Raw genomic sequence first — 53,595 nt, 5'->3', positions numbered from 1 at the left:
CGTGCGGGGTTCCGGCCTCGTGCACGGTTCCGGCCTCGTACGCGGATCCGGCCTCGTACGCGGATCCAGTCCCGAACGGAGATCCGTCCCCGAACGGAGATCCGTCCCCGTACCGGGATCCTGCCCGGTGTGCGTCGACAGTGAGGTGGGGCATCGCCGCGGCCCAGGCGGCGTCCTCCGCGGTCGCCTCCACCACGCGCAGGGCATGGCGGACGGTGTCCACACCGGTGCCGAGGATCCCGCCGGAACCCGCGTTGCCCAGCGCCGTCAGCGCGACCATGATCCTCCGGGTGTTCCCGGCACCGATCGCCTGCTCCACGAGACGTCGCAACCGGGGCTGGGTGTCCACGATCGGGACGAGCGCCGCGAGGGCGGGGTGGAAAGGGGCGCGCCGGGTCAGGCCGGCCACGGTGGCCACGGGTGCCGCCGCCACCTGCAGGGCGAGGGCCCATCCCGCGCGCCGGATCGCCAGGCCGGAGAGCGGATGGTCGGGCAGAGGCGCCTCCACCCGGTGCTCCTTCTCCACCGCCCCGGCCACGGCGGCCAGCTCCGCCATGATCTCCTCGGGCGGGCCCTCGGTGGCCACGACGACGTGCCCGAGCACGGCGTTCGCCACGGCCCAGTCCACGCCCGGCACGGCGGCAAGGCGCCGCTCGGCCTCCCGCGCCAGCCCCACCGCGGTGGACTCGGGCAGGTCCCCTTCGCGCAGTCCCCGTACGGCGACATGGGCGCGCCCGTCGAAGAGCCGTACACGCGCTGCGGGCTCGTCACGCTCCGCACCCACCACGGAGGTCGCGACGGCCCGCAGCAGTCCGAGCCCCGGTATCGCCGGCATCGCCACGGCGCCTCACCCATCTTTCCGCTGCCACCGCTGCCACCGCTGCCACCTGCCTGTCCGCGTGCTCGGGTAGCCACAGATTCCGTCTTCAATCAGATAAATCAGGCAAAAAGGAGAAAACACCTCGCGGACGCGCGAGAATTGAAGGGGTCCACCACACCGACTCGGAGAGGAGGACAGGGATGGCCAGGACAGCGGAGAGCACCCGCGAGGACAAACAGGCCGAGACGCGGTCCCCGGACACCCATGAGCACGAGGGAGCCGGTCTGCATCTGCACACGCGCACCCTGCACCCGCCGGTGCCGATTCCGTACATCACCAGGGGCGACATGCGAAGCACCGCCCGATCGGCGACGTCACGGATGCCGGGCATGCCGTCGGGCAAGGACCTCGTGTTCTACGGAGGTCTCGGCGCGATGACCGTGGCGGGCGCCCTGGAGTGGCCGGTCGCACTCGCCGTCGGCGGAGCGACCTGGCTCGTGCGCAGCCGAGGAAAGGGAAGGGAAGCGCACGCGAGGGAAGCACACGAAGGGGACGGCGACGCACGGGCGGTGAAGAGCGACACCCGGGACCGTGACTCGGCCAAGAAGACCACCTGACCCAGCCCACACCAACGGCGCGCGGCGGCGAGAACGCTGCCGGGCGCCGCCCCGAAGCGAACGGCCTCGAGGCGGGACCTCGGGGCGGCGGGGCCTCGGGCCGGCGGCTCCAAGGCCCGCGACGAAGGCGAGGCGACCGCGCCACCACCCGGCCGCCAGCCGTCGGCCGTCGGCCGCTACGTACCCGCGGTCACTTCGCGTACAGCCCCTCGATCTCCTCCGCGAAGTCCCGTGCGACCGCCTCGCGGCGCAGCTTCATCGAAGGGGTCAGGTGGCCCTCCTCCTCCGTGAAGTCGCGGCCCAGGACGGCGAACTTGCGGATGGACTCGGGACGGGAGACGAGCTTGTTGGCCTCGTCGACGGCTCGCTGGAGGAGCGCGAGCAACTCGGGGTCGTCGACGACGAGTTCCGGCGGCACGGTGTGCTTGCCGTTCATGCGGCGCCAGTGGTTGAGCCCCTCGGGGTCGAGGGTGATGAGAGCCGTGATGTAGGGACGGCCGTCGCCGAGGACCATGCACTGGGAGATCAGGGGGTGGGCGCGGAGCCAGTTCTCCAGAGGGGCGGGGGCCACGCTCTTGCCGCCCGCCGTGATCAGCATCTCCTTCTTGCGGCCGGTGATGGTGAGGTAGCCCTCGTCGTCCAGGGACCCGAGGTCGCCGGTCGACAGCCAGCCCTCGTTGGTCGCCGGGGCCACCCCGCCGGCCTGCGGGTCCCAGTAGCCGCGCAGCACCGGGCCGCCCGCGAGCAGGATCTCGCCGTCCACGGCTATCCGGACCCTGACGCCGGGCATGGGCCAGCCCACCGTTCCCATACGGGGTTTGAGCGGGGGTGTGACGGTGGCGGCCGCCGTGGTCTCGGTGAGGCCGTAGCCCTCGTAGATCTCGATGCCCGCCCCGGCGTAGAAGGCGGCGAGGCGGCGGCCCAGCGGGGAACCGCCGCAGATCATGTAGCGGACTCTGCCGCCCATGGCGTTGCGGATACGGCGGTAGACGAGCGGGTCGTAGAAGGCGCGGGCCGCCTTCAGGGCACGGCTGGGGCGGGCGCCGGTACCGGATCGGCCCGCTTCCACGGCCTCGGCGTACCGCTGGGCCACGCTCACGGCCCGGTCGAACGTCGACACCCGGCGCCCCATCTCCGCCTTCGCGCGGGCGACGTTGAAGACCTTCTCCAGCATGTACGGGATGGCCAGCAGGCACGTCGGCCGGAAGTTCGACAGATCCGACAGCAGGTCCTCGGACTTCAGGCTCGGCGCGTGCCCGAGCCGCACCCGCGCGCGCACGCAGGCGATGGCCACCATGCGGCCGAAGACGTGTGACATGGGGAGGAAGAGGAGAACCGACGCCTCCTCCTTCGTCCGCGCCCTGAAGACCGGGTAGAGGAGCTCGATCGCGTTGTCGACCTCCGCGAAGAAGTTCCCGTGCGTCAGGGCACAGCCCCGGGGACGGCCGGTCGTGCCCGAGGTGTAGACGACGGTGGCGAGCGTGTCGGGCCCCAGCACCCCACGCCGCACCGCGACTTCCTGGTCCGGCACGTGCGTGCCGAACTCGGCCAGCCGGTCGAGGTGCCCCTTCTCCATGACCCACATGTGCCGCAGGTCGGGGATGCGTCCGCGCTCCGGGCCGAGCGTGGAGGCCTGCGCCGCGGTCTCCGTGACGAGTGCCACCGCACCGGTGTCCTGGAGGATCCAGCGGGCCTGGAAGACGGAGGAGGTCGGGTAGACGGGGACCGTCACCAGACCGGCCGCCCACGCGGCGAAGTCCAGCAGCGTCCACTCGTACGTCGTACGCGCCATGATGGCGATCCGGTCGCCCGGCATCAGCCCCTCGGCGATCAGCCCCTTCGCCAGCGCCTGCACCTGCGCCGCGAACTCGGCGGCCGTCACATGGGTCCAGCGGCCCGCCTCGGCACGTCGGCTGAGGACGATGTCCTTCGGCGCGATCTCGGCGTTCTCGAAGGGCAGATCGGCGAGCGACCCGTACGTCACCGGTGCGACCAGCGGCGGTACGGACACCTCACGCGCCACCCCGTCCAGCCGCCTGACCTCGGGCTCCGTCAGGAGCGGCGTCGCGTCGTAGGCGCGTGAGGAGACCGGCAGGGCGGAGGACGGTTGCATGAGGGACACGAGCGGCTCCTGGGGCGTGCAGCGAGGCGATGCTCTGCCGCATGACGTAGTACGTGCCTCACGTACCGGGGCGTTCAGCCACGGCCCCCCATGGTTGGGGCAGAGGATCATCACCGGTCAGGAACCGGATCGTACGGCGCGCGCGTGATGGGTCTGTGCCGGTTCGGGGATGCTCCGGCGCCGGAGATGTGCGGGAACGGGGGCTCCCCTGGGCAACTCCCCCTGACCTGGCGTTATCGTGAGCCTTTTTCAGGTTCGCTCGCATGCTGGCACAGCCCCGCGCCCTGACGAACCCCTCACGCCCGCTCCAAAATCGCCGTCACCCCCTGGCCCCCGGCCGCGCAGATCGAGATCAGGCCCCGGGCCGGGCCGTCCCGTTCCGCCAGGAGCTTCGCCAGGGTCGCGATGATCCGGGCGCCCGTCGCCGCGAAGGGGTGCCCGGTCGCCAGCGACGACCCCGCCACGTTGAGACGGGCCCGGTCCACCGGCGCCAGACCCCGCTTCTCCCAGGCCGCCAGCGTCGCGAGCACCTGGGACGCGAAGGCCTCGTGGATCTCGACGAGGTCGAAGTCCTCGATGCCCAGCCCGGCCCGCTCCAGCATGCGCGGCACCGCGTACGCCGGTGCCATCAGCAGCCCGTCCTCTCCGCCCGCCACGTCACCGCCGGCGCCCGCGAAGTCCACCGCCGCCGTCTCGTACGCGGTCAGGTAGGCGAGCGGTTCCAGCCCACGGGCCTCGGCCCACTCCTCGCTCGCGAGCAGCACGACCGCCGCGCCGTCCGTCAGGGGCGTCGAATTACCGGCCGTCATCGTGGGGTTGGAGCCCTTCAGCCCGAACACCGGCTTGAGCGCGGCGAGTTTCTCCACCGTCGAGCCCGGTCGGAGGTTCTGGTCCCGGTCGAGCCCCCTGAACGGCACCACCAGGTCGTCGAGGAAGCCCCGCTCGTACGCCGCCGCGAGCCGCTGGTGGCTCGTCGCGGCCAGTTCGTCCTGGGCCTGACGTGTGACGCCCCAGGCCCGTGCCGTGACGGCCGCGTGCTCGCCCATGGACAGGCCGGTGCGCGGTTCGGCGTTGCGCGGGATGTCGGGGACCAGGTGTGCCGGGCGGATCTTCGCCAGCGCACCCAGCCGGGCACCCACCGTCCTCGCCCGGCGCGCCTCCAACAGGATGCGCCGCAGGCTGTCGTTCACGCCGAGGGGCGCGTCGCTCGCCGTGTCGGCACCGCCCGCGACGGCCGACTCGGTCTGGCCGAGGGCGATCTTGTTGGCGGCCGCGATGACGGCTTGGAGGCCGGTGCCGCACGCCTGCTGGACGTCGTATGCGGGGGTGCGGGGGTCCAGCCGCGAGCCGAGGACGACCTCGCGGGCGAGGTTGAAGTCCCGGCTGTGCTTCAGGACCGCACCGGCCACCAACTCCCCGACCGCCCCCGGCTCTCCGGCCGCCCCCGGCCCTCCGAGCCCGTACCGCTCGGCCAGTGCGTCGACCGCGGCCGTGAGCATCTCCTGGTTGGAGGCGGTCGCGTACGGTCCGTCGGAGCGGGCGAACGGGATGCGTGTGCCACCGATGACCGCGACGCGCCGCGCGGTGGGCGCCTTCGACCTCGGAGCCGACCTCGGAGTGCTCATCTCGACCTTCTCCTCACCCGTGACGTAGGCTTACCTTCGGTAACATTACTCCGGAGTAAGAACTTTCCGGCGTTGCGAACCCGAGCTGGGAGCTGACCATGGCCGACCGCTATCTGAGCCTCACCGCCACCGCGCCCGGCCGCTTCCTGACCCGCCGCCTCGGGTTGCCCCAGCCCACGGCACTGAAACGCTGGTCACCCGGGCACCCCACGCTCGACGGCCCGCTGCTCCACCTCACCGCCGGCACCTCCGGCCTCGACCTGGCTCCCGTCCTCGCCCGTACGGGACTCGCGGGACCCACGGGACTCACCACGACCGGCACCGGCACCACGACCGGCATCGGCACCGGCACCGGCACCGGCACCGGCACCGGCACCGGCACCGGGAATCCTGCCGCCGTCGTCCTGGACGCCACGGGCGTCACCGACTTCGCCACCCTCGCCGAGGTGCACGCCGCCCTGCACCCGGTCGTCCGCTCGGTCGCCACCGGCGGGCGGATCGTCGTGCTCGGCGCGCCACTTGACGCCCACGACCACCAACAGGCCGCCGTGCAGCAGGGATTGGAGGGCTTCGTACGGTCCCTCGGCAAGGAGGTCGGGCGCGGGCGCACGGTCACCCTTCTGCGCCTGGCCGGGGACGCGACGGCCGCCGAGTCCACCCTCCGCTTCCTGCTCTCGCCCAGGTCGGCGTACGTCAGCGGGCAGGTGATCGAGGTGGGGGACATCACCGGGATCACCGCGCCCGAGGACTGGTCGCGCCCCCTCGCCGGGCGCACCGCGCTGGTCACCGGGGCGGCGCGCGGGATCGGCGCGGCGGTCGCCGAGACGCTGGCGCGGGACGGGGCGCGGGTGATCTGCCTCGACGTACCGCAGGCGGAGTCCGAACTCACCGCCACCGCCACCCGCCTGAAAGGCACTCCCCTCCCCCTCGACATCACCGCGCCCGACGCGGGCGAGCGCATCGCCTCCGAACTCCCCGGCGGGCTGGACGTCCTCGTCCACAACGCGGGCATCACCCGCGACCGCAAGCTCGCCAACATGCCCGCCGACCGCTGGAGTTCGGTCCTGGAGGTGAACCTGGCGAGCGTGGTGCGCACGACCGACGCCCTCCTCTCCGCCAAAGCGCTGAACACCGGCGGCCGGATCGTCGCCACGGCCTCCATCTCCGGGATCGCCGGGAACGTCGGCCAGACCAACTACGCGACGAGCAAGGCGGGCGTCATCGGTCTCGTCCGCGCCCTCGCCCCGCACGCGCTCGCCGACCACGGGGTCACCGTCAACGCGGTCGCCCCCGGCTTCATCGAGACCCGGATGACGGCGGCCGTCCCCCTCCTCGTCCGTGAGGCGGGCCGCCGGATGAACTCCCTCGCCCAGGGCGGCCTGCCCGTCGACGTGGCCGAGACGACGGCCTGGCTCGCGCACCCGGCATCGGGCGCGGTCAACGGCCAGGTCGTACGGGTCTGCGGCCAGAGCCTGCTGGGGGCGTAGCCCATGACGCCCGCCCCCGAAGCGATCCTCGTCCTCCCGAAGCCCCCCTCCCTCGCTCCCCTCCTGGCCCGCGGCGCCCTGCGCTCCCCCTTCAAACACCCCCACCCGGACGCGGCCTTCCCCCGCACCCGCCTGCTCCTGCCCCGGACCCGCGTGGATCTCGCGCGCCTCGCCGCGTACGAGCGGGTGTGCGGCTTCCCGACCGGTGACGACGCCCTGCCGATCACGTTCCCGCACGTCCTCGGCTTCCCGTCGGCCATGCTCCTGATGAGCGACCGCGACTTCCCGCTTCCACTCCTCGGTCTCGTCCACACCTCGATCGAGATCACCCAACACCGGCCGCTGCCGCCCGGCGGCGACTACGAACTCCTCGTGTACGTCGAGAAGCTGGCACCGCACCGCCGTGGCACCGAGGCCACGGTCGTGACCAGGGCACGGACCGACGACACGGTCGTCTGGGAGTCACGCAGCACCTACCTGGCCCGGCACACGACCGGCGACCGGCCGGCCGCACCCGACGACCGACCAGCCACGCGCGCCCACGACACCTCCCAGGAAGCCCCCAAGCCCCTCCCCGTCCTCGCCGAATGGCACCTGGCCGGGGACGTCGGGCGGCGGTACGGGGCGGCGTCGGGTGACCGCAACCCCATCCACCTGCATCCCCTCACCGCCCGCCTCTTCGGCTTCCCCCGCGCCATCGCGCACGGCATGTGGACGGTGGCGCGCTGTCTGGCGGAGCACGGCACACCCGGGGCGGCGTTCGTGCGCGCGGAGTTCCGGACGCCGGTGCTGCTGCCGGGGAAGGTGACGTACGCGGCGGAAGGCGGCCGCTTCGAGCTACGGGGTCACGACGACCGGGTGCACGTCACGGGAAAGGTCACCGGAGACGTCGCTGGAGAACTCACTGGAGAGGTGCGCCCGCCGCTCACGTGAGGGCAGACGCCGCCACGGCGTCCGTGCCGCTGGGCGGCGACCAGGGGTGCCCGTCCATGAGGTCGCCGAGGCCGGCCCAGGCGAAGTTCATGAGGGTCGCGGCCGCCTGTCTCGCCGTGACCCCGGGGGTGGCGTTGGCCCAGGCGGCCAGCGCCTCTGCGGCGCCGACGAGGGCCTCGGCGAGCCCGGCGACCTCACCGTCGGCCAGGGACGGATCCCGGTGGGCCTCCCGCGCCGCCACCGCGATCAGCTGGGTGACGAACTCGACCAGTTCCCTGCGCATCGCGGCCACCTCGGCCGCGAAGGGTTCGCCGTGCGTACGGGCCTGGAGGTGCAGCACGGCCCAGCCGTCGGGGTTCTCCGCCGTGTGCGTGAAGAACGCCTGGAGCCCTTCCCAAAGCTGACGATCGGCGGGAAGCTCGGTCCGGACCCCCGCGCGCACGGCCTCGGTGAGTGCCTTCGCCTCACGCCGGATGCAGGCGGTGAAGAGGTCTTCCTTCGAGTTCAGGTACAGATACACCAACGGCTTGGACACGCCCGCCAGTTCGGCTATCTCGTCCATCGAGGCGGCCCGGTACCCCCGCTGCCCGAACGTCCGCACCGCTGCGTCCAGCATCTGCCGCTCCCGCACAGCCCGCGGCATCCGTTTGCTCTTCACAGCACCCATAGGGAAAGGGTAGGCGCGTTCGGGATCACCTTGGCCGTGGAGTCTGGCCAAAAACAGGAGGTCGGGTCAGGACGCCTGGCCCTGCGCGCGGGCCGTGTCGTCGGCCTCGTCCTCCTGGCTGCGGTTGGCGTCCAGGCCTGCCTTCACGCGGTCGACCTTCTGCACGATCTTCACGGAAGCGCGGTCCCGTTCCTTGCGCAGGACCACGAAGCTGATCGGGGCGGACACGACCAGGGCGAGCAGAACGACCCACATGCCGTTGGACGCGCCCAGCCCGCGTGGAGCGAGGCCCGAGTAGACGAGGCCCCAGACGACCACGAGGCAGCCCACGAAGATCCCGAGGCGCATCAGTGTGTAGCGGAGCATCTCAATCCACTCTTCCGTTCCGAACCGTTCCCAAAGGGCACCGTCCAGTGAAGCACGCCGGGCCCACGATCTTGGAGGGGGGCCTCAGTGCAGGGACAGCAGCATGAAGACGTCGTCCCGGTCGTCGCCCGGCGCGACGCGGATGGCGCCGGGGACCCGGCCGACCTCCTTGTACCCGCAGGAGCCGTAGAACCGCTCCAGCCCGAGGCCGCCGCGGCAGGTGAGCCGTATCGCGTCGATGCCGTCGAAGCCACGCGCGGCCTCCTCCGCGGCGGCCAGCAGGTCCCGCCCGTAGCCCTTGCCCTGGTGCCGGGGGTGCACCATGACGGTGTACAGCCACACCCAGTGCGTCATCAGCCGGTGTGTGTTGAACGTGAAGAAGGCGGTCGCCGCGATCTCGCCGGCCTCGTCGCGGCCGACGAGCAGCCGTGCCCGTTCCTCGGCCATCGCCGCGAGGTGCTTCACCAGTTCGGGCCGGATCGCCTCCGGCGTCACCGGAGGGACGAACCCGACGGCTCCGCCGGCGTTGGAGACGTCGGCCCACAGTGTGAGCACGCCGTCTCGGAGGTCGGGGGTGACGGCGGGGTCCAGTTGGAACGTGAGGGACATGTTGGGACCGTATCTCGTGTGCCTTGTTGCGGCCGGTGGGCGGAGGCGGGTCCGCCGTGGCTGGTCGCGCAGTTCCCCGCGCCCCTTGAAGGCCTGGGCGTACCCGGCGTCACAACGTCCCCAGCCCTCACCGGGCCGCAGCCGCCGATGTACCCAGGGGGGTGTGCCGGGAGGTGTCCGCCCGCAGCGGCCGGCGTCCGCCGCCGAGCACCACTCACGCCCACAGCACCGCCGGACCGAGGACGGAGACCTCCCGGCGCGCCCCCGGCCCCACGAACACGCCGCAGGCGCCCCGGTACGCGGCGGAAGGGGGCCCGCCCGGATGCCGGGCACGCCCGCGCTGTCAAGGGGCGCGGGGCTGTGTCGATATGCGGCTCCGCCGCGTGGGCGCGACCAGCCACAACGAACCCGCACCCGCCCACCGACAACAACCCGGCAGACGAGACCGACCGGCCAACCCCCGGAGGGAAAGGCGCCCCGAACCTCAGACCCGCATCGGCTGCGGCGACTCCCGGCGCTCCGGGTCCGGGCCCTCGTACTCGCGGATGATCTCGTAGCGGGTGTTGCGCTCCACCGGGCGGAAGCCCGCGTCGCGGATCAGGTCCAGCAGGTCCTCGCGGGTCAGCTTGTTCGGCGTGCCGAAGTTGTCCGCGTCGTGCGTGATCTTGTACTCGACGACCGAGCCGTCCATGTCGTCGGCGCCGTGCTGCAGCGCCAGCTGCGCGGTCTGCACACCGTGCATGACCCAGAAGACCTTCACATGCGGCACGTTGTCGAACAGCAGCCTCGACACCGCGAAGGTCTTCAGCGCCTCCGCCCCCGTCGCCATCTGCGTCCGCGCCTGCAGCCGGTTGCGGACCTTGCCGTCCTTCACGTCCACGAAGTCGTGCTGGTACCGCAGCGGGATGAAGACCTGGAAGCCGCCCGTCTCGTCCTGCAGCTCACGCAGCCGCAACACGTGGTCCACCCGGTGCCGCGGCTCCTCGATGTGGCCGTACAGCATCGTGCACGGGGTCTTCAGACCCTTCTCGTGCGCGAGCCGGTGGATCCGCGACCAGTCCTCCCAGTGCGTGCGGTGGTCCACGATGTGCTGCCGGACCTCCCAGTCGAAGATCTCCGCGCCACCGCCGGTCAGCGACTCCAGCCCGGCGTCGATCAGCTCGTCGAGGATCTCGGACGCCGACAGCCCCGAGATCGTCTCGAAGTGATGGATCTCGGTGGCGGTGAACGCCTTCAGCGACACGTTCGGCAGCGCGGCCTTCAACTCCCGCAGCGAGCGCGGGTAGTAACGCCACGGCAGGTTCGGATGCAGCCCGTTGACGATGTGCAGCTCGGTGAGGTTGTCGCCCTCCATCGCCTTGGCGAGCCCCACGGCCTCCTCGATGCGCATCGTGTACGCGTCCTTCTCGCCCGGCTTCCGCTGGAACGAGCAGTAGGCGCAGGAGGCCGTGCACACGTTCGTCATGTTGAGGTGGCGGTTGACGTTGAAGTGGACGACGTCACCGTTCTTCCGCGTCCGCACCTCGTGCGCGAGCCCGCCCAGCCACGCCAGGTCGTCCGACTCGTACAGCGCGATGCCGTCCTCGCGGGTCAGTCGCTCACCGGAGCGGACCTTCTCCTCCAGCTCGCGCTTGAGCCCGACGTCCATGCCTCCGCCTCTCCTCGCCGACAAAACTCATGCAACCGTACTCCCCCGCCCTTCGGGCGGGAGGTGCGCCCGGACGGCGCTCCGCGCCTAGTCCTCTTCCGGCAGCTCACCCACCCGGTTCTCCCACTTCGTGGAGAGCACGATGGTCGTACGGGTCCGGGAGACGCCCTTGGTTCCCGACAGCCGCCGGATGGTCTTCTCCAGGCCGTCGACATCGGTGACCCGCACCTTGAGCATGAACGAGTCGTCGCCCGCGATGAACCAGCAGTCCTCGATCTCGTTGAGGTCCCGCAGCCGGGTCGCCACGTCCTCGTGGTCGGCGGCGTCGGACAGCGAGATGCCGATGAGGGCGATCACGCCGAGGCCGAGCGAGGCCGCGTCGACCGTGGCGCGGTAGCCGGTGATGACCCCGGCCGCCTCCAGCCGGTTGATGCGGTCGGTGACACTGGGGCCGGAGAGGCCCACGAGGCGGCCCAGTTCCGCGTAGGAGGCGCGGCCGTTCTCCCTGAGGGCCTGGATGAGCTGCCTGTCCACCGCGTCCATGCGATCGGTTGCCTTCCGCTGAAAGAGTTCTCGAAGTGGTGGTTCTCGAAGTGGTGGTTCTCGAAGTGGTGGTTCTCGAAGTGGTGATGATGGTGGCGCTCCCGCCACCAGGTGCTCGGAAAGAGTGAATCCGGCCGGGTTCGGTGCCGTTCAACCGGGTCCCGTTCAACCAGGTCCCGTTCACCCCGGCCCCGTTCACGTAGTCCGCGCCCCGCCGCCCAGCTCCCCCCGCCACCGCCGGTACAGCCCGTGCTCGACGCCCGCCGCGTCCAGCACCCGCCCGGCGACGAAGTCCACCAGGTCCTGGATGTGAGTGGCCCCCGCGTAGAAGGCCGGGGAGGCCGGCAGCACCGTGGCGCCCGCGTCGTCCAGGGTCACCAGGTGCCGCAGCGTCTGTCCGTTCAGCGGGGTCTCGCGCACGGAGACGACCAGCGTGCGGCCCTCCTTGAGGGTCACGCTCGCGGCGCGCTGCAACAGGTCCTTGCTCAGCCCCAGGGCGACCCCCGCCACACAGGCGGTGGACGCGGGCACGATCAGCATCCCCTTGGCCGGGTACGACCCGGACGAGGGCCCGGCCGCCAGGTCGCCGGGGTTCCAGTGCCGTACGCCCGCGATGTCCACGCCGAAGGTGTCCGGCTTCCCGTCGGCCCCCCGGGCCAGCCATTCGCGCAGGTCGTCCCGCCAGTGCGCGTCGCGGAACGCGATCCCCGTCTCGTCGAGCAGCGTGAGCCGGGAGGCCCGGCTGACGACCAGATCGACACTCTCCCCCGCCTCCAGCAGCCCCCGCAGCACCGCAGCGGCATACGGCGTACCGGATGCTCCCGAGACCCCCACGATCCAAGGCGTGCGCTGCGTTTCTCCTGCGTTCACACCCCGAGCCTACCGGCGCACCGGGCGAGGCTCAGGACCGGTGGCGTGCCTTCGGGTCGACGGGCAGTCGTGCCGTCTCCACTCGCGGCTCTGTTGTCCTCGTCGAAAGGGAAGGCGACGTCGCTGTCCCTGGGTTCCTGCCCTCGGTGGTAGGCCGCACCATGGTCACACGGTCAGACCACGAACCAGCAGATCGAGCAGCGCACACACGAACAGGGCAATCCCGATGAACCCGTTGACGCTGAAGAACGCCCTGTTCAGGCGGGAGAGGTCGTGCGGCCGCACGATGGTGTGCTCGTAGACGAACGCACCCGCCACGATCACCAGCCCCAGCCACAGGAACGCGCCCGCGTCCGTCGCCAGCGCGTACCAGACGAAGAGCGCCGTGGTGAGGAGATGGCAGGCCCGCGCGCCCCAGATCGCCGTCGGCACCCCGAAACGCGCCGGGACCGACCCGACGCCCGTCTCGCGGTCGGACTCGACGTCCTGGCAGGCGTAGATCAGATCGAAACCGCCGATCCAGATCCCGACCGCGAGCCCCAGGATGACCGCGTCCCAGGACCACTCGCCAGTGATCGCGAGCCAGCCGCCGACCGGGCCCATGGCCTGCGCGAGGCCGAGGATGGCCTGTGGGAAGTTCGTGAACCGCTTGCCGTACGGGTAGACCACCATCGGGATCACCGCGATGGGGGCAAGCGCCAGGCACAGCGGGTTGAGCAGGGCCGCCGCGCCGAGGAAGAACACCAGGGCGACGAACGCGCCCGTCCACGCGTGCCGCACCGACATCGCGCCGGTGACCAGCTCGCGGTGGGCCGTGCGGGGGTTACGGGCGTCGATCTCGCGGTCGATGATCCGGTTGGCGGCCATCGCGAAGGTGCGCAGCCCGATCATCGCGATCGTCACGAGCAGCAGCCGGCCCCAGTGGATGTTCCGGTCCAGCTGGAACATCGCGGTCAGGGACGCGATGTAGGCGAACGGCAGCGCGAAGACGGAGTGCTCGATCATCACCAGGCGCAGGAACGCCTTGGTGCGCCCCGGCTGGGGAAGGGCGGCGGAGGCGGAGCTCACAGGCCGTACTCCTTCCAGCGGCGGTCCACGAGGGCCGCCGTCGGCGGGTCCGACACCACCATCTCCGGCCAGCCCCCGTCCCGCGTGTAGCCCTCCTCGGGCAACTTCCGCGTGGCGTCGATGCCCGCCTTGCCGCCCCAGAACTGTTGGTAGGAGGCGTGGTCGAGATGGTCGACCGGGCCTTCGACGACGGTCAGGTCGCGGGCGTAGTCCGTGTTGCCGAGCGCCCGCCAGGCGACCTCGTGCAGGTCATGGACGTCGCAGTCGGCGTCGACGACCACGATCAGCTTGGTCAGCGACATCATGTGGGCGCCCCAGATCGCGTGCATGACCTTCTGGGCGTGCTTCGGGTACTTCTTGTCGATCGCGATGATCGCGCAGTTGTGGAAGCCGCCGGCCTCGGGGAGGTGGTAGTCCACGATGTCCGGGACGATGATCTTCAGGAGGGGAAGGAAGAAGCGCTCCGTCGCCCGGCCGAGCGGTCCGTCCTCCGTCGGGGGCCGCCCGACCACGATGGACTGGAGCAGCGGCCGCTTCCGCATCGTCACGCAGTCGATCGTGAGGGCCGGGAAGGGCTCCTGCGGGGTGTAGAACCCGGTGTGGTCGCCGAAGGGGCCCTCGGGCAGCATCTCGCCCGGCTCCAGCCATCCCTCCAGCACGACCTCGGCGTTGGCGGGCACCTGCAGCGGCACCGTCTTGCAGTCGACCATCTCGATCCGCCTGCCCGCGATGAACCCGGCGAACAGGTACTCGTCGATGTCACCGGGGAGCGGGGCCGTGGAGGCGTACGTGACGGCGGGCGGGCAGCCGAAGGCGATGGCGATCGGCAGCCGCTCGCCCTTCCTGGCGGCCACCTGGTAGTGGTTGCGGCTGTCCTTGTGGATCTGCCAGTGCATGCCGATGGTGCGCCGGTCGTGGCGCTGGAGGCGGTACAGGCCGAGGTTGCGGACGCCGGTCTCGGGGTGCTTGGTGTGCGTGAGACCGAGGTTGAAGAAGGAGCCGCCGTCCTGGGGCCAGGTGAACAGGGCGGGCAGGGCGTCCAGGTCCACGTCGTCGCCCCGCAGGACGACCTCCTGGACGGGCGCGCTGTCGGCCTTGACCTTCCGCGGCGGTACGTGGGTCATCGCGCCGAGCTTCCCGAAGGCCTCGCGCACCCCGACGAACCCGTGCGGCAGTTCGGGCTTGAGCAGGCCGCCGATCTTCTCGCTGATCTCCTCGTACGACTTCAGGCCCAGTGACTTCAGCAGTCGCCGGTCGGTGCCGAAGACGTTCATGGCGAGCGGCATGCTGGAGCCGCGCACGTTCTCGAAGAGCAGCGCGGGGCCACCCGCCTTGTTGACCCGGTCGGTGATCTCGCCGACCTCCAGGTGGGGGTCGACCTCCACCTTGACGCGCTTGAGGTCGCCTTCCCGATCGAGGGCCCGGAGGAACGAGCGAAGATCGTCGTAAGCCATGCGTCCCAGTATCCGGTACGCACTACGCTTGGGCGGTCACCGGGGGCCGGACAACGCCCGGCCCGGCGACCGACCGTAACTCTCAAGGGGATCGATACATGCTGCGGGTGCTGATGATCCTGGTGCCTCTGGCACTGAGCATCTACGCGTTCATCGACTGCATCACCACACAGGAGCGGGATGTCCGCCACATCCCGAAGCCTCTCTGGGCCATCCTCATCCTCCTCTTCCCGCTGGTCGGTTCGGTCTCCTGGCTGATCGTGGGCCGCGACCGCAGCAGCACGGCGGGCCGTATGGGCGGCGGCTCCCGCAGGCCCGGGGGCGGCTGGGTCGCTCCGGACGACAACCCGGACTTCCTCAAGTCCCTCAACGAGGACAAGAAGAAGGACGAGAAGGAAGAGAAGAACGAGAAGTCGGACGAGGGCAAGCCGGACGGCGACTCCAAGGACTAGGGCCCAGGCCGACCAGGGCCGTCAGGTCAGCTTCTTGACCTGGGCCGTGGTGAGGGCCCGTTGGAAGACGCGGACGTCCCTGATGGCGCCGGGGAAGAAGTCGGCGCCGCGGCCGTCGGTGCTGGCGCGCCCGATCATGAGGGGGCCGGTGGCGACGGTCGGGTTGGTGTCGTCCACCGCCGCCTCCTGAACTCCGTCGACGTAGAGCCGCAGTTTGCGCCCCGGCCCGTCGCAGACACCGACCAGGCGCGTCCACGTGCCCACGGCGGGGACGGTGTACGACGCCGCGCGCAGTCCGGGACGGGCGAAGGCCCAGCGGTTCTCGGCGATCGAGTACTGGAGGTAGAAGCCGCTCACCTTGGTGGCGTCCTGGCTCACGGCGGTGGCGAAGAAGCCCGGCTCGGCGGTCAGGAGGACCCAGGCCGCGACGGAGAAGCTGCGGCCGGGGCCGGTCTTGAGTACCGGGCCCTTGGTGACGATCTGGCTGCCGACCCCGTCGAACTCGGCCGTCCCGCCCTTGCCCGCACGCCAGCGGACCCCGGTCGCGGTGCCTTCGCTGCCGCCGGTGGTGTCCCGCGCGACGGAGCCGGAGGCTTCGTCCAGCGGCCAGGCGCCGACCGGTTTGGGGCGGCCCGGACCGGCGCCACCCGACGCGGAGGGCGAGGCGTCGCCCGCGCTCGCCTCCTTGTCGCGGCCGGTGGCTTCGTGGGCGGCGGGCCGCAGGAACCAGGTCCCGATGCCGGCCCCCGCGGCGGCGGCCACGGCGGCGCCCGAGAGCAGGAGCGCGCGGCGGGTGCGGCCCCCGCCGCCCCGGCCGCCCCCGCCACCCGCGTCGGCCGGTGAGCCGCTCCGGGTCGCGGGCCCGGTGAGGGGACCGTGCGGCGGCTGCCCCACGTCCGTTTGCGTGGCCGGGTGCGTCGGGTGTGTCGGGTGCACGCGCGTGGCGAGGTGCGTGGGGTGCACCGGGGACGGGGTGGCGGTCGTCGGAGTCGTCGGAGTCGTCGGAGTCGAGGGTGAATGCGGGTGAGGGTGGGTGTGGCGGTCGGGGTGAGGGTGGGCGTGAGGCCCGGGGGTGGCGGCTGCCGGGCCGGTGGTGTCGGCGGCCGTGGCGGGGCGCGGCACGAAGGCGTCTCGCTCGCCGGCCCCCGCGCCCCCGCCAGGTCCCGCTACCCCACTGGTCTCCGCACCCCGACCAAGTCCCGCTACCCCACTGGTCTCCGCACCGCCACCGGTCCCGGCGCCCGGGTCCTCCGTGGCGCCCGGGCGGTCCTCGCCGGCCCAGCCACCCTCGCCGGCCCAGCCGCCCCAGCCGCCCCCGCCACCCTCGACGTCAAGATCGCCCGCACCCTCGGCCCCCGACGCTCGTCCGCCGGTCGGCAGCCAGCGGCGGGGATCCAGCAGGGCGGTCGTGCCGTCCGCGCCGCCCGGGCCCACCTGGGCGAGGATCTCGCGTGGGGTGGGGCGGGAGGCCGGGTCCTTGGCCAGGCAGGCGGTGATCAGGGGGCGCAGGGCGGGATCGGTGACGGAGCCGATGTCGGGCTCGGCGTGGACGACGCGGTACAGCAGGGCCGGTGTCGGTCCGTCGCCGAAGGGGTTGGTGCCGGTGACGGCGTGCGCCAGGACCGCGCCCAGCGAGAAGACGTCGCTGGCCCAGGTGATGTCCGTGTCGCCGGCGACCTGTTCCGGGGACATGAAGCCCGGCGAGCCGACCATCAGTCCGGCGCGGGTGATCACGGCGGTCTCGACGCTGCGGGCGATGCCGAAGTCGATGACCCTCGGGCCGTCCTCGGCGAGCAGCACGTTGGAGGGCTTGAGGTCCCGGTGGACGAGGTTCGCGGCGTGGATCGAGGTCAGCGCCTCGGCCAGCCCGGCCGCGAGGGCGAGTACCGTCCGCACGGGCAGCGGTCCCCCCTCGGCGACCGCGGTCTCCAGGGAGGGACCGGCGATGTAGCTGGTGACCAGCCAGGGCAGGGGCGCGTCCGGGTCGGCGTCGATCACCGGGGCGGTGAACGCGCCGCTGACCATCCGGGCCGCCTGCACCTCGCGGCGGAAACGGGAGCGGAACTCGGGCTGGCGGACCAGCTCGGCGTGCACGACCTTCACCGCGACCGCGCGGCCGCCCGGGGACCGGCCGAGGAAGACCCGTCCCATACCGCCCACGCCCAGGCGTCTCAGCAGCCGGTACTCCCCGACGGAGCGCGGGTCCTCCGGCTCCAGCGCTGCCACATTCCCTCCCCGCGTCCTCGGCCACTGTGGTCACTCTGGGCACGGCCAGCATAGGGGCACTTGACCACGACCGAGTCGAAATCCCGTACGGGATCCGGCCGTTCGGAACACCGGAACACGGGGCTGTGCGCGCGGGCGCGGACCCACGGGCTGACAGGGCGCCCTGGTGGGGCGCCCACGTGCCCGGCCGGCGTCACCGCCTCACGTTTCCTGAGCGCGGAGTTCCGCGATGCGGTCGAGGTCCTCGCCCACCGCCTCCCGCTCCTCTGCGGTGAGGGAGACCCCGGCCGCCCGGGCGAGCGCGGACCTCACCGTCTCAGCGTCGTCGAGGCGGTCGGCGACCTCCGCGCGCAGGGCCAGGAGGCGCACGAGCTGCACGGGAGTGGGCCGTTCGTCCTCCAGGCGCAGCACGCGGTCGATGATGCGCGCGGCCCCCGTCGGGTCGTCCCTGGAGTCCGCGAAGAGCGTGGCGGTGTGCAGGGCGCGGGCGAAGGTCTCTTCGGGGACCGGGCTGTGGTGGAGGTCGTCCCTGATCGGCCGGCCGACACGGACGCAGTTGCCGCCCGGGTCGCTCATGAGGAACTGGCGCATGCCGTGGGAGGCGTCCTTGAGCGGCCCGAGGCGCGGCAGCCCCCGGGTCGGGACCTTCCCGTACGCCGCCTTGAGGCCGGCCCGGAACGCCGCGTACAGCCCGTCCACGTCGTCGGTCAGGACGTAGCAGGTGCTGTACGACTGGGTCGGCTCGTAGCGCTTCATGCCGAAGAACTGGAGCTGGATGTCACCGCGTACGACCACCGCGTACGGGTTGGGGCTGCGCTGCTCGAAGGCGACCTCGAACCCGAGGGCGCGGTAGAAGTCGAGGACGGGAGGGAGGGTCTGACACGGCAGGATCGGAATCGTCGTCTCGGCCATACCCGCACTCTAGTCAAGTTTGATCAGATCCCGCTCCCGATTATCCCGCCTCACCACAGGAACCGTTCCGTCCGAAGTAGACGGCGCACATCCGAAGTAGCCGCGTCCGCATCCCTTCGTCACCCACCCGTAGACCATCGGCCGACCCGGCGGGCGGCCCCCGGTCCCGAGACTGGAGCCAACTCACCACGGGGAGGCAGCAGATGGGGATCAGCCGAGGGCGTTTCCTGGGCGTGGCGGCGACCGTCGGAGGGGCGGTGGCGCTGTCGGCGGCGAGCGCCGCGTCCGCCGCGAGCCGGAACGGCCCGTCGTACAGGACACGGGTGACGAGTAGCGGGGCACCCGGCAGGCGGCCCGGCCTCACGTACCGGGGCGTCGTCTACGAGGTCGGCGAGGGCGAGACGCCCGGCACCGCGTGGAGCGCCCGCCGCGTACACGCCGACATGCGGGCCATTCGGCACGACCTGCACGCCGACTCCGTCAAGGTCACCGGCGACGGCGTCGAGCGGCTCACCGCCACGGCGGGCGCGGCCGCCGAGCGCGGGCTACGGGTCTGGCTGGAGCCCACCCTGGGGGACGTACCGGAGCGGGAGATCCTCGACCACCTGGCGGAGACGGGCCGGTACGCGGAGCGGCTGCGGCGGCAGGGGGCGGACGTGCATCTGAGCGTGGGCTGCGAGTTCTGGCTGTTCGTGCCCGGCATCGTGCCCGGCGACAACGTCCTCGAACGGATCGAGAACCTCACGAACGGCACCTTCGACCCCGAGCGGATGATCCGCCGGCTGCACCGCTTCACCGCGCGCGCCGCGGCCGTAGGCCGGTCCGTCTTCCACGGGCCGCTCACCTACGCCTCCGCCGAGGAGGAGACGGCCGAGTGGGGCGTCGACTGGGACCTCTTCGACATCGTCGGCGTCGACTACTACGGCCACCACCCGGACCGTGCCGCCTACATCCGGGACCTCAGGCGGCACGTACGCCCCGGAAAGCCGCTGTCCATCAACGAGTTCGGCACCTGCACCTTCAAGGGCGCGCCCGAGCAGGGCGGCATGGGCTGGGCCGCCGTCGACCACACCAAGGACCCGCCGGAGGTGAAGCCGGGCCTGGTGCGCAGCGAACGGACGCAGGCCGCGTACCTGATGGACGTGCTGGGGGCGCTGGAGGAGATGGGCTTGTACGCGGCGATGGCGTTCACCTTCGTAACCCCCGACGCCCCGCACCGCCCGGACGACCGCCGCTACGACTACGACACGGCGAGCTACGCCCTCGTCAAGCCCCTCAGGGACCGCCCCGACGACCCGGCGTCCGGCTGGCACTGGGAACCGAAGGAGTCGTTCCACGCGCTGTCCCGCGCGTACGCCAGGGCAGCCCGCCAGGTCGCGGGAGACTGACGCGCAGGAGAGTGCGGGCACACGGGAGGCGGGTAGGTCAGGGCATGGAACACACGCAGGCACGCACCTGGCTGGCCACCGCCGTCGCCGAGGCCCGTGCGGGTCTCGCCGAGGGAGGCATCCCCATCGGCGCGGCCCTCTACGACGCGGACGGCACCCTCCTCGGCCGCGGCCACAACCGCCGCGTCCAGGACGGCGACCCCTCCCTGCACGCGGAGACGGCCGCGTTCCGCGCGGCGGGCCGCCGGCGCACGTACCGGGGCACGACGATGGTGACGACCCTGTCGCCCTGCTGGTACTGCTCCGGTCTGGTACGGCAGTTCGGCATCTCGCGGGTGGTGATCGGCGAGGCGGAGACCTTCCACGGCGGTCACGACTGGCTCGCGGAGCACGGGGTGGAGGTCGTGCTGGTGGACGACCCGGAATGCGTGGCGCTGATGCGCGACTTCATCGAGAAGAACCCGGACCTGTGGAATGAGGACATCGGTGACTGAACCCGTGAGCCCCGGCAGCCCCAACGGCCCCAGCCCGAGCCCCACCCCCAGCTCCAGCCCCCGTGTCCCGACCGTCGACCTGCGGCCCTGGCTCTCCGGCGACGCCGGGGCCCGCGGGGCCATCGCCCGCACGGTCGACGAGGCCCTGCGGAGCGCCGGCTTCCTCCTGGTCACCGGTCACGGCGTGGACCCGGACCTGCGCACGCGCATCCGCGTGGCCGCCCGCGGCTTCTTCACCCTGCCCGCCGAGGTCAAGCAGGCGTACGAGGCGAAGGTCGGGGGCCGCGGCTGGCTGGGCCCGGGCGCCGAGGCGAACGGCTACGCCGAGGGCACCGAGACCCCTCCGGACCTGAAGGAGTCGCTCACCTTCGCGACCCACGAACCGTTCGAGGACCCGGTCGTCAACGCGGAGTGGTACGCGCCGAACGTCTGGCCGTCACAGGTACCGGAGCTCCGGCCGCTGTGCGAGGAGTACCTGGCGCGGATGGCCGAGCTGGAGAACCACCTCCTCGCGCTGCTCGGCGACGCCCTGGGCCTGGAACCGGACTTCTTCACCCGCCACATGAGCCACCCCACCTACGGCTTCAACATCAACTGGTACCCGGGCAGGGAGGTCATCGGCGAGCCCGAGCCGGGCCAGTTCCGCATCGGCCCCCACACCGACTTCGGCACCGTCACGATCCTCGACCGCCAGGCCGGCAAGGGCGGGTTGCAGGTGTACACGGACGAGGGCGGCTGGGAGGACGCGCCGTTCGACCCGGACGCCCTCACCATCAACATCGGTGACCTGATGGCCCGCTGGACCGGCGACCGCTGGCGCTCCGGCCGTCACCGCGTGCTGCCGCCACCGGCCGACGTCCCCGCCGAGGAACTGATGTCCCTCGTCTACTTCGGCGAGTGCACCCCGGGCACCCGCGTCGAGTCCGTGCCCGCGCCGGTGGGACGCGTGGCGTACGAGCCGGTGGACTCGCACGTGTACCTGAGGCAGAAGCTGGACTCGATCACGGTTGGCTGATCGTCAGGACACCTCGCTGGTCGTCAGGGCGGCTCAGGGGGCGTACGTCTCCCGCAACTCGCCGAACCGGCCCGGTGTCCAGGCCTGCCAGTCCACCGGCCGGCCGTCGAGTGCCTCGGCCAGGTACTCCAGGTGGAGGTGCCAGGCGGCGAGGCAGTCGCGGCGGAGTTCGTCGTCGCCGCGGATCTCGTTGGTGAAACGGAGCGTGGTGCCCTGCTCACCGTAGGGTTCCACGTGAAACCGTATCCGCCCCTGGAAGCCCTCCAGGGTGTACTCGGCGACCCTCTCGACGTCCCAGGCGGTGATCCGGCCGAGGACGGCCTCACCCTCGGGGCCCGTGTTCAGCCAGCGCAGCGCGACGGCTCCGCCGAGGCGCGGTTCGAAGGTGTCCGCGGCGGCCAGCCAGTCCTTCAAACCGTCGCCGTGGCCGGCCACCACGGGCCACACCCGCTCCACGGGGTAGGGCAGGTGCAGCGTGAAGTGCAGCGTGTGCGTGTCTCCCTCGGTCCGGCCGGCGCCCGGTTCGATGACCTTGTTGACCTTGTTCATGACACCAGCCTGACGCGGGCCCGAGGGGGACGCACCCGTTCGCACACGGTTCAGGGGCGCCGGCCGACCTTGTCGACGACTGTGCGCTCCAGTACGGCACTCATGCCGATCACCTTGCCGTTCTCGTCGACCTCGCGCTCACCGAGATAGGTGTAGGTCTTCCCGTCGAAGATCATCTGCTCACGCTCGCCGCCGCTCTCGCGGGTGACCGCGATGCCCTCACGACCCACCGCGTCCTTCACCCCCCGGACCACCTCGACGCCGGGAATCGTCGCGGCCGCCCGGTAGAGCGCGGCGCTCACCTTCGGGGGCATCAGCGACTCCTGGACCAGGTCACCGAAAAGGACGAAGGCCGCGTCGTCCTTGTCCGGGCGCTCCTCCTCGACCTGGTCGGCACTCGTCTCGTACAGCCAGTCGCGCATCCGCTCCGGGCTGGTCGGCAGCTTGGACAGGGCGCGGTAGTTGGTGGCCCGCTTGTCCTTCGGGGAGTCGGGCTCCAGCGGCTGGTGCGCGAGCCCGTCCCGGTCCTCCTCCAGGAGCCCTTCCCGCGTACCGTCCACGGACAGCCAGATCTCCCGGTCGTGGACGGGGTCGAGCTTCGCGGGCCCGCCCATCACCTGGCTCGTGTAGGCGTCCCTGCTCTTGATGTAGACGAACTGGTCGTCACGGATGTCGCCGGGCACATCGGCGTGCTCGGCGGCCAGCGCGATGTCCTCCAGTAGCCGTACGGCCTGCTTCGAGGCGGCGGGACGGTCACTGTCGCCGGACGACGACGGCAGCACCGTGAAGGTGACGGCGGCCGCGGCGGCGACGGCGGCCGCCGCGATCGCGGGCCGCAGCCAACCGCCCCGCCGGCGGGCAGGCGTGTCGCCGTGGGCGGGGGCGTGCTGTTCCTGCCGGATCTCGGTCATCAGATGCTCCTTGAGGAGTCGGTGACGGCCCGGCGGAAGGTCTCTCTCGGGAAGTTCCGGGAGCTGGTTCATCGGTTTCCCTCCCTCAGGGGCCTGACCGCTCTGCCGCGGTCACCTCTCATCTGTCCGTGGGTTTGCGGCAGTTCCGCATCTCTGACATGTTTCGCGAGTTTTGTTCTGGCACGCGAGAGCCGTGACCGTACGGTCCCCACCGGAATCCCGAGCGCCTCGGCGGCCGCCGCGTAGTCGAGCCCCGACCACACGCACAGCGCCAGCACCTCGCGCTCGGCCCGCCGCAGCTTCGCCAGGGCGGTCCGTACGAGGGTGAGCCGCGCCGAGTCGTCCAGGCGTCCGGCGATCTCGTCGGCGAAGTCGTCCACGGTCTCGTCGCGCGGCAGCCGGGCCACGGCGGCCGCGTGTCTTCGGGCCGCCCGACGGGTGTTGCGCGTGACGTTGGTGGCGATGCCGAGCAGCCAGGGCCGCAGCGAACCGCCGTCCTCGTCGACCCTGTCACGCAGCCGCCAGGCGTCCAGGAAGGTCAGCGAGACGACGTCCTGGGCGGTCGCCCACTCCCCCGTGAGCCGGAAGGCATGGTTGTAGACGGAGCGCGCGTAGGCGTCGAAGAGCTCACCGAAGGCGTCATGGTCCCCCGCGCGCACGCGCTTCCGCAGATTGGTCTCCACGCCCACTTCCCTGTCCGTACGGCGAAGGCCGGTTCCGGTGACTCAGATCACACCGGAACCGGCCTTCGCCGTACGGGAATTACCGGGTCAGACGCCCGCGTAGGAGTGCTTGCCCGTCACGAAGAGATTGACGCCGTAGTAGTTGAACAGCCAGCAGGCGAAGGCGATGAGCGCGATGTACGCGGCCTTGCGGCCCTTCCAGCCGGCCGTGGCGCGGGCGTGCAGGTAGCAGGCGTAGGCGACCCAGGTGATGAAGGACCAGGTCTCCTTGGGGTCCCAGCCCCAGTAGCGGCCCCACGCGTCGCCCGCCCAGATGGCGCCCGCGATGATCGTGAACGTCCACAGCGGGAACACGGCGGCGTTGACGCGGTAGGCGAACTTGTCGAGGGACGCCGAGGCGGGCAGCCGCTCCATCACGGAGCTCGCGAAACGGCCCGGCTTGCCGCCGGTCGCGAGCTTGTTCTCGTACGAGTCCCTGAACAGGTAGAGGATCGTGCCGACCGCGCCCACGTAGAAGACGGCGCCGCACAGGATCGCGGTCGAGACGTGGATGTACAGCCAGTACGAGTGCAGGGCGGGGACCAACTGGTCGCTGGCGGTGTACAGGACCGTGACGGCGACACCGAGGTCGAGGAGGACCGTGGTGATCAGCGGGAGGCCGAGCCAGCGGATGTTCTTCCTCAGCGCCAGGAAGACGAGGTACACCCCGACGGCGACGGAGGAGAAGGTGATGTTGAACTCGTACATGTTGCCCCACGGCGCCCGCTGCACCGACAGGGCGCGCGTCAGCACACCGCCCGCCTCGATGGCGAAGGCGAGCACGGTGAGGGAGATGGCGATGCGGCCGTACAGGTCGCCCTGCTCGTCACCTCCGTGCGCTCCGGGCCCGTCCGGCACGTCCCGGGCGCCGGCTGCCGCCCGCACGACCACCTTGGGCCGCTCCAGCACGGCGGTGCCGCCGGCGGTCTGCACGGTCACGGCGGGCCCGTCCGCCTTCTTGGCCCCGTCGGCGGTGAGCGCGGCGGCCGTACGGCCCACCTTGCTGCGGCTGCCGAAGAGCCATTCGGCGATGTGTGCGAAGAAGGCCAGCGTGTAGACGGCCATCGAGGAGTAGATCAGCACGTTGCTGATGTTGGCGAGGTTCTCGTTGGTCCCTGCGGCCAGCTCGGTCGCGGCGGCGAGAGTCACTTTTTCTCAGCCCCTTCGGCAGATACGACGTGGGGGTCGGCGTGGGTTGTCTCGGCGCCCGGCTCCGGGGTGGGGTCGGCGTCGGAGGGGGTGGTGTTCTCGGCGTCCGACGAGGTGGAGGTCTCGCCCGACGGGTCGGGGGTACTGTCCTCGGCGTCCGCGTCCCTGTCCTCGGCGTCCGCGTCCCTGTCCTCGGCGTCCGCGTCTCTGTCCGCGGCGGTCGGCGCCTCCTCGTGGACCAGTCCGGCCAGGTCCCCCAGTTCCTCGGGGAGTTTCGTGGACTCGCTGCGGCCCAGCCCCGCCATCTCCACCACCGTGACACCGTCGGGGCCCTTGACCGCCCGCACCCACACACGGCGGCGCTGGATGAAGAGGGATCCGGCGAGACCCGCGATGGCGGCGATGGCGCCGGTCAGGGCCCAGCCGCTGCCGGGCTGCTGGGTGATCTGGAAGCGGGCCCACGGCTCGACCCCGTCGAAGGTGATCGAGCCGTTGCCGCCGGTCAGCTTCATGGTCTCGCCGGGCAGCAGCCGCTTCTTCAGCAGTTGCCCCTTGGAGTCCTTGAACCCCTTCGCGTTGGTCTTGTCGAGCTGGTAGATGTTCCGCGGGATGCCCGCGTTGACGCCCAGGTCACCGTGGTACGCGGACAGCGCGAGCACGGGGAAGTCTAGCGCCGGGAACTGCGAGAGCATCTGGCCCTTGCCCGCCCCCGCGAAGGTCGGCACGAAGAAGGCGTTGAAGCCGAGCTGCTCCGTCTTGCCCTGGGCGTCGCGGTAGCCGTCGAGGACCTTGATCGCCCCGGAGGAGGTGAGGTTGCCGTCGAGCGGCAGCAGCGGCACGGCGTCGTGGAAGACGACCTTGCCCTTGCCGTCCCGGACGGTGACGACCGGCGCGTACCCGTAGTTGACCATGTAGACCTTCGAGTCGCCGACGACCAGCGGCTCGTTGACCTTGATGACGCCCGGCTTCTCCTTGCCGTCCGCGCCCACGCTGTAGGTGATGTGCGACTCGTACGTCCGCGGTGTGCCCCGGTTCGGCCCGGTGCGCTCGAACGTGCCCTTGGCCTTCTTCAGGTTGAAGCTGAACGGGGTCAGGTCATCAGGCGTGAAGAGGCTGCCGGACTTGAAGTCGTCGTACTGGATGAGGGTGTCGGAGAACCCGTCACCCTGGACGATCAGCTTGTTGCCCTCGGCCTTGAAGAGCTGGCCCCAGGCGAACGCGACCAGCATCACGATCAGGGCGATGTGGAAGACGAGGTTGCCCGCCTCGCGCAGGTAGCCCTTCTCTGCGGCGACGGCGTCACCGGCGGCGTAGGAGCGGTAGCGGCGCCGCTTCAGCACCTTCAGCGCGATGTCCCGGACCTGCTCCGGCTCGGCGGCGGTGCGCCAGGTCGTGTACGCGGGCAGCCGGTTCAGCCGCCTCGGCGCCCCCGGCGGGCGCCCTTTGAGCTGTCCCACGAACTGCCAGGTGCGGGGCACGATGCAGCCGATGAGCGAGATGAACAGCAGGATGTAGATCGCCGAGAACCACACCGAGCTGTACACGTGGAACAGCCCGAGCTTCTCGTAGACGGGCCCCAGGGTGTCGTGCCGGTCCATGAAGTCGGCGACCTTGGTCTCGTCCTGTCCCGACTGCGGGATGAGCGAGCCCGGGATCGCCGCGAGCGACAGCATGAACAGCAGCAGCAGCGCGACCCGCATGGAGGTCAGCTGCCGCCAGAACCAGCGGGCCCAGCCGATGACGCCGAGCGAGGGCAGGTTGGGGGCGTCCTCCGTGGGTGCGGTGGACAGCTGGGAGCCGGCGGCGCCGAGGTCGTTGTCGTCAGCGGTGGCCGTTGACTCGCCGGCGGCGGCCTTGGCCTTGGTCTCCGTGTTGCTCATGGATCAGATCCCCACAGTGAAGCCGTTCGACCAGACCTGCATCTCCTGCACGATGCGGTCCCAGGCGCCGGTCAGCAGGAGCAGGCCGGTCGCGATCATCATGACGCCGCCGACGCGCATGACCCAGACGTGGTGCCGCTTGACCCAGCCGAAGGCACCGAGGGCCTTGCGGAAGGCGACCGCGGCAAGGACGAAGGGCACGCCCAGCCCGAGACAGTACGCCACCGTCAGCAGGGCCCCGCGACCGGCACTCGCCTGGTCCATGGCGAGGGCGTTGACGGAGGCGAGGGTCGGGCCGATGCAGGGCGTCCAGCCGATGCCGAAGAGCGCGCCGAGCAGGGGCGCGCCGACGAGCCCGGCGGTGGGCCGATTGTGGAAGCGGAACTCGCGCTGGGTGAGCCAGGGCATCAGCCCCATGAAGAACACGCCCATGAGGATCATGAGCACGCCGAGGACCTTGGACAGGGTGCCCTGGTACTCCTGCAGCGTCGACCCGAAGTACCCGAACAGCGCCCCGCCGGACACGAACACGGCGGTGAACCCGAGCACGAACAGCCCGGCGCCGGCGACCATCCGCCCGCGCCGCGCCTCCGCCAGGTCGGTGCCGCTCACCCCGGTGACGTACGACAGGTAGCCGGGCACCAGCGGCAGTACGCACGGCGAGAAGAAGGAGACGAGACCGCCGAGGACGGCGATGGGCAGGGCGATCAGCAGCGCGCCGCTGTAGACGGTCTGGTTCGGGTCGGTGGACGCGGCGAGGTCGGCCGTGGCGGTGACGAGGGACACGAGGTCACTTCTCCGCGAGGACCGGATCGATCAGCTTGCGCAGCTTCGCCTCGCTGAGCGCCTGGAGAGAGCGCGCGGCGACCTTGCCCTCCCGGTCGATGACGAGGGTCGAGGGGATCGCCTGCGGGTTGAGGGTGCCCTTCTTGAAGCGGAGCATCAGCTTGCCGGTGGGGTCGTACAGGCTCGGGTACTCGACCTTGTACGCCTGCTCGAAGGCCCGTGCCGGTCCGGTGCTGGTGTCGCGGGTGTTGATGCCGACGAACTGCACGCCCTGGCCCGCGAGCTTCTCGGAGACCTTGACGAGGTTGGGTGCCTCGGCGCGGCAGGGCGAACACCAGGAGCCCCACACGTTGACGACGACGATCTTGCCCTTGTAGGCGGAGGCGACGTCGAGCTGCTTGCCGTCGATGGTCTTGCCGGACAGGTCGGGGGCGTCCGCCCGGTCGCCCTTCTTCACGGTGGCGATGCCGTCGGAGCTGGTGATGAAGCCGGTGCCGCCACCGCCTCCCGAGGTCCCGCCGGAACCGCACGCGGAGACGGCGAGCACCAGCGCCGCGGCCCCGGCGGTGAACAGGGCGGAGCGACGGGTGCGGTTCGAGCGCTGGAGGGCGCGGGCTGCGGCCGTTGTGCGGCTGGCGGCACTCATGTGAAAAGTTTCGCATGCCCGTTTCGGGAATCTTCCGCACCCCCCTCAAGGGGGCAAAACCCCATTTCAGGTGCCCTGAGTGCCCTGTTCCGCCCCGCCGCCCGACTGCTTCCCGGCATCCGCGAGGAACTCCTTCCAGCCACCGGTCGGCGCCTGCCCGACTCCCAGCGACCGAAGCCTGTCGAGTACCTCCGGCTTCTGCACGTCCAGCCAGTCCACGAACTGGCGGAAGGAGACGAGCCGTACGTCCGCGCCCTTCTCCTTCTCCCGCGCGACGCGCTTGAGTGCCTCCTCGACGGCGTCCATGTAGATGCCGCCGTTCCACTCCTCGAAGTGGTTGCCGATGAAGAAGGGCGCCCGGTTGGTCTCGTACGCCCGCTCGAACCCGGCGACGTACGCCCCGGTGGCCTGTTGGCGCCAGCCCGGGTAGTTGGCGGGCGGGGCCTTGGTGGAGTTCTGCGACTGGTTGTACATGATGTTGTAGTCCATCGAGAGGACCTGGAAGCTGTGCTCGGGGAAAGGTATCTGCTGGAGCGGCAGGTCCCAGATGCCCTGCTTCTTCTGCGGCCAGACCTGGAGGCCGCCGGACGAGGAGGCGTCGTAGCGCCAGCCGAGCTCACGGGCGGCCGGCAGCAGGTTGTCCTGGCCGAGCAGGCAGGGCGTCCGGGCGCCGATGAGCTCCTTGTCGTAGTCGAAGGGCAGCGGTTCGAGGTCGGTCCACCCGGTGTTGGTCCGCCACTCCTTCACGAACGACTTCGCCTGCTCGATCTCGCTGCGCCACTGCTTGGGCGTCCAGTTCGCGACCGAGCCGTAGCCGCCGCAGAAGTGCCCGTTGAAGTGGGTGCCGATCTCGTGCCCGTCGAGCCAGGCCCGGCGTATGTGCCCCAGCGTCGACTTGATGTGCTCGTCCGTGAGGTAGCCGATGTCGGAGGCGCCGGGCGCGTTGTTCGGCGGGAGGTACGTGCGCTTCTTGGACTCGGGCAGCAGATAGATGCCGGAGAGGAAGAAGGTCATGTGGGCGCCGTGGTCCTCGGCGGCCTTCAGGAACCGCGGGAACAACCCGTTCCCGACATCACCGGCCCCGTCCCAGGAGAACACCACGAACTGCGGTGGCGTCTCACCGGGCTCCAGGGGCCGCGGCTTGTCGGGCTGCTTGGGCTGCTTGCCGGTGTTCTCGGTGGACCCGTCCCCGATCGGCTTGGCCTCGCGCTCGTGGCTCTTGCCCCGCTTCCTGGAACCCGCGGCGTCGCTCGACCCGTCTTGCAGGGCGGTACCGCATCCGGACAGCCCCAGCGCGGCGGCGGCACCTGCGCCGAGTCCGATCATTCCCCTGCGGCTGATGTCACGCATCGCTTCCCCCTTCGTCGTGCGGTGTCCTCCTCGGGTCAGTCGAAGGACACCGTCTTAGAGGGCACGGCGAAGGTGGGGGTTCCGACGATCTCACGCATATTTAAGATAGTTTGCGAAGATACGCTCAGATGCCCACACCAGTACGCTTTGTGACGGGGCGTACGCCGGTGGGGTGCGCGTAGGCATGGCGAGGGGCCGTACGTCCGGGAGAGACGTACGGCTTACCGGGTTCCGTAGCAATGCCGGGCAAGCCCCATGCTTCTTAGGGGCGCGGGGCTGTGACATTGTGCGGCTCCGCCGCGTGGGCGCGAGCAACCACAAACAACCCGCAGTCGCCCTACGACATCAGGCACCCCGCCCAACCCAGCGGAGCGATTACGCCCCGAACGCCTTGCCCTTCCCCTTCACCGGCTTGGCCCCGGCAAGGAGATGCGCCGGCACCAGATCCCGCGCCGGCTCCGTGTACCCCACGGACACGATCTTGTCGCCCTGGTACGTGAACGTCGTCAGCGAGGCCAGCGTGCACTGCCGCTTGCGCGGGTCGTGCCACAACCGCCGCCGCTCGACGTACGACCGCACGATCCAGATCGGCAGCTGGTGGCTGACCAGCACGGCCTCGTGACCCCGCGCCGCGTCCTTCGCCGCGTCGAGCGCCCCCACCATCCGGATGACCTGGTGGACGTACGGCTCGCCCCAGGACGGCTTGAACGGGTTGACCAGGTGCTTCCAGTTCTCGGGCCGCCGCAGCGCCCCGTCGCCGACGCCGAAGGTCTTGCCCTGGAAGACGTTGTCCGCCTCGATGAGGCGGGCGTCGGTGGCGAGGTCGAGACCGTGGGCCTTGGCGATCGGCGTCGCCGTCTCCTGCGCGCGCTCCAGCGGCGAGGCGACGACATGCGTGACGTCCCGGGGGGCGAGGTGCTCGGCGACCCGGTCGGCCATGCGCCGCCCGAGCTCGGAGAGGTGGTAGCCGGGCAGCCGGCCGTACAGGATCCCGTCGGGGTTGGCGACCTCACCGTGCCGCATGACGTGGACGACGGTGACGTCTCTGTCGTCCGTGCCGTCCGTACCGTCCGTACCGTTGCCGTTCGTAGCGTTCACGCTGCTCATGCGGCGGCCTCCGCGGCGGCACGGGCGGCGGCGGGCAGGGCGTCGGCGACGCGCTGGACGGCCCGCTCGTCGTGCGCGGTCGACACGAACCACGACTCGAACGACGACGGCGGCAGATAGACGCCCTGCGACAGCATCGAGTGGAAGAAGGCGTTGAAGCGGAACGACTCCTGCGCCCTGGCGTCCTCATAGTCGCGCACCGGGCGGTCGGTGAAGAAGACGGAGAACATGTTGGAGGCGTTCTGCAGTGTGTGCGCGACACCCTCCTTGGTCAGAGCCTCGGTGACGAGCGTACGGATCTGCTCCGAGACGGCGTTCACCGTGTCGTACGCGGCGTCGTCGAGCAGCCGCAGCTGGGCGAGCCCGGCGGCGGTGGCGACCGGGTTCCCGGAGAGGGTGCCCGCCTGGTAGACGGGCCCGACGGGTGCGAGGTGCGCCATGACGTCGGCGCGCCCCCCGAAGGCGGCGGCCGGGAACCCGCCTCCCATGACCTTCCCGAAGGTCATGAGGTCGGGCCGGACCCCGTCCACCCCGAACCACCCGGCCCGGCTGGTCCGGAAGCCGGTCATGACCTCGTCGGAGATGTAGAGCGCCCCGTGCTCGGCGCACACGTCCCTCAGCCCCTGGTTGAAGCCGGGCAGCGGCGGTACGACGCCCATGTTGCCGGGCGAGGCCTCGGTGATGACGCAGGCGATCTCGCCGGGGTGGGCCAGGAAGGCGTCCCGTACGGCGTCGAGGTCGTTGTACGGCAGCACGATGGTGTCCCCGGCCTGCGCGCCGGTGACCCCGGGGGTGTCGGGCAGCGCGAAGGTCGCGACCCCGCTCCCCGCCGCCGCGAGCAGCGAGTCGACGTGACCGTGGTAACACCCGGCGAACTTGATCACCTTGGTGCGGCCGGTGAAACCGCGGGCGAGCCGGATGGCGGACATGGTGGCCTCGGTGCCGCTGGAGACGAGCCGCACCTGGTCGAGGGGCTCGACGCGGGCGACCATCTCCTCGGCGAGCGCGACCTCGCCCTCACCGGGCGTACCGAAGGAGGTGCCGCGGGAGACGGCCTCCTGGACGGCCGCGATGACCTCGGGACGCGAGTGCCCGAGGATCATGGGCCCCCATGAACACACAAGATCTACATACTCGCGACCGTCGGCATCGGTGAGATACGGACCGGTACCGGACACCATGAACCGGGGCGTACCGCCCACGGCACGGAAGGCGCGCACGGGAGAGTTCACGCCGCCGGGCGTGACGGCCGACGCACGCTCGAAAAGAGTCTGCGAGACTGGGGCTTTATACGGATAGCTCACACTAGCCATGGTGTCAGAGGCTCCGAAGATCCTGCGGACAGGTGTTTCAACGCACGTTTCGGCGCGCGGCCGTGGGGGAGGTCACAATGACACGATGATCGGGTTGCGCGGCGGGGGCCACGCGTCCTAGAACAGCAGTCGGGTGGAGATATGCATCGCGGTGGCGGACTGGGCGAGGGGACCGATGACCTCGGCCCCCGGCGTGCCCGGCGGGGAAGGCACCGGCGCGAGGCGGAGGAATCGACCGAGGCACGAGGCGAAGCACGGCAGGCACAGGGTGGACAGATTCCGCCGGGTCCTCCCGGACCGGCAGGTCCGGTGGGCCCGCAGAGCCCCATTTCTCCGGTGGCTCCGCAGAACCCCATCGGCCCTCTGGGCTCGACGGGTCCGTCGACGGGCCCCCCGGACCCCGCCGGCGGTCCTCCGCACACTCCCACGGGACCGCAGCGCCCCACGGCTCCGCCGGAGCCCGCGGGGTCTTCGAACCCCACGCTTCCCCTGGGCCCCACGGGGGCACACCAGGATGATTCCGTTCCGCAGCGCACTGGCGCTGAGCGAATCGACCGACCGGACCGTATGGACGGTAAGGACCGTATGGATCGGATGGGTCGCATGGATCGCATGGATCAGACCGGCAGGACCAACCGCACGCCCGGCACGCCTCGGACACCCCGAATGGACCGGACGGACCACGTGGCCGATCGGCTGCGCGCAGGAAGCAGGAACGGTGGTCGGGTGGGGGTGACGTACAAGTACTTCGGCGCACCCGACGGCGCGACGGCAGCCCGCGTCCCGATCTCGATGCGTCCGGAGGAACTCGGCGGCGACGAGCTCGGCATGAACGGCATGTTCACCAAGATCAAGCCGGAGACGATGGCCGCCATGGTGCTGACGGGCATCGAGGGCGTCCCCCTGAACAAGGTTCCCCCGCTCGAACTGGTCGTCCTCCACCCCGACTACGCGGTGGTGAAGCTCCCCATGACCGTCGTCGACCCGCTGCGGGGCATCGGCGAGGAAGCGGTCGGCGCGGCCGCCTTCATCTGGTCGACGGTCCCGGACCGGGGCGGCCCGCGGGACGCGTTCAACGTGTACCAACTGCTGCACGAGTGGCAGGACTTCAGCCACCGGCTGCACGAGGCGGGGCATCAGCCGTACTGCCTGGTGTGGCCGTGACGGTGGCGGTGGCCTGAGGATTCGTAGGTTCGGGCGGGGCTTTCGGGCCCCGCCCTCGTCATGTGGTGAAGAGGGTGGGCCGGTCCCGGCAGCCGCCTTTGGCCCCTGCGCCGGGAAACTCCGGTGACGCGCCGGGGCGTGGTGGCTACGCTCGTCCGTCCATCGATCTTGATCGCAGGGAGCAGCCCGTGCGCAGCACCGTCGTGACACCTGAAGGTGACCTCATCCGCTGGGTCGAGTTGCCGGGTGAGGAACCCTCCCGTGTGTACGTGCACGGTCTGGGCGCCACCTCGCCCGCCTACTTCGCGGAGGTCGCGGTCCATCCCGCGCTGGCCGGACGTCGTTCGCTGCTGATCGATCTGCTCGGTCACGGCATCAGCGACCGGCCGACGGACTTCGACTACACCCTGGAGTCGCACGCCGACGCCCTGGCTCAGGCCCTGACGTCCGCGGGCGTGGCCGGTGCCGAGTTGATCGCGCACAGCATGGGCGGCTCGGTGGCCATCGTCCTGGCCGCCCGGCACCCGCACCTGGTCTCCCGCCTGGTCCTCGTCGACGCCAACCTCGACGCGATACCGCGCCGACCGGGATCCAGCGGCAGCAGCGGCATCGCCGCCTACTCCGAGCAGGAGTTCCTGGCCGGCGGTTGGGCAGAGGTCCGCGACCGGGTGGGCCCCCACTGGTGGTCCACCATGCGCCTGGCCGGGCGTGAGGCCCTGCACCGCAGTGCGGTCCATCTCGCCCGGGGAACCGTTCCCATCATGCGCGAACTGCTGCTCGACCTGAGGATTCCCCGTACCTATCTGCTGCCCGAGGCAGACGGCCCGCTGGCCGGGGCCGAGGCGCTGACCGAGGCGGGGGTGGCCGTGGTGCCGATACCGGATTGCGGGCACAACATCATGCTGGACAACCCGGAGGCCTTCGTCCGCGCGACCGCGACCGCGCTGGCGTGACCGGGAGCGGGAGCGGGACTGGTCACGAGAGGAGTCGGGCCGTCACGTGCCGGCGTTCGTGACGTCAGGGCGCGTGAACGCCGCGTCGGTCACGTCGCGTTCGAGGCTCGCGCCCTGGAAGCCGTACGTGCCGATGCCCGCGACCTTGATCAGGACGCAGAAGCGGTCGACCGAGTCGAGGGACTCGGCCACCTGGCGGTGGTCGCGCTTGAGGAAGTGGATCGCGGCCTGGTTCGCCAGGGCGCTCTGACCGCACACCACCAGGACCGGCCGGGTCGCTTCCGGTGGCGTGAACTTGGCGACGACCGCGTACTCCACCTCGTTCTTCAGCCATGGGTACCGGTGGCCGCCGATGACGAACGTCACCGAGTCCGCGCCCGGACCGTAGGGCAGGATGCTGAATCCGGGCACATGAGCGGCGAGGTGGCCGCCCGTGCGGGGGTTGGCGTCGCCGAGCGGGCCACCGACGCAGAACTCCGTGCGGTCGCCGTTGCTGCCGCGGAAGTCGTCGCCGGCCTCGGTGTCGACGTCACAGCCGAGCTGGCCGGCCAGGGTCGCCACTTCGATCATGGCGCGGATCTCCTTGTGGTCCGCGACCCCTCGCGCGTTGTGCTTGTTGCCGATGACGATGAAGCAGGTCTCTCCGGGGACGAGGCCGAAGAAGTCCGCCTTCCGCCGCAGCACGCGGGCCCGCTTGGCGCGCTCCCAGAGCCAGACGAACCCACCACCGATGAAGCTGGTCACCAGACCGACCAGCACATTGACCACTACGGAATAGATCGCTGCCCCCTGGCGTCCCCACCGCGCACCGCGGTTCGTGCGCCTCGAACGCCGCCGATCCTCCACCACGGGCCCGGCCGGTGACAACCGGACTCGGCGTGACGCTACTTGGGGCCGCCCGGGGTTACTCGGGGCTATTCGGGGACTACTTGGTGCCGACCGTCCGCAGCGCCGTGAGCACCAGCGTCCGCGCCACGTCCACGACCTCCCGCACGTCGACCCGCTCCCGGGTGCTGTGGCCGTGGCGGATGTCGCCGGGACCGTACTGGAGGGTGGGGATGCCCGCCGCCGTGTAGTGCCGCAGATCGCTGCCGTAGGGCGCGCCGCGCTCCCGTACCCGCACGCCCCCGTTCGCCGCCGCGTGGGCCTCTCGTACGGTGTCCCGCAGCGGATGCCCGGCCGGCAGGCGGCCGGGGGCGAACTGGCCGCCGGGCCAGGTCACCGTCACCGGATGCTCGCGCAGCCACGGGTCGGCGGCGCAGGTCTCGGCCACGCAACGCTCCAGCGCGGCCCGGGCCGCCGCCGGTTCCTCGTCGAGCCGTACGCCCAACCGCCCCTCGGCGACGAGGAGATCGGGCACGCTGCTCGCCCAGTCACCGGACCGCAGGGTGCCGACCGAGAGTGCGTACGGGATCGGGTACTCGGCCATCAGCGGGTCGGGGTCGGTGTTCCGCGCGGTCTCCAGTTCGGCCAGGGCCCGGTGCACGGGCAGGTAGGCGTCGACGGCGCTCACGCCCTCGTCACGCGAACTCGCGTGGGCGGACCGGCCGGGTACGTCGAGACGGAAGGTCAGCGCACCGGCGTTGGCCGTGACGAGGGTCCCGGCGGTCGGCTCGGCGATGACGCACGCGTCGCCCGTGTGACCGCGCCGGAGCGTGCCGAAGGCGCCGAGGCCGCCGTCCTCCTCGCCGACCACGAAGTGCACCGCCACCCGCCCGCGCAGCCGCACCCCGCTCGCCCGGATCGCCGCTAGCGCCGCCAGGTGAGCGGTGAGCCCGGCCTTCATGTCACAGGCGCCGCGGCCGTGCACGGTGTCCCCCGTCACCCGCGGCACGAACGGGTCGCCCTCCCACCGCTCCACGTCTCCCGGCGGTACGACGTCGACGTGCCCCTGGAGTATCAGCGTCGGCCCGTCGCCACCGTCCCGCGTGGTCCCCACCAGCCCCCACGCCTCCTCCCGCGGTGCCTCCGAACCGGGGAAGTCCGGGTGCGCCAGCAGCTCCGGCAGGTCCATGGACCACAGGTCCACGTCCAGCCCGAGCCGCTCGAGCCGCCCCGCCAGGTGGTGCTGGAGCTCCGACTCGGCCGGGCTGCCGGTCACGCTCGGTATCGCGATCAGCTCCGGCAGGGTACGGGCGATGGCCGCCTCGTCGACCGCCGCGAGGGCCGCGGCCTCCTGAGCACTCAACTCGACTGTCGCCATGGGCGTTGCTCCTGGTGTCGCGGAGGGACGTGACCGTGTGATGATGACCGGGAACCGTTGGGTGCGGGTAGGGGACCATGCGGGGGTGGCGATGACCAGCCGACTGCTGATGCCGTGCCGAACGGCGAGCGTCGCGCGACTCGGGCGTCCTCAACACGCCGAGCCCGCCGATGCCGCCGCGGCGGTGGAGGGTTCCACGCTCCCGACCCGCATCCTGGACTGGCGACACCCCCGCGTCACCGGGCTCACCTCACGCGTCCAGCAGACGCGACCGGCTTCCCCTCTCGACGCCCTGCGCACCGCCCACGGGATCATCGCCCGTGAGGTCCGCCCGGTGTACTCGGTCGACGACCGCCGCCGCGCCTCACGCACCCTCGCCCTGGGCCGAGGCTCGTGCAGCCAGCGCATGGCGGTGCTGGAGGCGGTCGCCCGGGCGTCGGGGGTGGCGACGCGCGTCCGTGGCCTGCTCGTCGACGGCAGCTTCTGGTATCCGAGGTTCCCGCGCCTGAAGACGCTGGTCCCGGAGCGGGTGCTGCTGGCGTGGCCGGAGTTCGGTGTCGACGGCGGGTGGGTGCCGATCGGTGAGCTGTTCAGCGACATGCGCACGGGCGCCGCCTCCGCCGGTTTCACCAACAAGGGCGGCGAGACCCTGTTCGACGCCGTGGCGCGTACGGGCCTGCGCTGGGACGGCCCCTTGAGCTGCGGAGCGCAGGGTGACTCCTGCGATCTCTCCGCCCGGGTCCGGGTCGACCTCGGCCACTTCGACGACCGTGACAGCCTCTTCGAGCGCCACGGCCCCACCCTCTGCCTCCCCGCCCGCACCCTCGGCGAGCCGGTCCTCGGCCGCTGGAGCGCGGGCGCCCAAGCCGCTTCCGGCCCCCGCCGCCCCTAGGTCTTTCAGGGCGCGGGGAACTGCGCGACCAGCCCCCACCCACCCGCACCCGACCAACCCACCGCACCCAGCCCCCTCACCGCTCCTGCCCCACCGCCCCCGCCCCGGTCCCCACCGTGAACCCGATGACCGACCCCCCACCCTCCCGCCGGAACGCGAACGGCGAACCCCCGTGCGCCGTGGCGACCTCCCGGACGATGGACAGCCCGAGCCCGGAACCGGGCAGGCTGCGGGCAGCCGGAGCACGGTAGAAGCGGTCGAAGACACGGATCAGATCGGCGGCGGCGATCCCCGGACCACGATCGAGCACTTCCACACGAACGGCCCCGTCACCGCCCCCGTCACCCTCGCCGTCACCACCCACAGGAGCCACAGGACCCACAAGACCCACAGGACCCTCCACCCCCTCGGCCCCCGCCGCCTCCGTACCGGACACCCCGGGCACAACACCCCCACCCGACGGCCCCGTCACCACGACCTCGATCACCCCCAACCCCCCACGGTCGAACTTCGCCGCGTTCTCCACCAGGTTCGACACCGCCCGCTGCAACGCCCCCACCCGCCCGGCCACCGTCGTGTCCCCGTGCACCCGCACCACGACCTCCCGCCCGGTCCGCCGCCGCGCGACCACCGCCACGTCCTCGACGATGTCCGCGAGCTCCACCCGCTGGACCGCCTCGGTGCTGGACTGACCGGCCGCGAGATCGACCAACTCGTTGACCAGATCGGTCAGTTCGCGGGCCTCCTCGGCGAGGTCGGCGACCAGCTCCTCACGAACGGACGCCGGGAACTCGTCGATCCGGCGGAGCAGTGAGATGTTCGTGCGCAACGACGTCAGCGGGGTGCGCAGTTCGTGGCCCGCGTCCTGGACCAGCCTCCGCTGGTCCTCCTCCGACTGGGCGAGCCGTACCAGCATGCGGTCGAAGGAGCGCCCGAGCCGCCCCACCTCGTCCCGTCCGGTCACCGGCACCTGGATGGAGAGACGACCGGTGCGCGCCACGTCCTCCGCCGCGCCCGCGAGCCGCACCAGACGCCGGGTGATGCGCCGCGCCAGCCACCAGCCGAACAGCCCGGCCGAGACGACGACGGCCGCCTCCAGCAGCACGGTCCGCTGCTGCAGCTCCCGCAGCAGGTCCTCGGTGTCGCTGAACTCCTGAGCCACCTGGATCGCGCCCCGCCCGCCCCCGAGGGCGACGGTGGCCACGCGGTAACGGTCGTCACCGAGGGCCACCGCGTCGTGCTCGACCGTGCGGCCCGCGACGGCGTCCCCCGCCGTGCCGCGGTCGCCGGCACGCACCGGCAGGACCGGGCTGCCCTTGTCGACGAGTTCGCCACGCGCTCCGAGCACCTGGATGTCCGTCCGGCCCGCCCCCATCAGCTCGTCACGGGGCCCGCCCTGGTCCAAGGACGCGTAGTCCTCGGGCCTGAGCTTCTGTTCCCGCACCTGTCCCTGCAGGTCACGCACCACCGCGGCGAACACGGTCTGCTGGTCCACGCGCACCAGCCGGGCGGCCGCGCTGTAGCTGAGGACCCCGACCACGACCGTGACGGCGGCGGCCACGGCCGCGAAGGACACGGTGAAGGTCGCCCGCAGGGAGGAGACCCGGCGCAGGCGGAAGCGCGGGCGCACTCAGTCCTCCCTCAGCACGTACCCCACGCCGCGCACCGTGTGGATCAGCGCCGGAGCACCCGGCTCGTCGAGCTTGCGTCTCAGGTAGCCGACGTACACGGCGAGGTTCTTGGAGCCGGGACCGAAGTCGTAGCCCCAGATGCGGTCGTAGATCGTCGCGTGGTCGAGGACGATCCCGGCGTTGCGCATGAGCAGTTCGAGGAGGTCGAACTCGGTCCGGGTCAGCTCCAGCTCGCGCGCACCGCGCCAGGCCCGCCGCGCGTGCACGTCCATGCGCAGTCCTGCGGCGGACAGCAGCCCGCCGACGTCACGGTCAACGATCGGCTTGGGCGCCTCGACGGCGCTCCCCATTCCGTTACCCGTTCGGCGCAGCAGGGCCCTCAGCCGGGCGAAGACCTCTTCTACGTCGAATGGCTTAACGACGTAATCGTCCGCTCCGGCGTCCAGACCGGCGATCCGGTCGGCCGTCTCGACGAGCGCGGTGAGCATCAGGATCGGCGTCCGATCGCCCTCCGCCCGCAGGACACGGCACACCTGGAGGCCGTCGATACCCGGCATCATCACGTCCAGCACGAGCACGTCCGGGGGCGTCCGGTGGGCCTGCGCGAGCGCCTCGACACCGTCGGCGACGGCCGTGACCTCGTAACCCTCCAGGGTCAGCGCGCGTTCCAGGGCATGTCGGATGGCGCGGTCGTCCTCGGCGAGCAGCACATTCTGGGGCACCCCACCAGTCTGCCAAGGCCTCGGCGGTGAACCACCCGGGGGAGTCGGACGGGAGCGGGCTTCTTACCCGCCTCTCACCGGGGCGGGGCGGGTGGCTTACCTCGCCGGGCAACCGTGTCCGGTATGCCAGGCGGACCACAGGGACCAAGGTCGCGCCGGGAAGGGTCATATGGGTCGTATGGAGCGCGGGAAGGGCAGCGCACACACCGCAGGCAGAACGCGCGCGGAACACGACGGGCGCGGCGATCGCGACGAACCGACGGAGCGCGGCGATCGCGAGGATCACGGGGATCGAACGGAGCGCGGCAATCGGGTGGAGTACGGGGATCGGACGGACTACGGCGAGCAGGACGGGTACGCGACTCCTACGGAGCTGACGGGAAGCGGACCGCACACCGAGCGGACACCCGCCCCGCAGAAGACGACGATCCACCGCACCACGACGAAGGCCCAGCGCATGAAGATCGTGTTCCTGCTGCACAACGCGTACGCCATCGGCGGCACCGTCCGCACGACGCTGAACCTGGCGTCGGCTCTGGCGGACCACCACGATGTCGAGATCGTGTCCATGTCGCGGCACCGGGACACCCCGCGCTTCGGGATCGACCCGCGGATCACGCTGGTCCCCCTGGTGGACACGCGCGAGGGCAGCACGGACCTCGCCGACCCCGCCCTCGGGCAGCCGGCCCTCGACTACCCCGCCGAGGACAAGCGCCACAACCAGTACACACGCCTCACCGACCGCCGGGTCCGCGCCCATCTCGCCCGCTGCCACGCGGACATCGTGATCGGCACCCGCCCCGGGCTCAACGTCTACGTCGCCCGCTTCGCGCCCCGCCGTGCCCTGCGCGTCGGCCAGGAGCACCTGCGCCACGACGCGCACGACAAGCGGCTGCGCAAGGTGCTCGCCCGGCACTACCGGGCGCTGGACGCGGTGGTGACGACCACCGAGGCGGACGCGAACGTGTACCGCGCCCGCATGTCCCTCCCGGGCGTGCGCGTGATGTCGGTACCGAACATCGTCCCCGAGGTCGGCACCGCCCCCTCCACCGGCACCGCCCCCGTCATCGCGGCGGCGGGCCGACTGGCCCCCGGCAAGCGCTTCGACCTGCTCCTGGAGGCGTTCGCGCGGGTCACGGCGAAGGAACCTGACTGGCGGCTGCGCATCTACGGCGGAGGCAAGCAGAAGGAGCGCCTGAATCGCATGATCGACGAGCTCGGCCTCTCCGGCCGGGCCCGCCTCATGGGCCCGCGCACCCCCATCGAGACCGAGTTCGCCAAGGCATCACTGGTGGTCAGCGCCTCGGAAGCGGAGTCGTTCGGGATGACGCTGGTCGAGGCGATGCGCTGCGGAGTGCCGGTCATCAGCACGGACTGCCCGCTCGGGCCCGCCGAGATCATCACCGACGGCGTCGACGGCCGCCTCGTCCCCGTGGACGACCCGCGCGCCCTCTCCGACGCCATCCTCGAACTGATCGCCGACGAACCGGCCCGCCGCGCCATGGGCGCCGCCGCCCTCAAGAGCGCCCACCGCTACGACGCGGCCCCCATCCTCTCCCGCTACGAACTCCTCTTCGCGGAACTCCGCGCCACCCGCTGCCGCCGCGCCTGGGAACGCGACCGGGCCCGCCTGACGACCTGGACCCGCCGCCGGCACCGCTCACTGCGCCGCCGAGTACGGGCCTGGGGCACCCGCCTGGGCCTCCCGGGCACCCAGGCGGCCCGGGAGACGTGAGAGGCCTTCCCCGGCCCCTGAGGGCAGCGCCCCGAAGGGGGCGCAGCCCCTCAAGGGGCGCGGGGCTGTGACACCGTGCGGCTCCGCCGCGATGGGGGTCCCCCCGCTCGAGCGAAGCCGAGAGTGGGGGAGCGACCAGCCACAACGAACCCACAGCCGCCCTACGACACCACCCCTACGGCGCTCCCCCACACCCCACCCCACGAACCACTCACCGCAGCGCGCCACGCAGAGACAGATGCGTCGGCGCGTCCGGCACGCCCGCCGGCCGCCCCTTCGCGAACTCCTCACGCAACACCGGCACGACCTCCTCGCCGAGCATGTCGATCTGCTCCAGCACGGTCTTCAGCGGCAGCCCCGCGTGGTCGACCAGGAACAGCTGGCGCTGGTAGTCACCGGCGTACTCCCGGAAGGCCAGCGTCTTCTCGATCACCTGCTCCGGCGTCCCGACCGTCAGCGGCGTCTGGTCCATGAAGTCCTCCAGCGAGGGCCCGTGGCCATACACCGGCGCCACGTCGAAGTAGGGCCGGAACTCACGCACCGCGTCCTGGGAGTTCTTCCGCATGAAGACGTGCCCGCCCAGTCCCACGATCGCCTGCTCGGGCGTGCCGTGCCCGTGGTGCGCGTACCGGCTCCGGTACAGCTCGACCATCTGCTTGGTGTGGCTCGCCGGCCAGAAGATGTTGTTGTGGAAGAAGCCGTCGCCGTAGAACGCGGCCTGCTCGGCGATCTCCGGGGAGCGGATGGAACCGTGCCAGACGAACGGCGGCACGCCGTCCATCGGCCGGGGCGTGGACGTGAAGCCCTGGAGCGGCGTGCGGAACTTGCCCTCCCAGTTCACGACGTCCTCGCGCCACAGCCGGTGCAGCAGGGCGTAGTTCTCGATGGCGAGGTTGATGCCCTGCCGGATGTCCTGCCCGAACCACGGGTAGACCGGCCCGGTGTTGCCGCGCCCCAGCATCAGGTCCACCCGGCCGTCGGCCAGGTGCTGGAGCATCGCGAAGTCCTCGGCGATCTTCACCGGGTCGTTGGTGGTGATCAGGGTGGTGGCCGTGGAGAGGATCAGCCGCTCGGTGCGGGCGGCGATCCAGCCCAGCATGGTCGTGGGCGACGACGGCACGAACGGCGGGTTGTGGTGCTCCCCCGTCGCGAACACGTCGAGCCCGACCTCCTCGGCCTTCTGCGCGATCGCGACCATGGCCTTGATGCGCTCGCGCTCGGTCGGCGTCCGGCCCGTGGTGGGGTCGGGGGTCACGTCGCCGACGCTGAAGATCCCGAACTGCATCATCGTTTGCTCCACCCTCCAGATTGCCAGATTGTTTATGATTCAACCATACTCGCGAACCAGGGCACGGGCCGCACTATTCCCGCGCTCCGGCCGACTGTCGGACCCGGCGCCTACCATCCCCTCATGGCCGCCCCACGCCGCGACACCCGAGGCATCGTCGACGCCTCGGAACTCCTCACCCGCGTCCGCTTCCGCCGCCACGAACCGGCCGCACCGCTCCGCCCCTACCTGGAGCACTACTGGCTGATCGACTGGGACCTGACCGAGCCCTACGTCTCCCATGTCGTCCCGCACCCGTCCGTGAACATCGTCTTCCAGCGGTACGAGGACCAGGACCCCACCGACTTCGGCGAGGTCTCCGGCATCGGCCTCGACCTCTTCACCCAGAAACTGGAGGGCCGGGGCCACGTCTGCGGCATCCAGTTCCGTCCCGGCGGCTTCCGCCCCTTCGCGCCCGACCGGCCGGTGAGCGACTGGACGGGCCGCCGGGTGCGGCTGCCGGAGGCGTACCCGGGGCGCGACACCGCAGCAGACACCGAGGCCGTCCTCAGCCCTGCCACCGACGACGCCCGCGTCACCGCCCTCGACGAGTTCCTGCTCGCCCTCGCCCCGAAACCGGACCCCCAGGCCGACCTCGCCATGGCCCTCGTCGACCGCGTCCGCACCGACCGCACCATCCGCCGCGTCGGCGACTTCGCCCGCGGCGAGGGCCTGTCCGTACGGCTCATGCAGCGCCTGTTCGCCGTGTACGTCGGCGTCGGGCCGAAGTGGGTCATCCTCCGCTACCGGATCCACGAGGCCCTGGAACGCGCCGAGACCGACCGCGCCGTCGACTGGGCCGCCCTCGCCGCCGACCTCGGCTACGCGGACCAGGCCCACCTCGTCCGCGACTTCACGACCACGGTCGGCGTACCGCCCACGGCCTACGCGCAGGCCACCGCCCACACGTGACCCGCACGCAAAAGAGCCGGTGACCGGCTACTTCGCGTGCAGCACGGCGTAGATCATCACGAACGCCACGAGGTGGATGCCGAACAGGAAGTACCCGAGGTACCACCACACGTACCGCTCGTTCTTCTTCTCCTCGACCAGCCGCCGCCGCTCCGCCGAGAGCTCCCCCGACTCAACGGTCGCTCCGGACTCGCCGGTCACCTCGGACCCCTCCGGCATCAGAGCTCCCGGTGAACCTTCGTATTGGAGGCCTGCGCACGAGGCCGCAGCACGAGCAGATCAACATTCACATGACTGGGCCGCGTCACCGCCCAGGCAATCGTGTCCGCCACGTCGTCGGCGGTCAGCGGCTCGGCCACACCCTCGTACACCTTGGCAGCCCGCTCCTCGTCCCCATCGAAGCGGGTCAGCGCGAACTCGTCCGTCTTCACCATCCCCGGCGCGACCTCGATCACCCGCACCGGCGTCCCGACGATCTCCAGCCGCAGCGTCTCCGCGAGCACGTGCGCACCGTGCTTGGCGGCCACGTACCCCGCACCGCCCTCGTACGTGCCGAGCCCGGCGGTGGACGACACCACGACGACCGTGCCGTCACCGCTCGCCGTGAGCGCCGGAAGCAGCGCCTGCGTGAGATTCAGCGTGCCGATGACATTCGTCTCGTACATCCGGCGCCAGTCCTCCGGATCACCGGTCGCCACCGGATCGGCACCGAGCGCCCCACCCGCGTTGTTCACCAGCACGCCGATGGTCTTGAACGCGCCGGCGAACTCGTCCACGGCCGCCCGGTCCGTCACATCCAGCGCGTACGCCGCCGCCGAGTGCCCCGCCGCGTTGATCTCCTCCGCCAGCGCCTCGATCCGGTCCTTGCGCCGCGCGGTCAGCACCACGCGATACCCGGCCGCGGCCAGCTGCCGGGCCGTCGCGGCCCCGATACCGCTGCTCGCCCCCGTGACGACGGCGATACGGGAGGCGGCGGACGGGGTGGCGGGGGCGGTCATGGACGTAACTCCTCAATGCCGGGGGTGCCGAACTGCATGCCTGGGCGATTCACTCCCCCGCAAGGATAGGTGTCAGCCCTCACCCCTGGGCGCGTACATGATCAAGCCCATCCCGACCAGACACACCAGCGCGCCGATCACGTCCCACCGATCGGGCCGGTACCCATCGGCGACCATCCCCCACGCCAGCGACCCGGCGACGAACACTCCCCCATACGCCGCCAGGATCCGCCCGAAGTTCGCATCGGGCTGAAGCGTCGCCACGAACCCGTACGCCCCGAGCGCGAGCACCCCCGCCCCGACCCACACCCACCCGCGATGCTCCCGCACCCCCTGCCAGACGAGCCACGCCCCACCGATCTCGAACAACGCGGCAACGACGAACAGGACAACGGAACGGGCAACAAGCATGGCGCAACCTTCGCACGCCGCCAGCCGGGCCCCTACCTCACACAGGTGAACCCTCTCGATCACCCACACGACGCCCGATCTCGCGACCTAGGCTCACGCCACAACATCAACACGCCGGCCCCCGGCCGGAGTGCCACCCGGACCGAGGGCCTGACCGACAAGGAAGTAGAGGCTTTCCCTGTGGCTGAGCTCGACACTAACGTGAGTTCGATCGTGCCTGTCGCCCATCGCACGCGAAGCAGGCCCCCGGCCTCATCCGTGGCGCTGCTACTCACGGAACTGCGCGGTGTGCCCGACAACTCGCCGCCACTGCCAGAGGCGCTGGCACTCCGGAGCGAAGGCTGGCGTCTCGTCGTTGCCTATTGCCGTATCTCCTTCGCCGCGCACAGGCGAGATGGCCATGGCGTCGAGGACCAAGCGGCACACTGCGCACGCATCGCAGCGCAACACCGCGCCATCGTCGTCCACCGCTACGTAGACAATGACAAGTCCGCTTCCAAGGTCGGCGTCACAAGGCCGGATTTCGAAGACATGCTCACCGCACTCGAATCCGGAGTCACCGCAACCGGATACCCGATCGACGGGGTCGTGTGCGTCTCCGACGACCGCCTATACCGAGACGTGCGAACATATCAGCGCTTCCTCATGTGCTTCAAGGCTCACCCCCACCGCACGTACACCGACACTCTCGGGCAGTACGACCTGTACGGGGAGGATGCGGTGCAGCGCGGCCTCCTCGGAGCTGCTGCCGCACGGGCCGAGAGTACGAAACAACAGCAGCGGGCAAGGTTGAATCACCGAGCCCGGGCCGAGCGCGGCGAGCCGGTGGCTTCGCGTCGCCCCTTCGGCTGGAACACCGACAAGCTCACTCTTCATCCAGGCGAGTCGGAGATCGTGCGGTGCGGGGTGCATCGCATTTTGGGTGGTGGAAGCCTGACCGCCGTTACCCAGGACTTCGTTTCCTCCGGATACACAACCACACTGGGCAACCCCTGGCAGCGGCAGACAGTCAAGCAGGTCCTCCGCAACCCGCGTATCTGCGGATACCGCAAACTCCACGGCGTTCTCGTGCTCGACACCACCGGAAAGCCCGTGCTGGGCCAGTGGGAACCCATCGTGGCACCGGGGGAGTGGCTGGCGATCACAAAGTCGCTGGACGGGCGACGCCACCCCGGCGGCTGGAACAGAACCGGCGCCTCACGAGATGGCGCCAGGTACCTGCTCACCGGTTTGGTGCGCTGCGGACGGCCCCTCGGAGACGGAAAGAACTGTGGTGCATCCATGCACGGGCATCCCACCAGCATGTCGTACGAGTACCGTTGCCGTCCTACGCTGGACGGAGGCTGCGGCCGCCTCAGCCGTCAAGGTCCTGCGGTGGACGACTTGATCACTCAGTACGCGCTCACCCAGCTTGAGCAGCACGGTCTACTCGGCTCGTGGTTGGCGCCCTGGCCTGACACGAACAGCCTGGAGATTGCCAATCAGCGCAAGGCCGCCCTCCAGGAGAAGTGGTACGCCGGAGAGTTCAGCGACTCCGATTACTTCTCGCAACTGGCACGGGAGGAAAGGGAGATCAAGCGACTGACGAACGACCGGCAGGCTTGGTTCGTCAAGCACAGCCCTGTTGTGCATGAGCGCTTCGACACACTGAGCCACTGGGACGGGTTGAGCCTGAGCGAGAAGCGCGAGATCCTTTTCGGTCTCTTGTCGTCTGTGATCATCCTCCCGGGTACCAAGGGATCGCATCGCTTCGAGCCCACGGCGATCGTTCCTGTGTGGCGTGAGACCGTGCGCGGCGGCCGAGCCGCATAGCGTTTACCTCACAAACGGCACAGAGCCCCGGCAACTTTGTCCGGGGCTCAGTGTTGCAGGTCCGCACTCAGCCCTTCACACAAACGACCTGCTTGAGTTTTGCCACGACCTGCACCAGGTCGCGCTGCTGATCAATGACCTGCTCAATCGGCTTATAGGCGCTCGGGATCTCGTCCACGACGCCGGAGTCCTTGCGGCACTCCACGCCTCGCGTCTGCTCCTCCAAGTCCTTCGTCGAGAAGCGCCGCTTCGCCGCGTTACGGCTCATGCGTCGACCGGCGCCGTGCGACGCCGAGTTGAAGGACTTCTCGTTGCCGAGGCCCTTCACGATGTAGGAACCCGTGCCCATCGAGCCTGGGATGATCCCGTACTCGCCCGAGCCTGCGCGGATTGCTCCCTTGCGAGTGACCAGCAAGTCCACTCCGTCATAGCGCTCTTCCGAAACGTAGTTGTGATGAGCGCTGATCTCCGGCTCGAAGGTCGGCTTCGCCTTCTTGAACTCCTTGCGGACCACGTCCTTCAGAAGCGCCATCATGACCGTGCGGTTGTACTTCGCGTACTCCTGCGCCCAGAACAGGTCGTTGCGGTAGGCCGCCATCTGCGGCGTGTCCGCGACGAAGACGGCGAGGTCACGGTCGACCAAGCCCTGGTTGTGCGGAAGCTTCTGCGCCACGCCGATGTGGTGCTCGGCCAGCTCCTTGCCGATGTTCCGGGACCCGGAGTGCAGCATGAGCCACACCGAATCGGATATATCAATGCAAATCTCTACAAAATGGTTGCCGGCTCCGAGCGTCCCCATCTGCAGAGCAGCCCGCCCCCTCCGGAACTTCACCGCCTCCGCAACCCCCTCGAACCGCCCCCAGAAGTCGTCCCACCCGGCCACACCGAACCCGTGCAGCCGCCCCGGCTCGACGGGGCTGTCGTGCATCCCCCGCCCCACCGGAATGGCCTGCTCGATCTTCGACCGCAGCCGCGACAGATCCCCCGGCAGGTCGTTCGCCGTCAGGGACGTCTTCACCGCCGACATCCCGCACCCGATGTCCACCCCCACCGCCGCGGGACACACCGCACCCCGCATCGCGATGACGGACCCGACCGTCGCGCCCTTCCCGTAGTGGACGTCCGGCATGACCGCCAGGCCCTTGATCCACGGCAGGGTCGCGACGTTGCGCAGCTGCTGCATCGCGCCGTCCTCGACGGACGCCGGGTCGGCCCACATGCGGATGGGAACCTTCGCGCCCGGTACCTCTACGTACGACATACAGTCCTCAATCCCCCGGAACAACAACAGAAGTCAGAAATCGCAAAACCGGCGCCAAGGTCCATGAAAAGGGATGCCGGACCGGCGTCCACGGCAGTGCGTGCGATAGACATTGTGTCCAGCGGCCGCCCTGGCGCGGCAAGCGAATAACCCCAGATCCAGACCCCCAGCCCCGGACCGCGACCCGCCCCCGACCACGGCGGTCCGTCGAGAGGAGCCCTCCGTGCAGCCGAAGGCGTACGTACCTGGCATCGCCGTGCTCCTCGCGGCGTTGCTGGCCGGCTGCACCGGCTCCGACGAGCCGGACAGTCCGGAGGACAACCGGCCCGGCGACGCCAGCACCACCGCGCCCCCCGCTCAGCCCGGCCGCTACCGCACGTTGCCCGAGCCGTGCGGCGCGGTCTCCCACGGCGTGCTGGACGCGCTCCTGCCGGGCATCCGGCAGCTCACGGACGCGGAGCAGCGGGAGACGGCGTACGAGGGTGAGGCGACGCAGACGTTCGACACGGACCGGCGGGTGGGGTGCCGGTGGAAGGTGGAGTCCACTGACGCCACGGATCATCTGTTCGTCGATTTCGAGCGCGTGGTGTCGTACGACAACGCGGTGAGCGACGACGACAAGGCGGCGGACGTGTACGCCGCGAAGGAGACGGCCGCGGACCTTCCCGAGCCGTCCCCCTCGGAGAGCGCGAGCGAAGGGGACGACGAGGCGGAGTCCTCCGGCGCCCCGACCCCGTCCGGGTCCGCCGCGGCGTCCGGTGCCGCGGCCGGGTCTGCGTCCGAGTCCCCTTCCCGTTCATCCAGTTCACCCGACTCATCCGGTTCACCCGGTTCATCCGGTTCCGCCGACTCCTCCGCCTCCGCGAGCGGGACTCCGGCCGCGCTCCAGCCCCGTACGCTCGACGACCTCGGCGACGAGGCGTTCGTGAACGACAAGCTGAGTACGGCGCAGCAGCGGACGGTGACTGTGGTGTTCCGCACGTCGAACGTGATCGTGACGGTGGAGTACGCGGAGCAGCCGGCGTCCCTGACGGTGGTGCCGGACAGCGAGGAAATGCAGGACAGGGCGCGGAACTTGGCCGCGCGACTGGCGGATTCGTTCGGCGACTGACCGCCTCCGCACCGGCTTCACAAACCTGTTGAACGGCAATCGCTCTTCTTGCTCAACGCGTACCGTGGCCCCTCGGACCCGATCCGACAGCAGTATCACAAGTGTCATGCAGGAACCACGAGCGTCATGAGCATCATGAGTGAAGGAACCATGCACCGATCAGCAGAGCGAGACCAGCGTCATCACCGAGGCGGGCGAGGGCGGGGAGGCCGGGGCGTCCGGCGGTTCCTCGTGGGCGCCGCGGCACTTCCGGTGATGCTCGTCGCGGCCGGCTGTTCCTCGGACTCCGGCTCCGGTGACGACGCGGCGAAGGAGTCGTCGAGTCCGTCGGCGAAGCCGTCGGCCACGGCTTCGGCGAACGAGGTGAAGGCGGCGGCGTACGCGAAGTTGCCCGAGGCGTGCACGATGTTGTCGAAGAAGACCCTGGAGGGGATGGTCCCGGAGGGTGTGAAGTCGGGCAAGCCGATCAATGACGGTGAGCCGGACGTGAGCGGGGACTGCCGCTGGATCAGTCTCGACAACAACGGTGTGAAGGGTTCGCAGTACCGCTGGCTGAGCGTGTCGCTGCTGCTCCTGGACTCGGACGCGTCGCGTGGTGCGGGTGACGACCGGGCGCAGGCGCAGTTCGAGAAGAAGCTGTCGGAGGCGAAGGCGGTCGAGGGCGCGAAGAGCCTGAAGTCGGAGTCGCTGACCGGTACGGGCGACCAGGCGACGGTGGTGCGCTACGACCTGAAGAAGAAGGAAGGCACCTTCAAGCAGCAGACGGTCGTGGCGCGGGCCGAGAACGTGGTGATCACGCTCGACTACAACGGTGCGGGTCTGGCGGGTGACAAGGCGCCGAGCGCGGACGACCTGGTGAAGGACGCGAAGGCGGCCGCGAAGGAGATCGTGGCCGCGATAGGCGCGGCGAACGGTCAGGGCGGGGGCTCGGGTTCGAGCGCGTCGCCGTCGAAGTCACCGTCGAAGTCGGCGTCACCGTCCAAGTCGGCCGCGAAGGACTCGGACGACGGCAAGGCATCGCCCTCGGCGTCGGAGAGCGAGAAGAAGAGTTGAGTCGGCGGCTGCGCCCGAACGCGTAGCCTCATCAGGCATTTCCGGGAGCCCGGCCGTTCTGCGGACCGGGCTCCCGGGGTGACCGGCCACGCGTGCGACACACACATGTGCCACTCTGTTGCGCGCAACGACAGGCATTGGGAGGGGAGTACGGGTGGCCGCGCCACTTCAGCTGACACGGACGCACCGGATTCTCATCGGTGTTGTCGTGGCCGGCGCAGTGATCATCGCCGGGATCGGTTTCGCGGGTTCGTACGCGGCCGTACGGGAACTCGCCATCCAGAAGGGTTTCGGGAACTTCAGCTATGTCTTCCCGATCGGCATCGACGCGGGCATCTGCGTCCTGCTGGCCCTGGACCTCCTCCTGACCTGGATCCGCATTCCCTTCCCGCTCCTTCGCCAGACGGCGTGGCTGCTGACGGCGGCGACGATCGCGTTCAACGGTGCGGCGGCCTGGCCGGACCCGCTGGGTGTCGGTATGCACGCGGTGATCCCGGTGCTGTTCGTGGTGTCGGTGGAGGCGGCCCGGCACGCGATCGGCCGGATCGCGGACATCACGGCGGACAAGCACATGGAGGGTGTGCGGCTGACGCGCTGGCTCCTCTCGCCGCTTCCGACCTTCCTGTTGTGGCGTCGTATGAAGCTGTGGGAGCTGCGGTCGTACGACCAGGTGATCAAGCTGGAGCAGGAACGTCTCGTCTATCAGGCGCGGCTGCGGTCCCGTTTCGGGCGTGCGTGGCGGCGCAAGGCTCCGGTGGAGTCGTTGATGCCGTTGCGTCTGGCGCGGTACGGCGTGCCGTTGGCGGACACGGCTCCGGCGGGTCTGGCGGCGGCGGGCATCGAGCCGGCGCTGCTGCCTCCGGCGCCACAGCCGCAGCCACAGCCCCAGTCGCAGCCACAGCCGCAGTTGGAGGCCCAGGCACCCCAGGCACAGGCTCAGCTGGACGCGCCCGCGCCCCAGGCCCAGCAGCGCAGCCTCACCCAGGGCGGTCAGCCCACGGGGCGGCCGGAGTACGTCCAGCAGGGCCCCCGGCAGGACCCGCAGCAGGACCAGAGCCCGTGGTTCGCCGCGTCCGCTCCCCAGGAGACCGTGTACCAGGGCGGCTACAACCCGGCCTACAACCCCGCCTACGACCCGGAGAAGCCGTACGACGAGTGGTACGAGGAACAGCCGGCCGATCCGGAGCAGTACCGCGACGAGCAGTACCGCGAGGAGCAGTACCCGGCCGAGCAGTACCCCGGGGAGCAGCACCCCGCGGAGCAGTACCCGGCCGAGCAGCTCGTGGAGCAGTACGAGGAGCAGTACGAGGAGCGGGAGCCCTCACCGGAGGAGACGGGCAGTTTCCCCATCCCCTCGGGCCCGGGCCGTACCCGTCAGCTCGGTGATGGCGGCGGGCCGCCGGAGCCGGACGAGGAGTCGTACTACCAGGTGTTCAAGCAGTCGATAAGCAACGGCAGCGGCTACCCGACACCTCGCGAGTTCAGCAACAACGTCGAGGCGACCTACGGCGTACCCCTGCTGGACGCCGACGCCAAGCGGATGGTCCTGCGCTTCACCAACCGCCACACCGCGCAACTGGAAGAGGACCACATCGCGTAACCCGGCCACCGACGACGATGGGGGCGCCCGGCGAACATCGGGCGCCCCCATCGTCTCGTCGTGTCAGCGGCTTACTCCCCGAGCAGCGCCCGCACCCGCTCCTGACCCACGGCCAACAGCAGCGTAGGCAGCCGCGGACCCGTGTCACGCCCCACCAGCAGGTGGTACAGCAGGGCGAAGAACGACCTCTGCGCGGTCTTGATCTCCGGCGGCAGTTCCTTCGGCGTGGCGTCCGCCGAGAACCCGGCCTGCACCTTGGGCACCCCGTAGACGAGATGCGTGAGCCCGTCCAGCGACCAGTGCGACTCGAGTCCGTCCAGCAGCAGCCGCAGCGAGGCCTGCCCCTGCTCGTCGAGGGACTTGAGCAGTTCGGCGTCGGGCTCGTCACGCACGATGGTGCGCTGGTCGGCGGGCACCTGGGTGTTGATCCACGCCTCGGCCTTGTCGAGCCGGGGCCGTGCCTCGTCGAGTGAGGCGAGCGGATCGGCCGGGTCGAGTTCGCTGAGGATGCGCAGCGCCTGGTCCTGGTGGCCGGCGGTGATGTCGGCGACGGAGGCGAGTGTGCGGTACGGCAGCGGTCGCGACGTGCGCGGCAGCTCACCGGCGGCCGTGCCCACCGCACGCGCGTGCGCGGCGGCGTCCGCCGGCAGCGCGGAGCCGTCGGCGACCTTGGAGTCGAGCTTGTCCCACTCGTCGTAGAGCCGCTGGATCTCCTGGTCGAAGGCGATCTTGAACGACTGGTTGGGCCTGCGGCGGGCGTAGAGCCAGCGAAGGATCTGCGGCTCCATGATCTTCAGCGCGTCGGCGGGCGTGGGAACCCCGCCCCTGGACGACGACATCTTCGCCATCCCGCTGATCCCGACGAACGCGTACATGGGCCCGATGGGCTGCTTGCCCCCGAAGATCCCCACGATCTGCCCGCCGACCTGGAAGGAGGAGCCCGGCGAGGAGTGGTCGACCCCGCTCGGCTCGAACACGACTCCCTCGTAGGCCCAGCGCATGGGCCAGTCGACCTTCCAGACGAGCTTGCCGCGGTTGAACTCGCTCAGCAGCACGCTCTCGGAGAAGCCGCAGGCTCCGCAGGTGTAGGACAGCTCGGTGGTGTCGTCGTCGTACGAGGTGACGGTGGTGAGGTCCTTCTCGCACTGCCCGCAGTAGGGCTTGTACGGGAAGTACCCGGCGGAGCTGTTGCCGTCGTCCTCGGCCGCGGCACCCGACCCCTCGGCGGCCTCCAGCTCGGCCTCGTCGACGGGCTTCTGCGACTGCTGCTTCTTGGCCGGGGCCTTCTTCGTCCGGTACTGGGCGAGGATCGCGTCGATCTCACCGCGCTGCCGCATGGCGTGCAGGACCTGCTCGCGGTAGACCCCGGAGGTGTACTGCGCGGTCTGGCTGATCCCGTCGAACTCGACGCCCATCTCGGCGAGCGACTCGACCATCGCGGCCTTGAAGTGCTCGGCCCAGTTGGGGTGGGCGGAGCCCTTGGGGGCGGGCACGGAGGTCAACGGCTTACCGATGTGCTCGGCCCAGCTGTCGTCGATGCCCGCGACCCCGTTCGGCACCTTGCGGTACCGGTCGTAGTCGTCCCAGGAGATCAGGTGCCGCACCTGGTACCCCCGCCGCCGGATCTCGTCGGCGACGAGGTGCGGCGTCATGACCTCACGGAGGTTCCCCAGGTGGATGGGTCCCGAGGGAGACAGACCGGACGCGACGACGACGGGTTTGCCCGGGGCCCGACGCTCCGACTCCTCGATGACCTCATCCGCGAAACGGGAGACCCAGTCGGTCGTCTCGGTGCTCTGAGCCACGATCGGCACGTCCTCTTTTTCTGGAAGTTCCTCATCCGCAGCCGATACGGTCGCACGGCTGACCGCCCCATTGTCCCAGCTGCCCCCACAACGACGAAAACGGCTTTTCAAGGGGGCCGGCCCGCGCAAATCCAGCCCCTCCGGCGTTTGAGGAGCGGGGGCCCACACCCAGCCCCTCCGGCGTTTGAGGAGCGGGGGCCCACACCCAGCCCCTCCGGCGTTTGAGGAGCGGGGGCCCGGGGGCTGGCCCCCGAAACGGGGTCCGGGGCGGAGCCC

The 53,595-nt window shown here is 70.6% G+C and carries 49 protein-coding genes; 16 read left to right on the top strand and 33 right to left on the bottom strand.

Translation table 11 applies throughout. From position 1 onward, the window contains the following. The coding region (locus AB0959_RS15475) for a hypothetical protein (RefSeq protein WP_366826915.1) at nucleotides 1-835 on the bottom strand (835 nt) is incomplete at its 3' end. A 185-nt stretch (nucleotides 836-1,020) separates the two neighbouring features. Here AB0959_RS15475 and AB0959_RS15470 point away from each other — a divergent pair. After that, entirely contained in the window at nucleotides 1,021-1,437 is a 417-nt protein-coding gene (locus AB0959_RS15470) for a hypothetical protein (protein WP_366826914.1), read from the top strand. Between the two features lie 190 nt (nucleotides 1,438-1,627). Here AB0959_RS15470 and AB0959_RS15465 read toward each other — a convergent pair whose 3' ends face one another. Both AB0959_RS15465 and AB0959_RS15460 read right to left on the bottom strand, forming a co-directional pair. Continuing rightward, a complete protein-coding gene (locus AB0959_RS15465; RefSeq protein ID WP_366827064.1) occupies nucleotides 1,628-3,550 on the bottom strand; it encodes an AMP-binding protein in 1,923 nt (640 codons plus the stop codon). A gap of 305 nt (nucleotides 3,551-3,855) precedes the next feature. Further along, complete coding sequence (locus AB0959_RS15460; RefSeq protein ID WP_366826913.1) at nucleotides 3,856-5,184, bottom strand: acetyl-CoA C-acetyltransferase; 1,329 nt, start codon at nucleotides 5,182-5,184, stop codon at nucleotides 3,856-3,858. 98 nt (nucleotides 5,185-5,282) lie between these two features. Here AB0959_RS15460 and AB0959_RS15455 point away from each other — a divergent pair, with 98 nt between their 5' ends. Next, the gene (locus AB0959_RS15455; protein ID WP_366826912.1) at nucleotides 5,283-6,671 is read left to right on the top strand and encodes a 3-oxoacyl-ACP reductase; all 1,389 of its coding nucleotides are present in this window, start codon (nucleotides 5,283-5,285) and stop codon (nucleotides 6,669-6,671) included. A gap of 3 nt (nucleotides 6,672-6,674) precedes the next feature. Continuing rightward, complete coding sequence (locus AB0959_RS15450; RefSeq protein WP_366826911.1) at nucleotides 6,675-7,604, top strand: MaoC/PaaZ C-terminal domain-containing protein; 930 nt, start codon at nucleotides 6,675-6,677, stop codon at nucleotides 7,602-7,604. Here the strand turns inward: AB0959_RS15450 and AB0959_RS15445 are convergent. The 8 genes from AB0959_RS15445 to AB0959_RS15410 all read right to left on the bottom strand — a co-directional run bounded on the left by AB0959_RS15445 (nucleotide 7,597) and on the right by AB0959_RS15410 (nucleotide 14,829). Next, nucleotides 7,597-8,271 carry a TetR/AcrR family transcriptional regulator gene (locus AB0959_RS15445; RefSeq protein ID WP_366826910.1) on the bottom strand — a complete coding sequence of 225 codons (675 nt, stop codon included), beginning with the start codon at nucleotides 8,269-8,271 and terminating at the stop codon, nucleotides 7,597-7,599. The genes AB0959_RS15450 and AB0959_RS15445 overlap by 8 nt on opposite strands. Nucleotides 8,272-8,337: 66 nt before the next feature. Next, on the bottom strand, nucleotides 8,338-8,637 hold the full coding sequence (locus tag AB0959_RS15440; RefSeq protein WP_366826909.1) for a DUF4229 domain-containing protein: 300 nt from the start codon (nucleotides 8,635-8,637) through the stop codon (nucleotides 8,338-8,340). An 84-nt stretch (nucleotides 8,638-8,721) separates the two neighbouring features. Next, entirely contained in the window at nucleotides 8,722-9,246 is a 525-nt protein-coding gene (locus tag AB0959_RS15435; RefSeq protein WP_366826908.1) for a GNAT family N-acetyltransferase, read from the bottom strand. Nucleotides 9,247-9,730: 484 nt separating this feature from the next. Then, the gene (gene mqnE / locus AB0959_RS15430; RefSeq protein ID WP_366826907.1) at nucleotides 9,731-10,894 is read right to left on the bottom strand and encodes an aminofutalosine synthase MqnE; all 1,164 of its coding nucleotides are present in this window, start codon (nucleotides 10,892-10,894) and stop codon (nucleotides 9,731-9,733) included. An 87-nt stretch (nucleotides 10,895-10,981) separates the two neighbouring features. Beyond that, nucleotides 10,982-11,437: an Lrp/AsnC family transcriptional regulator gene (locus AB0959_RS15425; RefSeq protein ID WP_366826906.1), complete on the bottom strand. Its 456-nt coding sequence runs from the start codon at nucleotides 11,435-11,437 to the stop codon at nucleotides 10,982-10,984. Nucleotides 11,438-11,632: 195 nt separating this feature from the next. Beyond that, the gene (locus tag AB0959_RS15420) at nucleotides 11,633-12,307 is read right to left on the bottom strand and encodes a UbiX family flavin prenyltransferase (protein ID WP_366826905.1); all 675 of its coding nucleotides are present in this window, start codon (nucleotides 12,305-12,307) and stop codon (nucleotides 11,633-11,635) included. A gap of 165 nt (nucleotides 12,308-12,472) precedes the next feature. After that, nucleotides 12,473-13,375 carry a menaquinone biosynthesis prenyltransferase MqnP gene (mqnP, locus tag AB0959_RS15415; RefSeq protein ID WP_366826904.1) on the bottom strand — a complete coding sequence of 301 codons (903 nt, stop codon included), beginning with the start codon at nucleotides 13,373-13,375 and terminating at the stop codon, nucleotides 12,473-12,475. Next, the gene (locus tag AB0959_RS15410; protein ID WP_366826903.1) at nucleotides 13,372-14,829 is read right to left on the bottom strand and encodes a menaquinone biosynthesis decarboxylase; all 1,458 of its coding nucleotides are present in this window, start codon (nucleotides 14,827-14,829) and stop codon (nucleotides 13,372-13,374) included. Before AB0959_RS15410 ends, mqnP begins: the two co-directional genes overlap by 4 nt. Before the next feature lie 98 nt (nucleotides 14,830-14,927). On the opposite strand from AB0959_RS15410, the gene AB0959_RS15405 reads away from it, so the two are divergent. After that, a complete protein-coding gene (locus AB0959_RS15405) occupies nucleotides 14,928-15,281 on the top strand; it encodes a PLD nuclease N-terminal domain-containing protein (protein WP_366826902.1) in 354 nt (117 codons plus the stop codon). 21 nt (nucleotides 15,282-15,302) lie between these two features. On the opposite strand, the gene AB0959_RS15400 is transcribed toward AB0959_RS15405, so the two are convergent. Together AB0959_RS15400 and AB0959_RS15395 are read right to left on the bottom strand one after the other, a co-directional pair. After that, entirely contained in the window at nucleotides 15,303-17,507 is a 2,205-nt protein-coding gene (locus tag AB0959_RS15400; protein ID WP_366826901.1) for a LamG-like jellyroll fold domain-containing protein, read from the bottom strand. A gap of 201 nt (nucleotides 17,508-17,708) precedes the next feature. Then, a complete protein-coding gene (locus AB0959_RS15395) occupies nucleotides 17,709-18,419 on the bottom strand; it encodes a VOC family protein (RefSeq protein ID WP_366826900.1) in 711 nt (236 codons plus the stop codon). A 203-nt stretch (nucleotides 18,420-18,622) separates the two neighbouring features. Between AB0959_RS15395 and AB0959_RS15390 the strand changes: the two genes are divergently transcribed. From AB0959_RS15390 to AB0959_RS15380, 3 genes are read left to right on the top strand one after another with little or no spacing between them, the layout of a single operon-like run. Then, nucleotides 18,623-19,807, top strand: a complete 1,185-nt coding sequence (locus AB0959_RS15390; protein ID WP_366826899.1) for an abortive phage infection protein — start codon at nucleotides 18,623-18,625, stop codon at nucleotides 19,805-19,807. A gap of 44 nt (nucleotides 19,808-19,851) precedes the next feature. After that, nucleotides 19,852-20,301, top strand: a complete 450-nt coding sequence (locus AB0959_RS15385) for a nucleoside deaminase (protein WP_366826898.1) — start codon at nucleotides 19,852-19,854, stop codon at nucleotides 20,299-20,301. Nucleotides 20,302-20,305: 4 nt separating this feature from the next. Then, entirely contained in the window at nucleotides 20,306-21,316 is a 1,011-nt protein-coding gene (locus AB0959_RS15380) for a 2-oxoglutarate and iron-dependent oxygenase domain-containing protein (protein ID WP_366827063.1), read from the top strand. A 33-nt stretch (nucleotides 21,317-21,349) separates the two neighbouring features. On the opposite strand, the gene AB0959_RS15375 is transcribed toward AB0959_RS15380, so the two are convergent. From AB0959_RS15375 to hemL, 10 genes are all read right to left on the bottom strand, one after another. Beyond that, nucleotides 21,350-21,865: a hypothetical protein gene (locus AB0959_RS15375; RefSeq protein ID WP_366826897.1), complete on the bottom strand. Its 516-nt coding sequence runs from the start codon at nucleotides 21,863-21,865 to the stop codon at nucleotides 21,350-21,352. Nucleotides 21,866-21,915: 50 nt separating this feature from the next. Further along, a complete protein-coding gene (locus AB0959_RS15370) occupies nucleotides 21,916-22,848 on the bottom strand; it encodes a CU044_5270 family protein (RefSeq protein WP_366826896.1) in 933 nt (310 codons plus the stop codon). Further along, a complete protein-coding gene (locus tag AB0959_RS15365) occupies nucleotides 22,845-23,459 on the bottom strand; it encodes an RNA polymerase sigma factor (protein WP_366826895.1) in 615 nt (204 codons plus the stop codon). The genes AB0959_RS15370 and AB0959_RS15365 overlap by 4 nt, the downstream gene beginning before the upstream one ends. A gap of 87 nt (nucleotides 23,460-23,546) precedes the next feature. After that, a complete protein-coding gene (gene ccsB / locus AB0959_RS15360; protein ID WP_366826894.1) occupies nucleotides 23,547-24,647 on the bottom strand; it encodes a c-type cytochrome biogenesis protein CcsB in 1,101 nt (366 codons plus the stop codon). Next, nucleotides 24,644-26,527 carry a cytochrome c biogenesis protein ResB gene (locus AB0959_RS15355; protein WP_366826893.1) on the bottom strand — a complete coding sequence of 628 codons (1,884 nt, stop codon included), beginning with the start codon at nucleotides 26,525-26,527 and terminating at the stop codon, nucleotides 24,644-24,646. Before AB0959_RS15355 ends, ccsB begins: the two co-directional genes overlap by 4 nt. 3 nt (nucleotides 26,528-26,530) lie before the next feature. After that, on the bottom strand, nucleotides 26,531-27,313 hold the full coding sequence (locus AB0959_RS15350; RefSeq protein WP_366826892.1) for a cytochrome c biogenesis protein CcdA: 783 nt from the start codon (nucleotides 27,311-27,313) through the stop codon (nucleotides 26,531-26,533). Between the two features lie 4 nt (nucleotides 27,314-27,317). Further along, complete coding sequence (locus AB0959_RS15345; protein ID WP_366826891.1) at nucleotides 27,318-27,959, bottom strand: TlpA disulfide reductase family protein; 642 nt, start codon at nucleotides 27,957-27,959, stop codon at nucleotides 27,318-27,320. A 66-nt stretch (nucleotides 27,960-28,025) separates the two neighbouring features. After that, nucleotides 28,026-29,309, bottom strand: coding sequence for a hypothetical protein (locus tag AB0959_RS15340; protein WP_366826890.1), 1,284 nt, complete (start codon nucleotides 29,307-29,309; stop codon nucleotides 28,026-28,028). 375 nt (nucleotides 29,310-29,684) lie between these two features. Further along, the gene (locus AB0959_RS15335; protein ID WP_366827062.1) at nucleotides 29,685-30,332 is read right to left on the bottom strand and encodes a histidine phosphatase family protein; all 648 of its coding nucleotides are present in this window, start codon (nucleotides 30,330-30,332) and stop codon (nucleotides 29,685-29,687) included. Nucleotides 30,333-30,412: 80 nt separating this feature from the next. Next, nucleotides 30,413-31,729, bottom strand: coding sequence for a glutamate-1-semialdehyde 2,1-aminomutase (hemL, locus tag AB0959_RS15330; protein ID WP_366826889.1), 1,317 nt, complete (start codon nucleotides 31,727-31,729; stop codon nucleotides 30,413-30,415). A 726-nt stretch (nucleotides 31,730-32,455) separates the two neighbouring features. Here hemL and AB0959_RS15325 point away from each other — a divergent pair. Further along, on the top strand, nucleotides 32,456-32,893 hold the full coding sequence (locus AB0959_RS15325) for a hypothetical protein (RefSeq protein WP_019061278.1): 438 nt from the start codon (nucleotides 32,456-32,458) through the stop codon (nucleotides 32,891-32,893). A 188-nt stretch (nucleotides 32,894-33,081) separates the two neighbouring features. Continuing rightward, on the top strand, nucleotides 33,082-33,846 hold the full coding sequence (locus AB0959_RS15320; protein WP_366826888.1) for an alpha/beta hydrolase: 765 nt from the start codon (nucleotides 33,082-33,084) through the stop codon (nucleotides 33,844-33,846). A gap of 42 nt (nucleotides 33,847-33,888) precedes the next feature. Here the strand turns inward: AB0959_RS15320 and AB0959_RS15315 are convergent, their stop codons facing one another. Continuing rightward, nucleotides 33,889-34,614, bottom strand: a complete 726-nt coding sequence (locus tag AB0959_RS15315) for a hypothetical protein (protein ID WP_366826887.1) — start codon at nucleotides 34,612-34,614, stop codon at nucleotides 33,889-33,891. 157 nt (nucleotides 34,615-34,771) lie between these two features. Next, nucleotides 34,772-36,049: an ArgE/DapE family deacylase gene (locus AB0959_RS15310; protein WP_366826886.1), complete on the bottom strand. Its 1,278-nt coding sequence runs from the start codon at nucleotides 36,047-36,049 to the stop codon at nucleotides 34,772-34,774. Nucleotides 36,050-36,140: 91 nt separating this feature from the next. Between AB0959_RS15310 and AB0959_RS15305 the strand changes: the two genes are divergently transcribed. Beyond that, nucleotides 36,141-36,941, top strand: a complete 801-nt coding sequence (locus AB0959_RS15305; protein WP_366827061.1) for a transglutaminase domain-containing protein — start codon at nucleotides 36,141-36,143, stop codon at nucleotides 36,939-36,941. A gap of 76 nt (nucleotides 36,942-37,017) precedes the next feature. Here AB0959_RS15305 and AB0959_RS15300 read toward each other — a convergent pair whose 3' ends face one another. Beyond that, nucleotides 37,018-38,571 carry a HAMP domain-containing sensor histidine kinase gene (locus AB0959_RS15300; RefSeq protein ID WP_366826885.1) on the bottom strand — a complete coding sequence of 518 codons (1,554 nt, stop codon included), beginning with the start codon at nucleotides 38,569-38,571 and terminating at the stop codon, nucleotides 37,018-37,020. Continuing rightward, complete coding sequence (locus tag AB0959_RS15295; protein WP_366826884.1) at nucleotides 38,572-39,294, bottom strand: response regulator transcription factor; 723 nt, start codon at nucleotides 39,292-39,294, stop codon at nucleotides 38,572-38,574. A 457-nt stretch (nucleotides 39,295-39,751) separates the two neighbouring features. Between AB0959_RS15295 and AB0959_RS15290 the strand changes: the two genes are divergently transcribed. Further along, nucleotides 39,752-41,029: a glycosyltransferase family 4 protein gene (locus AB0959_RS15290; protein ID WP_366827060.1), complete on the top strand. Its 1,278-nt coding sequence runs from the start codon at nucleotides 39,752-39,754 to the stop codon at nucleotides 41,027-41,029. Between the two features lie 211 nt (nucleotides 41,030-41,240). Here AB0959_RS15290 and AB0959_RS15285 read toward each other — a convergent pair whose 3' ends face one another. After that, nucleotides 41,241-42,314, bottom strand: a complete 1,074-nt coding sequence (locus AB0959_RS15285; RefSeq protein ID WP_366827059.1) for an LLM class flavin-dependent oxidoreductase — start codon at nucleotides 42,312-42,314, stop codon at nucleotides 41,241-41,243. Between the two features lie 126 nt (nucleotides 42,315-42,440). Between AB0959_RS15285 and AB0959_RS15280 the strand changes: the two genes are divergently transcribed. Further along, a complete protein-coding gene (locus tag AB0959_RS15280; RefSeq protein WP_366826883.1) occupies nucleotides 42,441-43,268 on the top strand; it encodes a DUF6597 domain-containing transcriptional factor in 828 nt (275 codons plus the stop codon). 27 nt (nucleotides 43,269-43,295) lie between these two features. On the opposite strand, the gene AB0959_RS15275 is transcribed toward AB0959_RS15280, so the two are convergent. The 3 genes from AB0959_RS15275 to AB0959_RS15265 form a co-directional block, all read right to left on the bottom strand. Further along, nucleotides 43,296-43,487: a hypothetical protein gene (locus tag AB0959_RS15275; RefSeq protein WP_366826882.1), complete on the bottom strand. Its 192-nt coding sequence runs from the start codon at nucleotides 43,485-43,487 to the stop codon at nucleotides 43,296-43,298. Further along, complete coding sequence (locus AB0959_RS15270; protein ID WP_366826881.1) at nucleotides 43,487-44,266, bottom strand: SDR family NAD(P)-dependent oxidoreductase; 780 nt, start codon at nucleotides 44,264-44,266, stop codon at nucleotides 43,487-43,489. Before AB0959_RS15270 ends, AB0959_RS15275 begins: the two co-directional genes overlap by 1 nt. 72 nt (nucleotides 44,267-44,338) lie before the next feature. Next, nucleotides 44,339-44,677 (bottom strand): YnfA family protein, encoded by a 339-nt coding sequence (locus AB0959_RS15265; protein WP_366826880.1) that lies wholly within the window; start codon nucleotides 44,675-44,677, stop codon nucleotides 44,339-44,341. Between the two features lie 180 nt (nucleotides 44,678-44,857). On the opposite strand from AB0959_RS15265, the gene AB0959_RS15260 reads away from it, so the two are divergent. Continuing rightward, nucleotides 44,858-46,489: a recombinase family protein gene (locus tag AB0959_RS15260; protein WP_366826879.1), complete on the top strand. Its 1,632-nt coding sequence runs from the start codon at nucleotides 44,858-44,860 to the stop codon at nucleotides 46,487-46,489. A 67-nt stretch (nucleotides 46,490-46,556) separates the two neighbouring features. On the opposite strand, the gene AB0959_RS15255 is transcribed toward AB0959_RS15260, so the two are convergent. Then, entirely contained in the window at nucleotides 46,557-47,750 is a 1,194-nt protein-coding gene (locus AB0959_RS15255; RefSeq protein WP_366826878.1) for an RtcB family protein, read from the bottom strand. A 223-nt stretch (nucleotides 47,751-47,973) separates the two neighbouring features. Between AB0959_RS15255 and AB0959_RS15250 the strand changes: the two genes are divergently transcribed. The 3 genes from AB0959_RS15250 (at nucleotide 47,974) to AB0959_RS15240 (ending at nucleotide 51,514) form a co-directional block, all read left to right on the top strand. Next, the gene (locus AB0959_RS15250; protein WP_366826877.1) at nucleotides 47,974-48,861 is read left to right on the top strand and encodes a DUF3558 domain-containing protein; all 888 of its coding nucleotides are present in this window, start codon (nucleotides 47,974-47,976) and stop codon (nucleotides 48,859-48,861) included. Nucleotides 48,862-49,116: 255 nt separating this feature from the next. Beyond that, nucleotides 49,117-49,914 (top strand): DUF3558 domain-containing protein, encoded by a 798-nt coding sequence (locus AB0959_RS15245; RefSeq protein WP_366826876.1) that lies wholly within the window; start codon nucleotides 49,117-49,119, stop codon nucleotides 49,912-49,914. A 154-nt stretch (nucleotides 49,915-50,068) separates the two neighbouring features. After that, nucleotides 50,069-51,514 (top strand): DUF2637 domain-containing protein, encoded by a 1,446-nt coding sequence (locus AB0959_RS15240; RefSeq protein ID WP_366826875.1) that lies wholly within the window; start codon nucleotides 50,069-50,071, stop codon nucleotides 51,512-51,514. A gap of 71 nt (nucleotides 51,515-51,585) precedes the next feature. Here AB0959_RS15240 and lysS read toward each other — a convergent pair whose 3' ends face one another. After that, entirely contained in the window at nucleotides 51,586-53,328 is a 1,743-nt protein-coding gene (lysS, locus tag AB0959_RS15235) for a lysine--tRNA ligase (protein WP_366826874.1), read from the bottom strand. Nucleotides 53,329-53,595: the final 267 nt, after the last annotated feature.

The organism is Streptomyces sp. NPDC046862, assembly GCF_040704615.1.
Lineage (GTDB): Bacteria > Actinomycetota > Actinomycetes > Streptomycetales > Streptomycetaceae > Streptomyces.
Note: the sequence above shows the minus strand (reverse complement) of the source record. Positions and strands in the feature narration are given on the sequence as shown.

Excerpts from the sequence above, each read along its gene's own strand:
- AB0959_RS15310 (WP_366826886.1), bottom strand. The coding sequence starts at position 36,049 with ATGGCGACAGTCGAGTTGAGTGCTCAGGAGGCCGCGGCCCTCGCGGCG.
- AB0959_RS15460 (WP_366826913.1), bottom strand. The coding sequence starts at position 5,184 with ATGAGCACTCCGAGGTCGGCTCCGAGGTCGAAGGCGCCCACCGCGCGG.
- AB0959_RS15390 (WP_366826899.1), top strand. The coding sequence starts at position 18,623 with ATGGGGATCAGCCGAGGGCGTTTCCTGGGCGTGGCGGCGACCGTCGGA.
- AB0959_RS15245 (WP_366826876.1), top strand. The coding sequence starts at position 49,117 with ATGCTCGTCGCGGCCGGCTGTTCCTCGGACTCCGGCTCCGGTGACGAC.
- AB0959_RS15355 (WP_366826893.1), bottom strand. The coding sequence starts at position 26,527 with ATGAGCAACACGGAGACCAAGGCCAAGGCCGCCGCCGGCGAGTCAACG.
- AB0959_RS15290 (WP_366827060.1), top strand. The coding sequence starts at position 39,752 with ATGAAGATCGTGTTCCTGCTGCACAACGCGTACGCCATCGGCGGCACC.
- AB0959_RS15275 (WP_366826882.1), bottom strand. The coding sequence starts at position 43,487 with ATGCCGGAGGGGTCCGAGGTGACCGGCGAGTCCGGAGCGACCGTTGAG.
- AB0959_RS15280 (WP_366826883.1), top strand. The coding sequence starts at position 42,441 with ATGGCCGCCCCACGCCGCGACACCCGAGGCATCGTCGACGCCTCGGAA.
- AB0959_RS15405 (WP_366826902.1), top strand. The coding sequence starts at position 14,928 with ATGCTGCGGGTGCTGATGATCCTGGTGCCTCTGGCACTGAGCATCTAC.
- AB0959_RS15375 (WP_366826897.1), bottom strand. The coding sequence starts at position 21,865 with ATGAACAAGGTCAACAAGGTCATCGAACCGGGCGCCGGCCGGACCGAG.
- AB0959_RS15345 (WP_366826891.1), bottom strand. The coding sequence starts at position 27,959 with ATGAGTGCCGCCAGCCGCACAACGGCCGCAGCCCGCGCCCTCCAGCGC.
- AB0959_RS15445 (WP_366826910.1), bottom strand. The coding sequence starts at position 8,271 with ATGGGTGCTGTGAAGAGCAAACGGATGCCGCGGGCTGTGCGGGAGCGG.
- AB0959_RS15435 (WP_366826908.1), bottom strand. The coding sequence starts at position 9,246 with ATGTCCCTCACGTTCCAACTGGACCCCGCCGTCACCCCCGACCTCCGA.
- mqnE (WP_366826907.1), bottom strand. The coding sequence starts at position 10,894 with ATGGACGTCGGGCTCAAGCGCGAGCTGGAGGAGAAGGTCCGCTCCGGT.
- AB0959_RS15370 (WP_366826896.1), bottom strand. The coding sequence starts at position 22,848 with ATGAACCAGCTCCCGGAACTTCCCGAGAGAGACCTTCCGCCGGGCCGT.
- AB0959_RS15305 (WP_366827061.1), top strand. The coding sequence starts at position 36,141 with ATGACCAGCCGACTGCTGATGCCGTGCCGAACGGCGAGCGTCGCGCGA.
- AB0959_RS15440 (WP_366826909.1), bottom strand. The coding sequence starts at position 8,637 with ATGCTCCGCTACACACTGATGCGCCTCGGGATCTTCGTGGGCTGCCTC.
- AB0959_RS15385 (WP_366826898.1), top strand. The coding sequence starts at position 19,852 with ATGGAACACACGCAGGCACGCACCTGGCTGGCCACCGCCGTCGCCGAG.
- AB0959_RS15395 (WP_366826900.1), bottom strand. The coding sequence starts at position 18,419 with ATGGCCGAGACGACGATTCCGATCCTGCCGTGTCAGACCCTCCCTCCC.
- AB0959_RS15455 (WP_366826912.1), top strand. The coding sequence starts at position 5,283 with ATGGCCGACCGCTATCTGAGCCTCACCGCCACCGCGCCCGGCCGCTTC.
- AB0959_RS15470 (WP_366826914.1), top strand. The coding sequence starts at position 1,021 with ATGGCCAGGACAGCGGAGAGCACCCGCGAGGACAAACAGGCCGAGACG.
- AB0959_RS15285 (WP_366827059.1), bottom strand. The coding sequence starts at position 42,314 with ATGCAGTTCGGGATCTTCAGCGTCGGCGACGTGACCCCCGACCCCACC.
- AB0959_RS15265 (WP_366826880.1), bottom strand. The coding sequence starts at position 44,677 with ATGCTTGTTGCCCGTTCCGTTGTCCTGTTCGTCGTTGCCGCGTTGTTC.
- AB0959_RS15410 (WP_366826903.1), bottom strand. The coding sequence starts at position 14,829 with ATGGCTTACGACGATCTTCGCTCGTTCCTCCGGGCCCTCGATCGGGAA.
- AB0959_RS15340 (WP_366826890.1), bottom strand. The coding sequence starts at position 29,309 with ATGCGTGACATCAGCCGCAGGGGAATGATCGGACTCGGCGCAGGTGCC.
- AB0959_RS15255 (WP_366826878.1), bottom strand. The coding sequence starts at position 47,750 with ATGTCGTACGTAGAGGTACCGGGCGCGAAGGTTCCCATCCGCATGTGG.
- AB0959_RS15335 (WP_366827062.1), bottom strand. The coding sequence starts at position 30,332 with ATGCGGCACGGTGAGGTCGCCAACCCCGACGGGATCCTGTACGGCCGG.
- AB0959_RS15425 (WP_366826906.1), bottom strand. The coding sequence starts at position 11,437 with ATGGACGCGGTGGACAGGCAGCTCATCCAGGCCCTCAGGGAGAACGGC.
- AB0959_RS15270 (WP_366826881.1), bottom strand. The coding sequence starts at position 44,266 with ATGACCGCCCCCGCCACCCCGTCCGCCGCCTCCCGTATCGCCGTCGTC.
- AB0959_RS15450 (WP_366826911.1), top strand. The coding sequence starts at position 6,675 with ATGACGCCCGCCCCCGAAGCGATCCTCGTCCTCCCGAAGCCCCCCTCC.
- hemL (WP_366826889.1), bottom strand. The coding sequence starts at position 31,729 with ATGGCTAGTGTGAGCTATCCGTATAAAGCCCCAGTCTCGCAGACTCTT.
- AB0959_RS15465 (WP_366827064.1), bottom strand. The coding sequence starts at position 3,550 with ATGCAACCGTCCTCCGCCCTGCCGGTCTCCTCACGCGCCTACGACGCG.